The sequence below is a fragment of the Pseudarthrobacter cellobiosi genome, from assembly GCF_023913815.1.
GTDB lineage: Bacteria > Actinomycetota > Actinomycetes > Actinomycetales > Micrococcaceae > Arthrobacter > Arthrobacter cellobiosi.
Genome location: NZ_JAMXBK010000016.1, coordinates 1 through 57671, shown reverse-complemented (window position 1 = coordinate 57671; position 57671 = coordinate 1). Strand labels below are relative to the sequence as shown.

The window sequence follows — 57671 nt, the reverse complement described above, 5'->3', positions numbered from 1 at the left end:
CCGGACGAGACCGATCATTTCAGGGTGCAGGCGCATGTTGTCCGGCGCGAAGCCGCCCGGGACAACGACGGCGTCAAAGTCCGAGGCGCTGACGTCCGCGGCGGCCGCGTCGACCTCCATCGGGTAGCCCTCCTTGCTGTGGTAACTGTTCTTCGTTCCGCTGCCGATGACCCGGACATCCGCTCCGGCCTCCTGCAGGCGGAGCAGCGGGTACCAGCCTTCCAGGATCTACTCATCTTCGATCAACAGCGCAATCTTGGATCCATGCAAACTCATGGGTCGCTACCTTTGTCATTGTGTGAATTCAAAACGGGGCCCCGGTGCGCGCCTCGCGATCTTCGGGGGGTGCCGGCCGGGGCCTTTCCCTGCCCTCCGGTGCATCGAATCACCTATTTGCCGTCAGACTGGCGCCGTTGGATAATTACCCTGCGAGCCGCGTCCTGTCCGGTTACCTCTTCAAAGGTTGCAGCTCACCCTGCGCTTCCGGGCCCAGGGCGCGGGGGCTTCGAGAAGCGCCGGGCTTGTTTCTCCTATTTTTCCATGTATCGCGGATCCTCTGCCTCAGGCTGAGCCCGGCGCCGGACGTGAAGTAAACGGCGACGAGAATCAGGGCTCCCTTGATCAGGAGCTGTCCTTGGACAGGCATGCTGATCAGGTCCAGGATGTTGGAGATCGTTCCGATGAGCAGGCCCCCGAAGACAGCTGCAAGCGGTGTACTCGTCCCGCCGAAGAGGGAAGCGCCACCGACCACTGCCGCGGCGATGGAGTTCAGTGCAAGTTCGCTGCCTAACAGCGAGTTGCCCGAGCGCAGCTGGGCCGCCAACATCAAGCCGGCTAGGCCGGCCAGCATGCCTGACAGTAGGTAGGCGGTTATTATGTCTCTGTTGACCGGCAGTCCCGAGAGGCGTGCTGCCTGGGGATTGCCGCCCAGTGCGTACAGTCTCCGGCCGAAGATGCTCCACCTCATTAGTGCGGCGGCGGCTAGAGTCACCACCACGAAGATGATGACTTCGGAGCGAAACGGGCCAATCGTACCGGCGAAGATGGAGACGAAGCCGTCGTTGTTAATGGGTACCAAAGTGCCGTTTTGAACGAGGAACGCAACGCCCTGCACGACGCTGGTCATGCCCAAGGTTGCGATGAAGGGTGTGATCCTTCCATAGACAACCAGCAGCCCATTGAGGAGTCCTACGGCGGAACTGACGGCAATGGAGATGACGATAACCGCCGCTACGGGGAGGCCGTCACGCAGAAGTACCGCCGTCATCACTGTCGTCAACGCTGTTGTGGCGCCGACCGAAAGGTCGATTCCGGCTGTCACAATGACGAGAAACTGACCGACGGCGACCACCGATAAGACGGCGATTGTCAGAACGATACTGCTGATGTTGCGGCTGGTCAGGAAGTAGGGGGAAATCACGGATCCTGCAATAAGGATCGCGGCCACGGCCATCAGGAGAACGCCCTTGCTTTTCACGGCTCCGAGGAGGGGCGTAAGGATGGGTTCACCGGTATACGGTCGTTTCGCCGCTGTTTCTACTGTTTTGATCATCAAATTGACTCCATTGTCATCACTGTCAATGCTTTGGGATGGACGGCCGTAGGTGGGGATGGGCCGCTACCTGAGCAACGACATCACTTGGTTGAGATCCGTATCGTGCTGATCAAACTCAGCAACGACGGCGCCGTTTCCCATGACGTAGATTCTGTGGCACATGAGCGCCTCTTCAATTTCGGAGCTGAAAACGATGACTGACCCGCCGGCATCCAGGAACGCGTTGATTTCCTTATAGATGTCTTCGCGGGCTGCCACATCGATTCCACGGGTCGGCTCACTCAGCAACAAGACTTTTGCCTTGGCCGTGAGCCACTTTCCTACGACGACTTTTTGCTGGTTACCGCCGCTCAGACGTCCGACCTGCTGGCCGCTGCCTTGACACTTTACTTTCAGGGTTTTGATGGCCTTGTCGGCTATCCGTTTTTCCAGTTTCCGTTGCAGCCAACCGTGGGGGGCGATCATCCGGAGATTGGCCATGGAGAAGTTCTCGCTCAGGTCCATATTGAGGACCAGGCCTTGGGTTTTCCGGTCATCGGGCACCCATCCGACTCCGGCAGCGATGAGCGCGCGGGGATGGACTGACCGTAATTTCTTTCCGTCAACGTAAACGTGGCCTGACGAGAATTTGCGGTCGCCGAACAGGCAAGCGGCAAGTTCAGACTGACCGCTGCCTACCAGTCCTGTCACGGCTATGGATTCTCCCGGCCTGACCCTGAGCGTCACGTTGTCAAGAAGCTCCGGATCGCTCAGATTCAGGACCTCGAATGCAGGGTGAGCGCCGTCCGGATGGCGCTCACCCTTCGCCCGCGCAAAGTTCCATTTTTGCGAGGGCTCAAGCAGGGGTTCGAGTGACGGGTCCTGCGATGGTTCCAGGGAGCTGACCGGGTCCGAGCCGAGCATCTTCCGCACGGCATCCTGACGAGGAAAGGAAGCGGCTTTCTCTGTCATCACGTGCTTGCCGTCACGCAGAACCATGATGTGATCGCAGATTTCGTACATCTCGTCTATCCGATGCGAAATGTAGATGATCCCTGTTCCCTCCTGCTTTAGTTTCCTGAGGAGTTCAAACAGTTTGGCAACATCGGGTGCGGGAAGCGTTGCTGTCGGTTCGTCCAGCAGCAGTATTTTAGCTTTCTGCCTCAGCGCCTTAGCGATGAGTACAACCTGCTTTTGAGCCGCAGTTAGAGTGTCGGCCGGAGACCGGACATCGATATCGAAACCCAAGGCAGTAATGGCGTTTCGGGCTTCCTGGTAGAGGGCTCGACGGTCCAGGACCGCACCCTTGTGCGGCAGGTTTGATAGGCAGAGGTTCTCTGCCACGCTCATCTGAGGGACGAGAATGATTTCCTGGTGAATGGTGGCGATGCCGGCGTTTTGGGCCTCGTGGGTGGAGCGGAAATCTGCTGGCGCACCGTCCAGGAAAATCAGGCCTTGGGAAGGCTTTTCAACCCCTGAAATTATTTTGATCAGCGTCGACTTCCCTGCCCCATTCTGCCCCAGGAGTCCGACTGCTTCTCCGGCGCGGACGTCAAGATCAATGTCTGTCAGTACCTGAACGTCCGCATACTTTTTGGATATCCCCCGAAGGGTCAACGCAGGGGTGTGCGGACCAGTTAGTTCATGCATGTTCTCATCTCCTCACCGAGCTGTCAGATTTCGGTCTAGTGTCTGATTTCAGTAGTCCGAATCGCTTTTGTAGTACGAGGAGGCGTTTTCGTGCGTGATGAGGGTGGGTTTTACGAAGAACTTGTTACCGGGGCAGGCTGCGTTCTTGTCTTCACCTTTCAGGGCCTTCTCCAGCATCTGCGCCGCGATGATTCCCTGTTGCGCGGGAAGGTTCGCAACTGTAGCGATGACCGGGGAGTTCGGTTCCTCCTTCATCTGCTTGACCACCTTCATCTGCCCGTCATAGCTGGCAATCGCGACCTTGTCCTTGCCCCACATGTTCACTGATGTAAGGGCCTGCTGAACGCCAGGCAGCATGGAATCCGTGCCGACGAACATGCCGTCCAGATTCGGGTTGCCGGTTGCAACGGATCTGACCGGCGCAACGGCCGTATCGGCCGCCCACTTCCCGTAAACATTCTCGAGGTACTGTGCCGGGGGAGCGCCTGCAACGGAGGCATACCCGGCCTTGAAGCCTTCCTCACGGTTAGCAGAGTTGGTGTCTCCTGGAAATCCGAGGACCAGAAGAATTTTGGCGGGTTTTGTTGCTCCGTTCTTTGCCTTCATTACCCGTGCCATCTCGGCGCCGACCAGACCGGCGTTAACCTTTTCGTCTTCCGTCACATAGCAGTAGCTGTCAGCCAGCAGTTCGGGCTTGACCCCAGCGTTGACCAGGACAAAGGGGATTTTTTCATCCTTTAGCCGGGAAAGATTGCTTGAGAGCGCCTGCGGATCGGTCGGATTGATGATCAGGCCGTTGACGCCTTTGGTGATGAAGTTGGACAGTTGCGAATTCTGGGTTACCGGGTCGCCGCCGCCACTGACTACTTCAAGATCGTATCCAAGTTTTTTCGCCTCATCGGTCGCTCCCTTGGCGTTCACCTCGTACCAGCCATTGCCGAAGTTTCCCTGGGCGAAGCCGATCTTTGTCGGGCCTGCGTCTCCGGACGGACCGGTGGCGCCTCCGCCGCAGGCGGTTGTCAGCAAGATCGGAATCGTGAGTAGGGCGATTTTTGTGCTCAGCCGGTTGGCCGCTCTTGTTCGGACAGACATTGTGACTCCTTCGTCATGTGTGTGATCTTCTGTGCTGCAAGCAGGGAACTGCTTGCAGTCCTTGCAGCAGGGCCGCACGGGGACGGCGGACCTGCTGCAAGGACAGGTGGTTTCCGGATCAGAACCCAGGGGCGTCCGCGTTGCTGGGAGTCTTGTGCTGCCCGACGATTTCAGGGAAGCGGCGCTTGATGTACTCTGCGGCGCGTACGGCGACGGCCTGGAGCGTGCTGGTGGGGTTGACTGCGGCGCCGGTCGTCAGGGAGCTGGCGTCCGTGATGAACAGATTGGGTACGTCCCAGGTCTGGTTCCACTTGTTCGTGACGGAATCTTCCGGTGTGTTGCCCATGCGGCAGGTGCCCATGATGTGCCAGCCCGGGGGAGGGCCGTCCACTCCTCCGATTCCGGTACTGGCACTGTCGATGACGGTGCCGGCCGCCTGAGCCGCTTCATGGGCGCGGGCGCGTCCCCATTCGATCAATTTGCGGTCATTGTCGTGGAGGTCATAGTGAACTTGAGGAACCGGGAGCCCGGATGAGTCGACGACGTCGTTGTCGAGTGTCACGCGGTTGGTGGCGACAGGAAGGTCCTCTCCCTGGACGTAAACAAGTGCATGCCGGGCAAAGTGATTATTGAAGAATTCCCTATGGTTCTCGCCCCATGGGGCCATATTGCCTGTGTTGGTTCCCAATGCACTGTTGGCCGGTCCCAGAGCGGTGCCGACTTGCAGCGAAAATCCGTTGACGAAGCCGCGATCCGTCTTCGTGTTATAGAACTCCTGGGAATATGAAACGGCCGGTTCCGGTCCCTTGAATCCGTCGAGGGGCTCGTCGAACCAGAAATCTTCGAAGGACCAGCTGTGGAACATCAGGTGCCGTCCGACCATGCCGTTGCTGTTTGCGAGACCGTCGGGGTGGCCGGCTTGTGCCGACATGAGAAGCAGCCGGGGGGTGCCGATGGCGTTTGCTGCCATAACGACGATCTTTGCCTTCACCTCATGACGTTCTCCGGTGAGGCGGTCGATGTAGGTCGCGCCGGTTGCCTTACCGTCTTTTACGTTGACGCGCTCGACGCGGGCGTTGGGGCGCAGGTCCACCCCGTTGCGGATGGCTTGGGGCCAGTAGGTGACATCAGTGGATGCGATGGATCCGCGGGGGCAGCCCCCGAGGCAGAATCCGCAGTCGTTACACGCAAGCCTGGTGTCTTTTTCTCTCGTCAGGATGGCGTTGTCGGCAGGCCACCAGTGCCAACCCAGTTTGTCGAATCCGGCACCCATCTTGTTGCCGATTTTGCCGCCCTTGCTGGCTGGCCCCCAACCTTCAGGCCGCGGGGGGTTGCCGGGGTCGCCGGTTCGGCGGGCGACGCCGATCTCGGCGTCGTTGATGGCGTAGAAGGGCTCAAGGTCCTCGTAGCTGATGGGCCAGTCAATGGTGCCTTCAACGCCGTGCTCGGTGCCTTTGCGGAAGTCAACGGGCTTGAAGCGCGGCCAGGCCCCGGCATAATGCAGGGTCGACCCGCCGACACCGTTCATCATCATCGGTGCCGCGTTTCCGGTGGTCGGGTAGTCCTCCGGAAATTTCCGGACGTTTGAGTGCCAATCCCAGGACCGGACCCGTTCCAGCTCCCATGAGTCATACATGTGCGGATGGTCCAGGGGGTGCAACCAGTCGCCCTGCTCGAGACAGATCACCTTGATACCGTCGTCGCTCAGCCTCTTACTGACGGCGGCGCCGCCGGCGCCGGCCCCGATCACCAGCACGTCGGTTTCATTGCTTCTTTTCATGCTTTGACCTGGCTTTCCTCGAGGGGCGTTGCGTTGGACTTGCGTAGGTTCTCCGGGATCTCCACCGGGCGTACGTCTTCAGTTCGTGTGTAGGTGCCCGTAACCCGGCTGAGCAGCTTCTCGTCCCACCCCTCCATCGTGTCCGAATAGCCAAAGGGCTGCGGGGAGTTTCTCAGGTCTTTGCCGGCTTCAAGATTCTTGTTGATGGCAGTGATGACGGCGGGACGGGAATAGTAGGCGTAATACGTCATGTCCCGGATCCTTGCGAAAAGGAACTCCTCCGTCCTTTCCATCGTCTTGAGGGTCTCCACCTGGTCTGCCCGCGAAGATCGGACAAACTCCTCACCCAGAGCATCAAGGCGTGCTCTGAACTCCGACTCGCCGATGAAGGGAAACCACTTCGGCTCCTGGCTTTCCGGCGCGATATACCGGCGGAAGAACGAAACCACGTCGACCTCGCTTGGGGCCGGAAACCCTTCTCCGCCAGGTATTAGTTGGTCGGCTATCGCGTTCAGCACTGAAGTCTGCGTCGGAGTGATCCCAATCCCCGGCAGCCAGCCTCCGATAGGTGGTTTCTCGGCGCGGAACCGTGAACGCGGATCGCGTTCGGCACTGGGCGGCCGGTTGGTGTTCAGCGTGATATCCATGTGTTGCTTCCCTTCTCGGGTCGGGGACTGGTGCACCATTCCCACGACGAAATCGTTTGAGTGCGGTTTTGGACTGGCCGTCGCCAACGAATGTTGACGGTCAGCACTGGAAGGTGAGGAGCCATGCCGGCCATGGACTCCGAAAGCACCTGCTCCCAGCAGAGCTAACTTGCGCCTCGGTTCGGCCCATGAGGCCGCGAAAAGAATGCGCATGCGGAACGACAAAGGTGGCAATCGTTTCGTAGAGGGCGCGGGGAAGCCATTTTTTGCAGAAAAACCTTGGGGAAGTCTTCGTCTCTACTTTTAGGCGAATTGCTCGCCTTGGTCATCATGTGGTCTGACAATCCTGTGACCATTGTCACCGGGTCATCGGGTGGTCTGACTATCTCACAAGGTTTTTCGTTAGGTCAAGCATGTTTCCGACGCAGAATAACTAACCGGATCGAACCCATGGACCTGTTCTCGACTCCATGGATGGAGACGCCGGTTTGCCGGACGGCTGCCCCACAAACCGCTACGCGCACTCTCGATTGATTGGTCGAATACGGCTGCGCGGGGCTTCTGTGATGAGTCACTGCGGATGCTTGACGGACACCACAGCCCTGTGGGAGAGTCGCCAGAGGTCAGGACACCTGATAAGTGAGATAACCCCCGCTGGCCCTGTGGTTGCCTTTCAGCCCGAAGAGCACCGCATGCGCCGTAGAGAACACCGAGAGAGGTTGGATCCCTTGAGTGAGGCGATCAGTGCCCCCGATATTAAGCCCCGGAGCCGGGTCGTTACTGACGGAATCCACGCCGCGCCGGCGCGCGGCATGTTCCGGGCGGTCGGCATGGGGGATGACGACTTCGCCAAACCCCAGATTGGCGTGGCGAGCTCCTGGAATGAAATCACTCCCTGCAACCTTTCCCTGAACCGTCTGGCCCAGGGCGCCAAGGAAGGCGTCCACGCCGGCGGCGGCTTCCCGATGCAGTTCGGCACCATCTCCGTCTCCGACGGCATTTCCATGGGCCACGAAGGCATGCACTTCTCGCTGGTTTCCCGCGAAGTCATCGCCGACTCCGTGGAAACCGTCATGCAGGCCGAGCGCATCGACGGCTCGGTCCTCCTCGCCGGCTGCGACAAGTCCCTGCCCGGCATGCTCATGGCAGCCGCCCGCCTGGACCTCGCCAGCGTCTTCCTCTACGCCGGCTCCATCATGCCGGGCTGGGTCAAGCTCGAGGACGGCTCCGAAAAAGAAGTCACCCTCATCGACGCCTTCGAAGCCGTCGGTGCCTGTGCTGCCGGCAAGATGAGCCTCGAAGACCTGACCCGCATCGAAAAGGCCATCTGCCCCGGCGAAGGCGCCTGCGGCGGCATGTACACCGCCAACACCATGGCCTGCATCGGCGAGGCCATGGGCATGTCCCTCCCCGGCTCCGCCGCCCCGCCCTCGGCAGACCGCCGCCGTGATGAATTTGCCCGCAAGTCCGGCGAAGCAGTGGTGAACCTGCTCCGCCTCGGCATCACCGCCCGGGACATCATGACCAAGAAGGCGTTCGAAAACGCCATCGCAGTCACCATGGCCTTCGGCGGCTCCACCAACGCGGTCCTGCACCTGCTCGCCATCGCCCGCGAAGCCGAAGTCGAGCTGACCCTTGACGATTTCAACCGCATCGGCGACAGGATCCCGCACCTGGGAGACCTCAAGCCCTTCGGCCGCTACGTCATGACCGACGTCGACAAGATCGGCGGCGTGCCCGTCATCATGCGCGCACTGCTCGACGCCGGCCTGCTGCACGGCGACTGCCTCACCGTCACCGGCAAGACCGTGGCCGAGAACCTCGCGGCCATCAACCCGCCGGACCTCGACGGCAAGATCCTCCGCGCGCTGGACAACCCGATCCACAAAACCGGCGGCATCACCATCCTGCACGGTTCCATGGCGCCCGAAGGCGCCGTGGTCAAGAGCGCAGGGTTCGACGCCGATGTCTTCGAAGGCACCGCCCGCGTCTTCGAGCGCGAGCAGGGCGCCCTGGACGCGCTGGACAACGGCCAGATCCAGAAGGGCGACGTCGTCGTCATCCGCTACGAAGGTCCCAAGGGCGGCCCCGGCATGCGGGAAATGCTCGCCATCACGGGCGCCATCAAGGGTGCGGGCCTGGGCAAGGACGTGCTGCTGCTGACCGACGGACGCTTCTCCGGCGGAACCACCGGCCTCTGCATCGGCCACGTGGCACCGGAAGCTGTCGACGGCGGCCCCATCGCCTTCGTCAAGGACGGGGACCGGATCCGCGTGGACATCGCGGCCCGCAGCTTCGACCTGCTGGTTGATGAGGCCGAGCTCGAATCCCGCAAGATCGGCTGGGAGCCCCTCCCGGCCAAGTTCACCAAGGGTGTGCTCGCCAAGTACGCCAAGCTGGTCCACAGCGCCTCCACCGGCGCATACTGCGGCTAGAAATGTAATCTTGAAACGGCCACTTCGGCTGCGCTGATGGTTTCGATCTCGGGAGAAGCACTCGGAGTTTAGGAGGGACCGAGGCCAGCCGCCCAAGGAATCCTCCTGCTCGTGCGGGTATGTCGGAGGAGCTGTCCCGCCGGCCCTCCCATCTGGACTGGTCTGGGGCCGCGACGAGTGCGCCGATCTCGGGCGGGGTCAGGAACGTTACGATGCGCTTGTCGAACCGCTTCGGGGGGATGGCGAGAACGCGCTGGATGAGCAGTCCATGCTCGGGGTGACGCAACGCGGCGTAGGAGATCAGTGAGCGGATTGCTGTCAGTCGGACGTTCCGGGTCCTGACGCTGTTGCCTCTCGTGATCTCCAGATGCATGAGGAATCCTGAGATCATCGTCGCGTCCAGGTCTTCCCAGTCCAGCTGGGAGGGTAGCTTGCCGGTCCGTGCGTGGATGAACTCCAGGAGCAGCTTCAGGGCGTCGCGGTAGCCCGCGATGGTCCGCGGGCTGGCTTGGCGCTGTTGGGCGAGGCGATCGGTGATGAACATCTGCAGGGTCGGTGCGATGAGGGTCATGAGCGCACCGCCGTCCAGTCAGTATCCTGGCGAGCTGCTGCCAAGGACAGCAGCTCCGGTGCTGCCGAGAGGTACCAGTAGGTGGATGCCGGTTCACGGTGGCCCAGGTAAGTCGATAGCCATGGAAGCTTCGCCTGGACGTCCTCGCCGGTGCGATACCAGCGCAGCAGGGTGCGGACGGCGAAAGTATGGCGCAGATCGTGAAGCCTCGGTGCCGAAGGCGCCCCGGCACCGATGCCTGCCGCATTGATCAGCTGCCGGAACGTCTGGCTGACGACCGCGTAGCTAAGGCGTTTGTGGGTCTGAGACACGAAGAAGCTTGGACCCTCCGGTCGTGGTTCGAACTCGTCGCGGAGTTCACCGTATGCGGTCAACGCCTGCATGGTGGTGCTGTGAAGTGGAACCAGCTGGGATTTCCCGAACTTAGACTCGCGGATCAGCAACAGGCTCTCGGACCAGTCGATGTCGTTGCGGTCAAGCGTGATGGCCTCACCGATCCGCAGACCACCTGCCGCCAGTAGCCCAAGCAGAGTCTCGTAGGTCGCGGCCCGTAGCGGTGAGCGGACCGAGATCCGTGTCTGGTCCATCAGCGCCTCGATGTCAGCAGTGGAGTAGATGAACGGTGGGCGCCATCGCTGCCGGTACGGCATCAGACCCAACGGCGGAATCTCCGTGCCGGGGTAAATGCCTGCCAGGTAACGGGCGAACCCTCGGGCTACCGTCATCCGCCGCGGCCCCGCGGTGGACGCCTGGCTTGTCGGCTTTTGCTCCGCCCATTCCAGCGCCGACTTTATCGTCACCGTGGATGCTCCGTGAGCGTACAGATACGCCACGAAGCCCGGCAACAGCCATCGGGCCTCAGCCATTTCATGCCCGAGCGAACGACGCAGTTCCAGGTAGTCCGCGAGGTCCTGCTCCAGCGCCCTCACCGCGCGGCCCCCGGCCACGGCTGGGCAACCTGGCGCAGCGCGACCAGGTCCACCGTGGCATAGAGAGCGGTCGTGGCCAGATCCTCAGCAGCGCCCTGATCGTCGGTTCCACGGCCTTGATTCCGGAGTCCTGCGGCGCACGCACATAGGTCGGCGGACCATCGGCACTGACGGCTTTCGCGACGGTGTTCCGGGAAATACCCAGCCGTGCCTATCGACCTCATCGATTCACCCTCGGCAAGATGCAACCGCCGAATAAGCGCCCAATCCTCCACTGTGATCACCCACCCAATCGTTTGGAACGAGTGGCTCAGTTTTCAACCGTCACAATGGCTCAGTTTTCGACCGTCACCGACAAAAAGCAGGCAAGCGACCCGAAAGATCTGAAAAACGACATTTTGATGTTGGCCACCAAAGACATCGATGAGGAACTGGAGCCGTGGGAAAACTCGTCCGGCCTTGATTGCGGTGTTAGTGACGCTAAATGGACCGTGACGTTCGCCGAACCGGAGATCGACTACGGTCCGTTGGAAGGACAGGAGAAAAAGGGCACACCGCCTTCAAGGCGAAGGCCTACTATTTCGTGCCCTGCACCAACGGAGAAGTTTTGCGGCAGGACATGGACTGGCAGTTGGTCTTGGGGCGAAATCCCGAGGGCACGGAATGGCGGATCTATCAGTGGGGTCGAACCCCCGTAGGCAAAGCTGCCTTCGTCCAGCAGTAAGGACAACGGCCGCCGCTGCAATCAAACCCACTATGCAGCACCTGTCGAAGGGAATACGGGCCCCACTATGTCTCGCAAGTGACTGCCACTTCCATTAATTACAAGCGAAATTGTGAGACAGTGGCGATGTTTTGGGTGGGCTACATTCCATCAATTGTTTGCCTGCTGAGGATCTCGTATATGAGGCACATGGCTGCCGCGTCGCGGACCTCAAAAGGAGCCGCATACGAAATGGTGATTTTTTGCCCCGCGGCTGCGCTGACCCGCCCATACACCCATTCGCGCAGGCCTGCCATAAGGTGTTCTGAACCGTTCCAGGGCGAGTCGATGACGAGCCGGTCGGGGACGAGCAAGCTGATTATTGCGGTCACTGCCGATCCGAGGTTCTTGCCGATTCGGCGAAGAGTGACGGCGTGCTTGTCCTTCTCCGATTCGGGAAAAGTGCTGGCATCTCCGACAGATTGGAGGCAAGAGTTGCTGCCGCAAGAGCATACCGTCCAAGCCGCATCGGGGACCGGTGAGTGCCCGATGTCTGTCGTCGTCCAGCGGACAAGATCGTTTGTGACAAAGGCACAGGAGACCCTTTCACCGACGTGTAGGTAAAGCAGGCCTGCCGCATCGGCGTTGTTGTTCCTTGCCACTTCGGATACAGCCTTCGCCTCAAGAGTCGAATAACTTCGGATCGTCATGTTGGTGCCCGGATCAAGGCGTCCCACCAGCGCTAAGACGTCGTCGTTTCCTGTCAGCCCTATGCCGACGATCCTCATTGACGTTCGCTTTGATGCCTCCGCCAACTGCTCTCCAGCTGCTGACAAGTCCTTGATGCTGGGGGTGCCGCTTTCTGGCGCGAGTGACGTCTGCGAAATGCTCTGACCCGCCAGATCGTAAAGGCCTACCTGAGTTCCTTCAGGGGATACGTGTGCCCCGAGAACTCCAAGGGAACCAGGGGAGAAAGCAAATCGGCCAGCGGGCCGGCCCCCAGTGGAGGGGGCATGCAAAGTTGGGGCGATGAGGCCGAGGCCCTGCAGATTGTCCAGCCTCTGTATTGCAGTGCTGCGAGACAACCCTGCGCTGGAACAGACTTGGGCAAGGGTCAGTTGTTCCCCGCTCCGGAAGAGCTGGAAAACTTCGCCGGCTGTGGCTTCCCTGCGGCGTCCCACAATTTTTAGTCCTTGGTGCTGAAGGCGGCGTCGAAGGAGGTGTTCGACGGCGGGAAGTCGAACTTCTTCAGGGCTGCGAGGGCTTCGGGGGCGCCGTGGAGCCGGTCCATACCTGCGTCTTCCCATTCGACGGAGATGGGTCCGGTGTAGCCGATCGCGGCGAGGGCCCGGAAAGACGATTCCCAGGGGACGTCGCCTCGGCCGGCGGAGACGAAGTCCCAGCCGCGGCGGGGGTCGCCCCAGGGCAGGTGGGAGCCCATGACGGTGTTCCGGCCCGTGGGGCGGAGCTTCGTGTCCTTGCAGTCGACGTGGTAGATCCGGTCCTTGAAGTCCCAGATGAACGAGACGGGGTCGATGCCCTGCCACATGAAGTGCGACGGATCCCAGTTCAGGCCGAACGCTTCACGGTGGCCGATCGCTTCGAGGGTGCGGACGGTGGTCCAGTAGTCGTAGGCGATTTCGGAGGGGTGGACTTCGTGGGCGAACCGGACGCCGCATTCGTCGAAGACGTCCAGGATGGGGTTCCAGCGGTCGGCGAAGTTCTGGTAGCCGGCCTCGATCACGGCGGCGGGGACGGGCGGGAACATGGCCACGTACTGCCAGATGGAGGAACCGGTAAATCCGACGACGGTGTCCACGCCGAGTGCCTTCGCCAGCCGGGCGGTGTGTTTCAATTCCTCGGCGGCGCGTTGGCGGACGCCTTCGGGGTCGCCGTCGCCCCAGACCTTCGCGCCCACAATCGCTTCGTGCCGGAAGTCGATGGGGTCATCGCACACGGCCTGGCCCTTGAGGTGGTTGGAGATGGCCCAGACCTTGAGGTTGTACTTTTCCAGGACGGCGAGCTTGGACTCGACATAACCGGGTTCGTCCCAGCGCCAGGCGTCCAGGTGGTCCCCGGACACGGCGATTTCGAGGCCGTCATAGCCCCAGCCGGAGGCCAGGCGCGCGACTTCCTCGAACGGGAGGTCGGCCCACTGGCCGGTGAACAGGGTATAGGGGCGGGGCATGTCAGGCTCCTTCAGTCTGCGGGACGGTGGCGGGGCCGAGGCTCAAGCCCGACGGCCCGGTAGCACTCGTCAATCAGTTCCATTGTTTGGACGGCATCGTCACTGTCGGTGGGCATCGGGACTCCATGACGCACCAACGCCGTGAACGCCTCGAGCTGGTAAGTGTAGGAAGAACGCGTTCCGAGGTGCTCCACGCGCTCGCCCGCGGCTGTCTTCACTAAGAGTCGGTCATCGATGTGCGGAAGAACGAAATTCGCCACCGTGGCCTGACCCTTGCTTCCGATGAGGCGGTAGGTCATCTCACGGCCCTCTCCAGCCATGTGGCACCGCGCCGATGCTGTTACTCCTGACGGGTACACCAGATTGGCATTTACCCATTCGTCCACGCCCGGCAGCCCGGCACGTTCGCCGCCGCGTGCATCGACCAGCCGGGGTTCGCCACCTGCCCAGGGCGCCATCGCGCGGACAGCGTGCAGGCTGTAACAGCCCAAATCCATCAACGCACCGCCAGCCAAGGCAAGTGACCAGCGCGGGTCCTCTGGTGCCGGAGGCGGGATCATCATCATCGTTTCGACCCGCTGCAGCTCCCCGAGCTCGCCGGAACTCAGCAATTCGTGAAGCCGTCTTGTCACGGGGTGGTAGAGGTAGTGGAAACCGTCCACGACGGCGACCCCGGCGCGCTTACCGGCGTCGCGGACTTCCCGGGCCTCCGGAGCGTCAGCTGCGAACGGTTTCTCCGACAGGACATGTTTTCCTGCAGCAATCGCAAGCAGGTTCCACTCGGCATGCAGGCCGTTGGCGAGGGGGTTGTAGATGACCTCAACCTCCGGATCCGAAATCACGTCGGCATAGGTGTCGTAAACCCGTTCCACTCCGTATTGCTTCGCGAAATTCTCCGCACGGGCGCGGTCACGGGCGGCCACAGCTACCAGACGAGCGCCCGTCAGCATGGCCGGCTCAACGATGGATGTCGGACTGATCCGGGATGCCCCCAGCACCCCGATCCGAAGCGGGCCGGACATGTCAGGCTCCTTCTCTGACGCGAGACGCCAGCTGGATCAGCGCGCTCTTCGCAGCCGAGCTTTCCTCCACGGCGGCCAGGATCCGTTGGACAGCCAGGCCGTCGTCGAACGACGGCGACGGCTCGGTCCCGCTGCCGATGGCCGCCAGGAAGTCCCGGATTTCGTGCGTAAAGGTGTGCTCCCAGCCGATGATGTGACCCTGCGGCCACCACGCACCGACGTACGGGTGCTCGGGCTCGTTGACGAGGATCCGGCGGAGGTGGTCGCCGGAGACTGCGATTTCCAGGCCGTCGTAGCCCCAGCCGGACGCGGGGCGTGCGACTTCCTCGAACGGCAGGTCGGCCCATTGGCCGGTGAACAGGGTGTACGGGCGGGGCATGTCAGGCTCCTTGAATGACTGGGGGTGTGAATGTTCTGCTTCGAATTAGGCGATGGGACGAAGCCTGTGAACGTTCAAAGGTTCAGCCATATGCTCCGCCGCGGATGCCAGGAAGTCGACGACGTGTTGTTTCTCGTTGTGGAGGACCAGCGCGTCGGCCTCCGTCCACTTCTCGTACAGCAGGAAGGTGTTGCGGTCCTGTTCGTCACTAATGACTGTGTACTCGATGCAGCCGTCATCGCGGCGGCTGGCGGTCTGCAGGACGGCCAGCAGTTGCTCCAGTTCGTCGGCGTGACCGGGTTTTGCCTTGAAGACAGGGATGACATAGGTGGCCGTATCGTTGGCCGGTGCTGGTGTATTGGTCATTCAGAAGCTCTTTCGTTCTCCTTGGTGCGTAGGATGCAGGTGCGGCGCCGCCTGCTCTGGGACGCCGCACCTGCTTCTCGTGGGGGTTACGCCTCGATGCTGGGCACTTTCACCCATTTGCCGGACTCCGCGGATTCGATGATGGCATCGTCGATCAAGGCAGTCTGGTAGCCGTCCGCAAAGTTCGGGCTGACGCTTCCGCCTTCAGCGATGGCCTTGAAGAAATCGTGGGCCTCGATGATTTTGGTCTCGCCGTAGCCGATGCCAAGCGCCGGGATGGGCCAAAGCCCTTCTCCATAGGGGTGTGCGGGGCCGGTGTAGACGGTGCGGAAACCCTTGCGGTCGCCGGGGTCGCTGGCGAAGCAGACCTGTAGTTCGTCACGGCGTTCGTAGTTGAAGACGATGCTGCCCTCGGTGCCGTGGATCTCGAACGTCAGGAAGTTATTGCGTCCATGCGCGTTGCGCGTCGCTTCGATGGAGCCGATGGCGCCGTTGGCGAACTTCACCATGGTGAGGACTTCGTCATCCACGTCGACGGGACCGCGGGGGCCGGCGCCGCCGGAGACGTTCCCCAGGCTGTCCGCGCCGCCTGACTGCAGCGGCCGCTCTGGGATCCAGGTGGACATTATTGAGTTGACGGAGGCGAGTTCTCCAACAAGGTAACGCGCCATATCAATTACGTGGGTTCCGATGTCACCGAGGGCGCCTGACCCTGCGACGGACTTCTGGAAGCGCCAGGAGAGGGGAGAGTTGGGGTCCGCGCTCCAGTCTTGCAGGTAGGTCCCACGGAAGCTGATCACGCGCCCAATTGCACCTTCATCAATGTATTTCTTGGCGAGTGCTACCGCGGGCGTGCGGCGGTAGTTGAACGCGACCATGTGGACGAGGTTGGTGTTCTTGACGGCGTCGTACATGGCCTTGGCCTCTTCACCGGTCCTGGCCAGCGGCTTCTCGCAGATGATGTGCTTCCCCGCCTGGGCGGCTGCGATGGCGATCTCGGCGTGAAGGTGGTTTGGCGTCGCGATGTCGACGACGTGGATCTCGGGGTCATCGATAATCCTGCGCCAGTCTGAGGTGGAGTTTTCAAAACCAAAGCGGCTGGCGGCCTGGGCTGCGAGATCATCAGTGGCTTCCGCAATAATTTTGCGGACCGGCATGGCCGGGGCGGGCCAGAAGAACATGGGCATGGCAGCGTAGGCGAGCGAGTGGGCTTTGCCCATGAAGCCGCCGCCGATGAGGCCGACGTTAAGTTTCTGCATGGCGTGTTCCTTTTCGTTTAGAGGCCGGTGTCGGCGAGGATTTTGTCGAGGTATTTCTTGCTGATTTCGGCGGCGGTCTTGGGATCGCCGTTGTACGAATCGAGTTCCACCATCAGCCAGCTGTCGTAGCCGCTTTCCTTCACCGCACGGATGATGTCAGGGAAATCCAGATCGCCTTCGCCGAGGGGGAGGAACTCAAACGGATCCTGACGGAAATCCTTGAGGTGCACGTGGCGGATACGGTCCGGGTATTTCCGGATTGCTGCCGCCGGATCGCAGCCGCCGGCAGCGAGGTGGGCGGTGTCGGGGCAGAATCCGATGCGCGTTCTGGTCATGAGGAGATCGAGTTCGTCCGGACTCTCCACGATGGTGCTGAGGTGAGGGTGGTAGCTCGCAGTAAGGCCGAAGCTCTCAGCGATGTCAGTGACCCGGTCCAGGCCCTTGGCGAGCAGGGTGTAGTCCTCGTCGCTGGTGCCCGCGGCGCGACGTGCGCCGCCGCCGACGACGAGTCGCTCGGCGCCGAAAGTGGCTGCCAGCTCCGCGGCGTGATTGATGCGGTGCAGTTCCTCGGGGAGGATGTCGGCGAAGATGAAGTTGGCGCCGGAGTATACGGAGACGAGTTTGAGACCTGAATCGCGGAGCAGTTCCTGCAGGTCCTGCGGACGGTCTTCGTAGTCCACGAGGTTGCCGTCGAACATCTCTGTTCCTTCATAGCCGACCGCGGCAATGTCCCGCACGGCATCCTCCATGGAGCCGTTGGACCGGTAGTAAAGGTCTTTGACACTGGTGACCCCTACCGGGTGGCCAGTGACGCCGCCCCAGGTGATTGAGTGGTATCCAAGCTGCATTATCTTTGCCTTTCGGGTGTTAGTTCGTCAGAGATGCTGGAGCCGGCCTGCAGGCCTGGCACATCGACCCAGGTGTTAGTTGCTGCGGAATCCACGACTGCCTGGGTGATCAGTGCCGCGCGAAGTCCGTCGCGGAAGGTTGGAAGCCCGTCGACTTTCTCTCCACGGGCAGCGGCGTAGACGTCGGCCACGAAAGCATTGAAGCTGTCCTGGTAGCCGTGCGGGTGGCCGGCCGGGAGCCGGGCATACCGCTGCGATTCCGGGTAGGAAAGCGTGTCAGGGCCGCTTGGTACGCGGGTGCTGCCGCGGACGCTTCCCACCCAGAGAGTTTCCGGCTCTTCCTGGTTGAAGCTCAAGGACGCCTCGGTACCGTCGAACGAGAACCAGAGCCGGTTCTTTCTCCCCGGCGTGACCTGGCTGACGACCAGGGACCCCGTGGCGCCCTTATCGGTTTCAAACAGCAGCGACGCACCGTCCTCTGTTCCGACGTTGAGCATTCCGTGTTCGCTGGCGCGTTGCGGAAACGCTTTGGACGTTTTGGCGACGAGACGAGTGATTTGGTGCCCGGTAACAAATTCCATCAGGTCGCACCAGTGCACCCCAATGTCGCCGAATGCCCTGGACGCTCCGCCGGAGCCAGGGTCCACTCGCCAGTTGGTGGCGGAGCTGCTCGCTAGCCAGTCCTGCAGGTAGGAACCGTGCAGGAGCCACAGTTCGCCGGCCTCCCCGCGGGTCAGCCGCGCCTTGGCTTCGCGGATTGTCGGGTAGAAACGGTAGATAAAAGGTACTGCCGCTACGGATTCGGTGCCCTCCGCCAGGGTGCTGAGCTGTTCCGCGTCCTCAACCGTTGTGGCCAAGGGTTTTTCACATACGACGTGCTTGCCTGCTTCAAGCGCCAGCCTGGCCAGGTAGGCATGGCTGGCGTTCGGGGTGCAGATGTGGACGACGTCGACATCGTTGCTGCGGATCAGCGCTTCCGGGGATTCGGCGGCTTTTGTGGCATGGAGCCGTCCGGCCGCCGCGCGTGAACTCTCCGGCGTGCGTCCGGCGATTTCGCTCAGGACGCCGCCGGCGGCGCGCACTGCATGAGCGTGGACTTCCCCCATGAACCCGGTGCCGATGATTCCAGCCCTCATTTGCCCGGTCATGCGGTGCTCATTTCTTTCGGGCCAAGGCGACGGCCAGGATGATAATCGCACCGCGGACAACCTGCTGCTGGCTGCTGTCCAGTCCCGCGAGGATCAGGCCATTGTTGATCAATCCGATCAGGAGGGCGCCGAAGAGCGTGCCGACCACCGAACCGGCACCGCCGAAGAGGCTGGTTCCGCCCAGGATCACGGCGGCGATGGCTGAGAGTTCGTCGCCGCTGCCCCACTGGAAGCGTCCGGACTGGAGCCGACCGGCGTAGAGCATGCCGGCAACACTGGCGACGAGGCCGGAGATGAGAAGGACCTGGAACTTAATGCGCTTGGTGTTGATGCCCGTGAAGTCAGCCGCGGTACGGTTGCCGCCGGTGGCAAGGACCTGGCGGCCGAACTTGGTCCGGGAAAGTACCACTGCGCCGATCGCCACAAAGATTGCGCTCCACACAATAAGTCCGGGAACGGGACCGAAATTACCGGAACCGAACAGCATGTTGAACGTGTCGTTGAGAATGGGCTGCGGGGCCGAAGCCGTGATCCATTGGGCCACGCCGACTGCGATGCCGAGCATGCCCAGCGTTACCAGGAAGGAAGGGATACCGAGGAGGCTGACAAGGGCGCCGTTGATCGATCCGACGACCAGACCAACGGCGAGACCTGCCAGGATGCCCGGGACGATTCCCCATTGGGCCAACGCCATAGCCGTGCAGACGCTCGAGAGGCCGGCGACCGAGCCCACGCTCAGGTCAATTTCGGCGCACGCGATGACGTAGGTCATGCCGACGGCCATGACAGTAATGGTTGCTGTCTGGCGGAAGATGTTCAGCAAATTGTTGGGCGAGAGGAAGCCTTGGTCGCGCAACAGCACCGCGAAGAAGATGAACACGACGACGAAGCCGATGTAAATGACGTAGCGGCGCCAATCGAGCTCGCCAAGGGTGCGCTTAAGGTTGAAGGGCGTTTTCTCCTCAGAAGCCTTCGCTGAGATGGTTGGGTTGTTCATGATCAGACTCCCTGAACTGCGAGTTGTAGTGATTCTTCGTCTTCGATTTCGCTGCGCTTCAAATCCCGAGTGACGGAGCCATCCCTGAGGACCAGGACCCTGTCGCTTACGGCGAGCAGTTCCGGGTATTCGGAGGAAATGACGATGACGGCCTTGCCTGCGTTGGCCAGATCGCGAATCATGTCGAGGATTTCACTCTTCGTGCCGATGTCGACGCCCGCTGTCGGTTCGTCCAGGATCAGGACGTCGGGGTCCGTGCCGAGCCACTTGGCCAGCACGACCTTCTGCTGGTTTCCGCCGGACAGCAGCCGTACGGGCTTGTTGGGGTGAGCAACCTTCACTGCGAATTTCTTGATGAGCGAGTTTGAAAGGTTCCTTCCTTCTCCCGCGTCCAACAAAGGTCCGCGCCGGATCTGGTCGAGCAGCGGCAGCAGCAGGTTTTCCCGAACGGAGTGGTCTAGGACCAGCCCCTGCGCGCGCCGGTCCTCGGGAATGAGAGCCAAGCCGGCCTCGATGGCCTTGCGCGGGTTTGAGATCGAGATTTTCTGCCCGCGGAGCAGTATCTCCCCGCTTTCAAGGGGATCGATACCGAACAGCACCCTGGCGAGCTCGGTCCGGCCGCTTCCCATCAGTCCAGCTAGCCCAAGGATCTCGCCGGCGTGAAGTGTGAAGGAGACGTTGCGGACGCGCTTGCCCGACGTAAGGTCCCGGGCCTCGAGGATGGGGGATGCGGTCTCCGAGTCGTGATCACGTTCCTTGTAACTCATCTGACCCTCGATCTTCTTGCCCACGATGCCTTCCACGATCTGTTCCGGCGTGACCTTGGACAACGGTTCCGTGAGTAGGCGTTGTCCGTCACGCAGGATCGTTATGCGGTCGGCAATACGGTAGACCTCGTCCATGCGGTGGGAGATGTAGATGATGGATATGCCGCGCTTCTTGAGCCGATCCACGAGATCGAAGAGCGCCTCCGTCTCGTGCCGGGCAAGGCTGGCGGTCGGCTCGTCCATGATCAGCACCTTGGCATCTTGTGCGAGGGCCTTCGCGATTTCCGTTAGCTGCCAATAGGCCGTGCCAAGACGCGAAACATGGGCGCGCGGGTCGACCTCGACTTCCATTTCCTTGAAGACTTCGCGGGCCTTCCGGACAGCTGCCCGATCATCGATCAGACCGCTACGTCCTTGCGGTTCTGCCGCGAGGAAGATGTTCTGCGCTACGGTCAGGCTCGGGACCAGGCTGAATTCCTGGAACACCATGCCAATTCCGGCGGCCTTAGCATCCTGAATGGTTTTGATGTCCACTTGCTGTCCTCCGACGAGGATGGTTCCCTCATCAGCGAGGTAGACACCCTGCAGAATTTTCATCAGCGTGGACTTGCCGGCGCCGTTTCCGCCAGCTAGAGCGTGCACTTCCCCTGTGCGGACTTCGAAGTCCACGTCATTGAGGACATTGACTCCGTTGAATCCTTTTGAGATCGACCGCATTTCAACGGCGAGGGCTCCTGTGTTCATGGTGGGATCGCTTTCACTGGGCGGGGCAAGGCCGAAACCCTGCCCCACGCCTGCTATTTTTTGAAGGAGTCCTGAATGTCCTTGGGGGCGTCCTCGTGGTAAACCTGCTTCCAGGCTTCGAGGATGTTGTTGTGGTCCACGGGTACAGCGCTCAGCGCCACATAGGCCGGCGTGGTCTTGCCGAGCAGGGCCATCGCTGCGAGCCGGGCTTCTGTTACGCCTTGGTCGTAAGGCAGCTGTGCGCCGAGGCCGATAACGAGCTCGTTCTTGGCGAGTGCGATGGCAACGTTTTTGCCCAGGTCTTGCGTGGCGATTTTCAGGTCAGGACGGCCGGCCGCACGGGCTGCCGCCATGACGCCTTCGGCCGGGACATCCCAGACGGCCCAAATGCCGGAGAGGTCAGCGTACTTGCTGAGCATGGCGTTAGCGGCGCCCTGTGCGTCACCGGCGAAGTCGGGACCGGCGATGCCCTTCTCTTCGACGATCTGGATGTCCGGGTAGTCCTTGGTAATGGTCTCCTTGAACCCCTGGTAGCGCTGCTTGGTGACAAAGAAGTCGGCTTCATGGTAAATCAGGCCGATCTTGCCTTTGCCGCCAAGAGCCTTCGCCATCTGGTGGGCGGAGACCACGCCGTTGCCGAAGTTGTCGGCCGATACTACAGAGACGTAGTCCTTGCCGGCGGTGAGTCCCTTGGGAACGTTGTCCATGAAAACAAGCTTCGCTCCGGCCGCTGCGGCCTTCTTGTAGGCGGCAGCCGTAGCCACAGGATCGGTGGGGATGGAAATAATGACGTCGGGGTTCTGGGTCATGACCGTCTCAAGATCGGAAACCTGCTTGTCCGGCTTGAAGTTCGCATCCGTGGTGGCAATGAGGTTGATCCCAAGACGCGAGAATTCGCTCTTAAGGCCTGCGATCTGGGCATTAGCCCAGTCATTGCCGCCGTAGTGCATAACGATTGCAGCCTTGGCTCCAAGGGCCTTCACCTTCGTGATGTCTTCCTCGCTCAGATCTGCGGCCGAGGCCGGAGACGCCTCCTCGCCGTTCGGGCCTTTGCTGAGAACCTGGCCTTTGATTTTTGCCAGTGCGGCGTCGGCCCTTTCCGAGACGCCCGCATCCTGGGTTGTGGTGGTGGTTTCGGAAGAGCTGCAGCCGGTCGCAGTCAGAACGAGTGCGGTGGCGAGAGCAACAAGCGAGAGCTTGTATTTCATGACTATTCTCCAATGAATATGAGGCTGGGTACCGCCTTGGACCATCAGCCGGGGCCGTCAGTGTCACCTCGTCGTGTGACTGGCACAACATAAAGTTACGCACGCGTCGTGCATAAGTCAACCCTTTGGGGGATAATGTTTGTAGGTCATCAGTAAAAAGGAGCTACGGAGTGACGACGAAGAACTCAAATGTGGCGCTCGTTGGGGAACAAATCGGTTCCTTAGTCGCAGTGCTGAATGCAGTACGCTCTGGGCAGGCTCTGACGAGGCCGGAAGTCGTCAGAGTCACTGGACTGGGCCGGAATGTCGTCTCTCAAAGAGTGGAGTACCTCCTTGACTCAGGACTCTTGGAGGAAGGACCTACCGGACCTTCACAGGGTGGCCGGGCCCCCAGGCAGCTCGCTTTCAAAGCCACCGCCGGACAGGTGCTCGTTGCGGAACTTGGTGCAACCAGCCTGGGCGTGGCACTGACAGATCTTGACGGGCGAATCGTTTCGGCCGTTGAGGAGCCTAGCGACATCAATAACGGGCCCGAAGTGATACTCAAGCGCGTGGCACAGCTCTTTAACGAGCTGTTGAAAAGCCACGATGGGAGTCCCCGGCTGTGGGGTATCGGTATCGGACTGCCCGGCCCGGTGGAATTCGCGACAGGAAAGCCGGTGGTGCCGCCAATCATGCCCGGTTGGGACGGCTACGACGTCAGGGCGTTCTTCCAAGGCAACTTCTCGGCCCCCGTATGGGCGGATAACGAGGTAAATCTCATGGCCTTGGGGGAATTTCGGGACGGCCTAGGGCAGAACCACTCAGAGATTGTGTACGTCAAGGTGGGGACAGGCATTGGCGCAGGTCTCATATCCCAAGGCCGGTTGCACCGTGGCGCACTTGGAAGCGCCGGCGACATCGGCCACATCCGGTTAGGTCCGGACTCCGTGGCTTGCCGCTGCGGAAAGCGCGGCTGTTTGGAAGCCGTGGCCGGGGGCGCCGCAATTGCCCGCCAGGGAGAAGCGCTTGGGAAATCCGGAAAGAGCAGGCTGCTTGCAACAACGGTTGCGGACCACGGCTCCGTCAACGCTCGCGATGTCGCGGACGCTGCCCGCCGGGGCGACGCCGACGCCACCGATTTATTGCTCTATTCGGCCAGGGAAGTTGGCGAGGCCATCTCCCTGCTGGTCAACATCTTCAACCCCTCACTGGTCCTCATAGGCGGGGGCGTCGCCGACTCCGGAGACCTCTATCTTGCAGAAGTCAGGAAGACAGTCTTGGGCAGCTCGCTTCCGCTGGCTACGCGGAACCTGAGCATCATGGCGTCGCCGACCGGAGACCAGTCGGGCCTCCGCGGAGCTGCATTCATGGTCATCGACCAACTACTGTCAGGGCACCTGCTCGAGCGCTGGATCCAAAGCGGAACCCCTTCCGGCCGAACTGACCTCACGTGAAGGCCTTCGGATTAGTCGAATCTCGAGGGTTGCGGGCGAAGAAAATATCTGGACATCCGCACGCTCCTCCAGAAGAAGCACAAGAGCGGCATCATCAACCAGGCCTACGAGAACGGCGGCGTGGCGTTCCCACAGGATCACACCGGCCGCCATTGAGGGCAATCTTAAGGACGCCAGACTCGGCATCGACCTGGACGACATAGTCGAAGACGACACGGACAAGGTTCTGCATTCCACCATTGCCCAGGGACAAGGCACTAAGGAGTGGCTCGATACGCGGCCGCATCGGCCGAACTGACACTTTTGACCCCGAACAGGGCTCCGGATGGGCCTGCCCCGTTACATTTATTGGGTTCCCGATCGCCGGGGACATGGTCGCTGGACCCGGTATGATCATCCACACCGACGGCTGGATGGGATACGCGCCGCTAACCAAGGCCGGCTACGAGCACCGGCCGCGCTCCCAGCGGGCCGCCAAGAAGGCCGGCGACACGGACCCCGTCCTGCCTCGCGTGCACCGCGCCATCAGCAACGTCAAGACCTGGTTACGGGGCACCCACCGATCGGTGGGTAAACCTCACAACCTGAGCTAACCGGATACCCACTACCCAGATTATGAGCAGCTGCTCATAACGCCGGGAAGCTCAACTTCTACGACGCCCTCGTCGACGACGTACTCCGCCGCGACCACCACAACGAAACGATTGGCATCGGCAGTTGGAGCACCCGGTTGACGGTGTCCTCTGACGGGGCTCCCGAACTGCCAGGGCCGGGCTGATAAGTGCTGACGCGAGCGAACATGTCCATCCTCCTGATTCCGAGAGAGTGGAGTGCCTGCCGATCAGGCCCCTGAACTGGGAGCTGGATCATCCAGATATCCCGCCCTCGTAGCCGTCGGCCTGCGCTCCTCCCACCAGTAAGGACCGGTCAGCCTGGATGCACAAGGTTTGAGTTGCTTGCTCGCGCATATGCCGCCCACAGGGTCCTGATACGGCTCCGGACCCTGCACCGGACCCGTGGCTAGGGCTGCCGCTCATCGCTCATGGATCGCCGCTATCACGTTGCTGCTACTCAGCTGCCAACGCCCAAGGCTGCCCGCGCGTTCTTCCTGCGTTCAGCAAGTTCCCTGCGCGCCACAAGGGCCTCCTCCTGGCTGACGGCGACGAACCTGGTGGACGTGCCGGGGGCCGCACGGGCCACCAGGTCCATGTCGGCGCTGATCACCGTGCCCACCATGGCGTATCCGCCACCGGAGACGGCATCGCGGTGCAGGATGATGGGCTGCGTGCCGCCGGGAATCTGGATGGACCCCACCGCGTATCCGGCATCCACAATGTTGGAGGGGTCCGAACCGGCTCCGAAGGGCTGCTTCCGCTCCTTCCATTTCACGCCCGGGCCGGAGTACCGCAATCCCATCCGGTCCGCCACCGGGGTCAGATTCCACTCGCCGTTGAGAAGGTTGTCCAGGCCTTCGTCGGTGAGGCGATGGTCGTACAGACCTAAGACGATCCGGACCGCCTGTTCCTTCGCGTACACGGGCCGGAATTCTTCCGGAACGGTGTCGGCTTCGGGGAGTTTTCCGTTGTCAAGCGGGCTGCCGACGGGAACAAGGTCGCCCGCCTGAAGTTTCCGGCCCTTGAATCCGCCGATTGCCCCCAGACTGTAGGTGGACCGGCTGCCGAGCACCTCGGGAACATCGATGCCGCCCTGGACTGCGATGTAGTAGCGCGTGCCGCCCTGGATGACTCCGAAGCTGAGTTCATCGCCGGCATTCAGCTGCAACCGGGTCCACTCGGGCCGGGATTCCCCGTTGACCTTGACCTCCACCGGGGCCCCGGCGACCGCGATGACGGCATCCTGATCGGTCATCAGCACCGGGCCCAGGTACGTGCATTCAAGGACAGCTTCCTTGACAGTGTTGCCCACCAGGGCATTGCCGAGTTCGGCAGAGTACTGGTCCATGGAACCGCTCTGCGGGATGCCCACGTTGTAGTGGCCGCTGCGTCCCTGGTCCTGGACCGTTGTCGCCAGGCCGGGGTTCTTGATCTCAAACGCCACTGAGGGCCTCCATGAGTTCCTGGTTGTAGCCTTCGGGATTCGCCAGGGCCTTTGACAGCTCAAATGTCACGGGTACCTGCCGGTAGCGGAACGTTCCTGCGGAAATCTGCGCCTGGATGCCGTTGTACTCGGCCTCGGTGACCGGCTTGAACTTCACGATGTCCCCCGGACTGAAGAACACCATGAAGTCCTTGAAGTCCTCCAGGGTCTGGGCGGGATCAAAGATCGGCGCGGCAGCAACGCCGAACATTTGGTAACCGCCGGCACCGCGCACGGAATAGATGCAGCCGAAGCAGCCGCCGTGGCCCACCGTCAGCTTGGGGGTATCGGTGCGCGGGCTCAGATACTTGGGGACTTCCAGTTGTTTCTCCCGCTCCACGAGCTGGAAGAGGAACGGCAGGCCGGCCACGAAGCCAACCATGGAAACAAGCCACGGCTGCTCATGGTGCCGCTGGATGAATTCGGCGGCATCTTTGAGGTTGTTGACCTTCGCCGCGTAGTCAATGTCGGTGCCGTCAGGCTCCTGATGGAACCCTTCGCGGAAGCGCTCCGCCACCTCCGCTGTGAAGGGATCGTCATACCAGACCGGGACCTCGATGATCCGGGTTTCGAGCGCCTGCTCCTGATGGTGGGTCAGGTCCCCTTCAATCGTCCGGACGGTCGCTTCCAGGGTCGACGGCGGCAGGACGTCGGGATCGAACCTCACCAGCAGCGAGGCGTTGGCAGGACAGATGTCCACGATGCCCGGCAGCTCCATGGCTGAAAGCTTCGCGGCAATGGACATGACCCGAAAGTTGGCGGCCAGACTCATGGACTCCGAGACTTCAACGAACAGGAATTCGTCTCCGCCCCAGGTGTAGCGCGCCTCCTGCGAGGCGGGTGCCGGGCTGCTCATTGTGCCTCCAAAAGATCGGCAGTTTCAAGGAACTTCGAGTGGTGGGTCACGGCGGCGAATTCGGGCCGCGCCAGAAGCGTCTTGTGAACCGGGACGGTGGTCTTGACCCCTTCGATGTGTGTTCCGTCCAAGGCTGTCAGCATGGCCTCAATGGCCGTTTCGCGGTCGGGTGCGTGGACGATCAGCTTGGCGAGCAGGGAGTCGTAGTACGGGCTCACCACGGATCCTGCTTCCACGCCCGTATCCACCCTGATGCCTTCGCCGGAGGGCCATTCCATGGCCGTGATGAGGCCCGGACTCGGGAAGAAGTTGTGCTCCGGGTCTTCGGCGTTGATGCGGCATTCGATGGCGTGCCCGCTGAAGCGGACGTCATCCTGCCGGATGGACATTGCTCCCGTGGAAGCAATCAGCAGCTGTTCGCGGACCAGATCGATTCCGGTGATCTGCTCGGTGATCGGGTGCTCAACCTGGATCCGGGTGTTCATTTCGATGAATGCGGCTTCGTGGTTGATGGGGTCATAGAGGAATTCGACCGTGCCGGCGCCGCTGTAGCCGCATTCCCGGGCGAGTTCCACGGAGGACTCCCGGATCCTCTGGCGGACGGCGTCGGGAAGGTCCGGTGCCGGTGCTTCTTCGATGACTTTTTGCGAGCGTCTCTGCATGGAGCAGTCGCGGTCCCCGAGGTGGATGAAGCCGGTTCCGTCGCCGAGGATCTGCACCTCCACGTGGCGGGCATGCTGCACAAAACGTTCCAGGTAAACCGTTGGATCTCCGAAGACGGAAGCCGCCTCCCCGCGGGCCGTCTCGATCGTTTTCAGGAGCTCGTCTTCGCTGTGCACAAAGCGGATGCCCCGGCCGCCGCCGCCGGCGGAGGCCTTCACCACCAGCGGGTAGCCGATGCCGCGGGCCACCTCAAGGGCGTCGGCCCCGGGGTCCAAGGGTCCGTCCGAGCCGCGGAGCACGGGGACGCCGGCCTTGCGGGCGGATTCCCTGGCCATGGACTTGTTGCCCATCATTTCGATGGCGTCCGCGTCCGGACCCACCCAGGTCAGGCCTGCATCGGTGACCTTCCGGGCGAATGCGGGGTTCTCGGAGAGGAAGCCGTAGCCGGGGTGGACGGCATCGCAGCCGTTGACCAGGGCGGCGGCGATGATGGCGTCCTGGTTCAGGTAGCTGGCGGGCGCAGGAGCCGGGCCTACTACCACCACGTTGTCGGCGGTGCGGGCTGCCAGGGAATTGGCGTCGGGTTCGCTGGCGACCAGGACTGTTTCGATGCCCATTTCGCGGGCGGTCCGTGCAACTCGGACGGCGATTTCACCGCGGTTGGCGATGAGTAGTTTCTTCATAGCGTTCCTTCGCGGATGACGATGACGGCGTCGCCCGGGTTGACCATGTCGCCCTCGTTGACCTCGAAGGACTCGAGGACCCCGGCCACATCGGATTGGATTTCGGTGAACTGCTTCATGATTTCGACGATGCCCAGCGTCTGGCCGATCTCGATAATGTCGCCTTCGTTGGCGAACGGCGGTTTGCCCGGGCCGGGCTTGCGGTAAAAGATTCCGGGGAGCGGGGAGACGATGGTTGCCACGGGGTTGCTCGCTTTCAGATGATTGGATTAGTCAGAGTCAGCCCAGGACCGCGCGCACGGCGGTGGCCACTGCAACAGCGTTGGGTGCGTCGGAGTGGACGCAGATACTCTGGAACGAGATGTCCAGTTCGGTGCCGTCCACGGCCAGGATGGGCTGTCCCGCCAGCGCCCGTCTGACGCGCTCGGCAGCGGCGACCGGGTCCGTGGGGGCCGGGCGGCGCTGGATAAGGAGCTCACCGGCGGGACCGTAATTGAGGTCAACATAGAGTTCCGGCACGAAGTCCACCCCCATGGCCCGGCACACGGATTCGTGAGCGGTGCCAGCGAGCCCGTAGAAGGGGACGCCAAACTGTTTGGCGGTTCCGGCGGCGGCCTGCATCAGTTCCTCGTCGCCGGCCAGCATTCCGTAGAGGGCGCCGTGGGGTTTGATGTGGTTGAGTTCAAGCCCGTGCTTTGCCAGAAAAGCAGTCAGGGCCCCGGTCTGGTACAGGATGATGGACTCGACCTCAGCCGGGCTAAGCACCATGCGGCGGCGTCCGAATCCCACCACGTCCGGAAGGCCCGGGTGCGCCCCGACGGCCACGCCGTGCTCCGCTGCGAGGGCCACGGTCCGATTCATGACGTCCGGATCGCCGGCGTGATAGCCGCAGGCAACGTTGGCGACGTCGATGATGCGCATGAGTTCTTCGTCGTTGCCGAACTCGTGAAGGCCGATGCCTTCGCCCATGTCGGAGTTCAAGAGCACGCGTCCGGGAGTGTCGGGAGTCACAGTGGTTTGCATGGGTGCAACGCTACTCAGCATTTCGGGTTACCGATATTGTGCAGCTCGCTGAATATCCAGGGGTGAATTATGGTTAATGCACTGTCCAGCGGGCGACTCCCGCCGTTCTTGGAGGCTTCCTTGCGAATCTCAGACTTGGCGGACGACGCCGACCTCAACATCCGCCTTCGCGTTACGGGCGGCGAAGGCCGCCTGGCTCGACCCATCACCTGGTGCGCTCCGACCGAGCATATGGACCCCACGCCCTTCCTCAGTGTGAATGCCCTTGTGCTGACCAATGGGATGGGCCTGAACGTCAAGGACTTCAGGATCTGGGACGCCTACGTGGAACGGCTGATCTCCGTCCCTGTCTCCGGACTGGCATTCGGGCTGGGCGCCGCGCACCGCGAGCTGCCGGCAGGCCTGATCCAGGCCTGCGAGGCGCACGGCCTGCCACTGCTGGAGCTCCCGCCGGAAGTGCCCTTCGTGCTGATCATGCGCCATGTGGAGCAGGCCATCGCCGCCGAGCGTTATGAGGAGTTGCGAAAGGGCTGGGAGCTGGCCGATGGATGCACCCGGCTGGCGGCCGGCGGGCATTCCCTGGCCGAGGTTCTGGAGCGGGTGGCGGACGCCGTCAACGCGAGGGTGGCCGTGATCGATCACAATGCGTTCGAGCTTGTCTCCGCGGGCGCGGCTCACGGCGGGCCCACGCGAACCGCGCTGCGCCTGCCCAGCGGCGACTCCGAGCAATTCCGGCTTGCCATCGAGGGAATCGGGAGCGACATCGTGCTGCAGCCCATTCTTGGCCCCGTCGCTGCAGTCATCGCGATGCAGCTGAGCTACACCCTCGGGTCGCATTCGCCCCTGCATTCCCGGGAGGCCGCACGCTTTATGGAGGCCCTCTACGAGGACCGCGGTGAGCCGTTGGCGCCGTTGCGCCGCTACGCCCTCGAATCCGGGTTTGATCCCGACGGCGACTGGGGCGCGGTGCTTATCGGCAGCTCGGAAGAAGCAGCCCCCGCAAAGTTGCGTGCCATCGCCTGGCGCGCACGCGTGGGGCTGCAGGCCGGTTTCAGCACGGTGAGGTTCATGGAGGAAGCCGGGCTCACCACGCTGCTGGTGCAGCACAGGCACGGAGCGGCCGATCTGCTCGATGCCACGCGGGGGTTTTTTACGGACGCCCCGGAACTGTCCGTCGTCGTCTCCGAATCCCCGAGCCTCAGCGAATTGCCGCTGGCGCTGCAGCTTGCCCGCCGTAACGTTGGGCCGGCCGGCGTGCACCAGGCGCCGCTGGCCGATCTCGCCAGCATTGTGCACGGGCTGCCCAGCCCTGGCCTGGTGGCAATGTGCCAGCGGCTGTTGGCCCCGTTGGCCTCCGACGGCGGCAGCGCTTTGCGGGAGACGTTCGACGCTTACCTGCGCCAAAGCGGGAATTCCGCGAAAATCTGTGAGGAGCTCTTCATCCACCGGAACACGCTCAGCTACAGGCTGCGGAAAATCGAGGAGCTCCTCAAACTGGATTTGTCCGACGGCGAAGTCCGTGCCACGTGCATGCTCGCCTTGGGAATCGTCGCGGCATCGCACTGAAAATCCCGCCGGGAAACCGCGCTCGTGAACCCACGCCGAGAAAATCTCAGGCTGGACATGTGCGGCGTGCACGAAAAGTAGTCCCAATCTTGGGTGAACTTCCGATGTGCCGCTGTGAGTCGTGTCACTAATGCCAATTTATGGGCTTAAACGCCTTCCCGGCCGGGTCATAGACGGTCGGCGACGCCGATCCGGCCTTCCGATTCAACTAGAGGTTCCCTTGCCGTGTCATCCTGCGCTGCCTCAGGCGCTGCTTTCCCGCACGCAGAGGTTCGGTTCCAGCCTGACGGGTTCGACGTGTTCGCCGTCCAGAACGCGCTTCAGGAGTTGCACCGCCGTCCGCCCGATGTCCAGCATGGGGGAGCGGACCGAGGACAGCGGGATGGGAAGCTCCGCGGCCAGCGATGTGTCATTGAAACCAACCACCGCCACGTCGCCGCCAACCGTGAGGCCACGGGACCGCAACGCTCCCATGGCACCGATCGCCGCAAAGTCATTTACGGCGAACAGCGCAGTCGGATGGGGATTGCAGAGGGTCAGGATATTCTCGGCCGCTTCCCGTCCGCCGGCCGTATCGAACCTGGACCAGACCACGGCCTTCTGGGGGATTTTTCCGCCCCGCGAACGCCAGCGGTCCACGAAGCCGGCCGTCCGATCAACGGCCGTGCTGGCGTACGGCTCGCCGGCGATCACAGCGACGTTCCGATGCCCCTTGCCCCACAGGTGGTCGGCCACAAGCTCGCCGCCCAGGACGTCGTCGCAGGTGGCGGACGGGTAGCCGGGGACGCGCCGGTTCACGAGCACGAACGGCACCTTCTTGGCCGTCAACTCCCGCAACAGGCCACTGTCCAGATGTGCGTCTCCGATGATCAGTCCGTCCACGCGCCGGGCAAGCATGGTGTCCGCCTTCCGCCGTTGTTCCTCGGGGTCGTCGCGGGAGTTCATGACGAATGTCGAATAGCCCAGCGCCGCAGCGGCCTCGTCAATGCCCTCGTACATGATTGCCAGGACCAGGTCCGAAAGCCGGGGCACGATCACCCCCATGAGGCGCGTGCGCCGCGTCCGCAGGCCGGCGGCCTGGGGGTCAGGGGAGTAGCCCCGTTTCCGCGCCAGCTCCCGGACGCGTTCAGCCGTGGCCACGGAGGCCGCCCCGCGCGCCACTTCGGAGCCCGAGTGAAGGATCCTGGACACAGTCGACGGGTGGATGCCGAGCTCGTCCGCCAGATCCTTCAGCGTGACCGCGCGGCCCCCGGCCATGGTTCCTTCCATTCGCTTCCCTGCCTCAGTTCAAAAAGATGCCGCCACTAAGCCTGCCCGATATCAATCAGATCTCTGATTCGGGAGCCCTTGACGTGCCGCACCTCACATTCTATAGTCATTTCATCGCCTAACCCAATCGATTGGGTAGTTGGGGCTCCAGTTCCAATGGGCGAAGTGTCTACATCCTCGAAACACCCGTAGGCATACGCAGGAAACATCGCAAAATAGTTCTTATCCCGGAACCCAATCGATTGGGTACGCAACTGGCATCAGATGCAAGACAAACGGAGTGGAAATGACTGTCACAGAATTGGCTGGCCCCCATGTGGTGCTCTTGGCGACGGGAGGAACAATTTCCTCCCGTGTGTCGGAGGCCGGGGGTGCCGTGGCGTCGGACACGGGAGAGCAGGTGTTCTCCAGCGTCGGGGTGCAAGCTTCGTATCCGGTCCGAGTGGTTGACGTTTTCCGGAAAGGTTCGTACCTGCTGACGGTCGACGACATGATCGCCGTCTGCGCCAGCATCAGGCAAGCCCTGGCCGACCCGCAGGCTCTGGGGATCGTGGTCACCCACGGTACGGACACGATGGAGGAGACCGCCTATCTTGTTGATCTCACCCACGATGATCCCCGTCCTGTGGTGTTCACCGGAGCGCAGGAGGCGGCCGACTCCCAGACGCCGGACGGTCCCGGCAATCTGTCTCGCGCGATCGCCGTTGCCGGTTCCCCTCAGGCCCGGGGAAAGGGCGTGCTGCTGGCGTTTGCCGGGACCATCTTCCCGGTTGCTGGAGTTCGGAAGAGCCACACGACCCGGCTCGATGCGTTCGCCAACCCGGATTTCGGAACGGCCGGGTCAGTGTCCGGCTCCGGCGCGGTCAGCATGCATGCAGCACAGCACGGCATTGCCCCGTTGCCGTTACCGGGCGTCGGCGCCGGTTCACCGCGTGTGGACCTTATTGCTGTTTATCCCGGAGCGGATTCCAAGCTCCTGCGGGCTTCCCTGCAGGCCGGGGCGGCAGGGGTTGTGCTCCAGGGAACTGGAACGGGCAACGCCAATCGCGCGCTGTGCCGGGACGTCGCCGACGCAACTGAGGCCGGAGTCGTGGTGGTGACGAGCACCCGCGTGGAAGCCGGTGCCGTAGTGCCCCGGTACGGCGACGGCGGCGGAGAGGACCTGCGCGCGGCCGGCGCCATACCCTCCGGGCTGCTTAGGCCGTCCCAGTCGTTGATCCTGCTCAGTCTTCTGCTCAGGCTCGACACGCCCAAGGCCCGCATCGAGGAGATCTTTGCCCGCCGCGGCAAGCTCCCTGATCGTTCCCCCGAAAACAGAACGTAAACAAACAAACGCAGTGAAAGGTTGATTCATGACTAAGGACATCCAAGTCGCGTTCGGCGTCGACGTGGACGCCGTTGCCGGAATGCTCGGCTCCTACGGGGGCGAAGACTCCCCGTGCGATATCTCCCGCGGCCTGTTCAGCGGAGAAGTCGGCGGCCCGCGCCTCATCCGGCTCTTCAAGAAGTACGGCCTGCCCGCCACCTGGTTCGTGCCCGGCCACTCGATCGAGACCTTCCCGGACCTGACGCGGATGATCGTCGACGCTGGGCACGAAATCGGAGTACACGGGTACTCGCACGAAAACCCCATCGCCATGACCCGCGAGCAGGAGACAGCCATCCTGGACCGGTCGATCGAACTCATCGAAAAGGTCTCCGGCCGACGGCCCACCGGCTATGTCGCTCCCTGGTGGGAATTTTCCCCGGTCACCAACGAGATCCTCCTCGAACGCGGGATCAAATACGACCACTCCCTGATGCACCGCGATTTCGAGCCCTACTACGTGCGTGTCGGCGACAGCTGGAAGAAGATCGACTACACCAAGGCCGCCGAGACCTGGATGGAGCCGCTGGTCAGGGGCAAGGAAACCGACCTCGTAGAGATCCCGGCCAACTGGTACCTCGACGACCTTCCTCCCATGATGTTCATCAAGGCGGCCCCGAACTCCCACGGCTTCGTGAGCCCCCGGGACATCGAACAAATGTGGCGCGACCAGTTCGACTGGGTGTACCGGGAAATGGATCAGGCCGTCTTTACCATGACCATCCACCCGGACGTCTCGGGCCGCCCCCAGGTCCTGCTCATGCTTGAACGCCTCATCGAACACATCAACTCCCACGACGGCGTCAGCTGGCTGACGTTCGACCAGATCGCGGACTCCTTCCTCGCCCGCAGCCCCCGAAAGGAAAACCAGTAATGACCATCCAGCAGCCCGCCGTCGACCTGACGCAACCCGCACCGGACGAAAAACGCCGCTTCCCGATATTCTCCAAGCACCACACAACCACCGCCACCGTTCTGGCCCTGCTGGCCTGGACCGTCGCCGTGTTCGACTACGGACTCTTCGGCACGCTCCTGCCGGCCATGCAGGAGGAATTCGGCTGGAGCGAGACCGAAGCCTACGCAATCAACACCTGGATCGCCGTCGGCACCGCGATCGTCTGCTTCGGAATCGGCCCCATCATTGACCGGCTCGGCCGCCGCAAGGGCATGATAACCACCGTCGGTGGAACCGCTATCGTCTCCGGCCTGACGGCCCTGATCCCGACCGGAATCCCGTTCCTCAGCAACGGCCTGCTCGTGCTCGTCCGTTCCTTCGGCGGGCTCGGATTCTCGGAGCAGGCAGTCAACGCGACCTACATGAACGAGGTCTACCAGGTCACCGAAGTCGCCGACAAGCGCAAGCGCCCCGGCTTCCACTACTCCTTCATCCAGGGCGGCTGGCCGCTCGGCTTCCTCCTCGCCAGCGCACTCGCCCTCGCCTTCCTCCCATCCCTCGGCTGGCGCGCACTGTACGTGATGGCGACCGTTCCGGCCGCAATCATCGTGTGGCTCATCGCCAAGAAACTGAAGGAGACCCCCCAGTTCGAGCTGCACCACAAACTGACCCAACTCGAGAAGAGCGGCAAGACCGAGGAAGCCCATTCCCTAGCGCGCGCCTATGGAGTGGAGCACTCTTCCGCGGCCCCGCTCAAGCGCATCTGGGAACCGCATCTGCGCCGGAACACCATCGTCTTCTCGCTGGCCTGGATCTTCAACTTCTTCGGCATCATGATCTTCAGCATTCTCGGCAGCTCCGTCCTGAAAAACGCCAAGGGCGTGGAACTCTCAGACGCATTCTGGATGCTGATCATCATCAACATGCTCGCCTACTTCGGCTACGTCTTCCACGGATGGCTTGGCGACAAGATCGGCCGCAAACGGACCATCATCGGCGGCTGGATCCTCTCCGGCATCTCGTTCACCATCATGCTCAGCCCCCTTGCCGAGAGCCCGTTCATGATCATCCTCACCTACGGCGCCGGCCTGTTCTTCCTCGTGGGACCCTACGCGGCGATCCAGTACTTCATGGCCGAGTGCTACCCCGTGAGCTGCCGGGCCACCGGGACCGCCTTCATCGGCGCCATGAGCCAGCCGGGCATTATCCTGGGCGGTGCCCTCTTCACGGCAGCGGCCGCCGCCGCGGGAACCGGCACTGCCGCCCTGTGGGTCGGAGCCGCGGGAACGCTGTTCTCCGGGCTGCTCATGATCGCTACCAAGCCGCCGGTTGAAGCGCTGCTGGAGGACCACCCGCATGACGTCGTCTGAAAAAAGGGTAGCAGTCATTACCGGGGCGGCAAGCGGCATTGGACGCGCCCTCGCAGTCCACTACGCCCGCCAGGGGGTGCGCTCCGTGATCGGTACGTTCCCGGGCGATCCGCACGACCCGGAGGAGACCCTGCGCCTGGTGAAGGACGCCAACGGCCAGGCGGTCATCCAGGAGGTGGATGTTCGGACCACGGCCTCGGTGGACCACTTTGCCCAGCGCGCCGTCGACGAGTACGGACGGCTGGACTACGCGGTGGCCAACGCCGGAATCCTGCGCAACTCGCCCCTGGGCGAGATGACCGACGAGCGCTGGCACGACATGCTCAACGTGGACCTCACCGGCGTGCTGCGCACCTTGCGCGCCGGCGCGGCCAGGATGACGGAGGGCGGTGCCCTGGTTGCCGTCTCCTCTATCGCCGGCGGCGTCTACGGGTGGGAGGAGCACGCCCACTACGCAGCAGCCAAGGCCGGCGTGCTCGGGCTGATCCGCAGCGTCGCCGTCGAGCTCGGGCCGCGCGGCATCCGCGCCAACGCCGTCATTCCCGGTCTCATTGAAACCCCGCAGTCCTTGGACCCCGTCAACTCGCTTGGTCCGGAAGGGCTCCAGCGGGCCGGAAAGGACATTCCCTGGGGCCGTGCCGGCCGTCCCGAAGAGGTCGCCAGCGTCATCGCCTTCCTGACGTCGGATGAAGCTATGTACATCACGGGCCAATCCCTGATCGTCGACGGCGGTCTCACCATCAAGATGCGCGCCTGAAAAAGCCCCGGAAGGACAGGAATGAACAACCTTCACGCACCCCGTTTCACGGACGGCCGCGCGGTAGTCATCACAGGCGGAGCCAGTGGGATCGGCCAGGCCATCGCCGACGCGTTCAGGGACAACGGAGATAGGGTAGTGGTCCTTGACCGGGCCGACGGCAAAGGCATCGTACAGGTGGACGTATCCGACGAAGCAAGCGTGAGGGCCGCCTTCGCCGCCGCCCGCGCCGAGCTCGGGAGCGTCGATATTCTCGTGAACAGCGCCGGACTGCTGACGGAATCACCGCTGGAGGACATGACCCTGGCCATGTGGAACGAGACGATTGCCGTTGACCTGACGGGGGTCTTCCTGTGTTGCCGGGAGGTGGTGGGGGAGATGCGGCGGCAGAAGTGGGGCCGCATCATCAACATCGCCTCCCAGCTGGCCATCAAAGGCGGATCCGGGCTCAGCCACTACAGCGCCGCCAAAGCCGGAGTCGTGGGCCTGACCAAAGCCCTGGCCCTGGAAGCCGCCGTCGACAACGTGCTCGTCAACAGCATCGCCCCGGGCCCCATCGAGACGCCCCTCGTTGACGGCATCTCCGCGGACTGGAAGGCGGCCAAGCGGGCGGGACTCCCGCTGCAACGCTTCGGGCTGCCCGCCGAAGTCGCCCCGACCGCTCTGCTGCTGGCCAGCGATCCCGGCGGGAACCTCTATGTCGGTCAGACACTGGGGCCAAATTCCGGCGACGTCATGCCCTAGCAAAGGAAGATCACATGTGTGGTGCATGCGGACGAGCCGTCGTGAGCGATCCCGTTCTTGGACCGGTCAGAACAATGCGGCAACACCTGATTGTGGCCCAAACGATCAACAGCATCTGCAAATCGTGGCCCGGGGCTCCGAAAGTGGTCGCCACCGGCGACGGCTGGCTGGTTTTGGGACCGACGGGCGGCGCGGAATCCGTCGCGACGGTGGAACAGCTATGGGCGGCCATCCTGGAGTCCCGCCCGGGCAAGCTGCAGCCAGAGCCGATCCATGACTTCACCAGCCTCCGGGACGGGCAGAGCGGGGACATTGCTCTGCGAGTCCGCGCAGCTGGCCAATGCGTATGGAACGAAATCTTCGGGCCTTCCGCTCACGGACCCGGCCCCAGCAGAGAGGAAACAAAAATGACCTCCCGGACCACCGGCCTGATCGCGGATATCACCGCCACCGAAGTCTCCACACTCGAGGACGAACTCAACAAAGCAGTAGACCAAGGCCCGCGCAAAAGCCGAACAGGACGGCACGGCCACAGCCGCTTCACCATCGAAATCAGCCCGGAAGTCCCCTCCGGACTGACACAGGAACGACAAGCTCCGTAGCCGGGCACCGACCTGCGGCAATGGAAGCTGGCTGTGGAGATCGGCTCATCCGCCCTATGGTTCCTCGCATCCACCCTTATGGCCGCCCCAAGGTCCGCGGCCACGCCATCGCCCAGCCGACGACCATGCGCGTGCACAGATCGATGACGGTGGCCAAGTAGAGCCAGCCCTCACCGGTGCGCAGGTATGTGATGTCCCCGACCAGACGGGTCCCCGGGGCGGCGGAGGTGAAATCCCGCCCGATGAGGTCCGCGAAGACCTTGTCGGGATCAGAGGGAATCGTCGTGCGCTTGAACGCCCGCATCCGCTTCGCGGCCCAGCCGTTCTCCGCCATGATGACCGCCACAGTTCCCACCGATACCTCGATGCCGGCGGCGGCAAGTTTCGTATGGACCATACGGTGCCCGAAATCCCGTCGGAGGAATCGAACATGACCTTTACGTGTTCTGTCAGCTCCCGATGCCGGGTCGCCGTCGGGGACTCTTCCGCGGCCAGCCACCGGTAATACGAGGCCCTGGAAATACCCAGTCGCCCGCACATCCACTGGACGGGGAACTGCGCGTTCTTCTCCTGAACAAGGCGGTAGAGATCCTCTACCGTTGTTCTCTGGCGAAGAACGCTGAAACTTTTTTTAGGAAGTCATTTTCCCTCTCGACTTCACGCAGCAGGGCTTCCAATGCCCTGTATTTCGCCGGATCCACCGGATCATCCGGTTTGCTCGCGCCCTCCGATTGGCCCTCATTATGTAGCCGCACCCACCGCTTCAGGGCGGTTACGGAAATCCCCAGTTCCGGCGCAACCGAAGCCGGCGAACGACCAGGGCCGAGCCTGTGCTCTGGGTTGGCAGGACTGTGTGCCGGGCGTTCGCGGCGTCGACGGCTTTTACTGCCATGGCGGCGCTGTTCCGGCAGCCACGTTTCCTCAGCCATCCCGTGAGCCGGGTCAGTCCGATCCGGCGGATGCCCTCCGGGGTTTGGTAGCCGCCCAGGAGGATCAGGGGCGCCTTCTTGGAGTAGTCGAAACGCCCGCTCGAGTGCCGGGAAATATTCCAGCAGTGTGGCCCGGAGGCGGTTTATGGACCGGACCCGGTCACAGATCAGGTCGGTGCGGCGGGCGGTGAGCAGGCGCAGGTTACTTTGATTTCTTGCATCTCTTGTATCGCTTTCTGTATCAGCGTTCGCCGACGGCTGCTTGAGCCTTCTCGTTTGCCTCACGGATCTGGTCTGTCATGTCTGTGTAGAACTCGTCGTTGGGGTCCTTGACTCCCCAGCCGCGGCCGAGATTTTCGATGTAGCCGCACCAGTGCCATCCGATGATCCACGGTTCGGCGGCGACTCGAGCCAAGCCGTTGGCGTAGTCTGCACCGCGTTCGGCCTGGGTCTCCATATCGCTCGTGCGGTGCGGGTTCATCTCCGTGGGGACCCAGTTGCCGATGTCTGCGATCACGACCGGCTTGCCCGTGAGCTCGTGCCAACCACGGAGGTCTTCAATCATCGTGGAGTACTCTTCGTCGGACTTTCCGGTGAAGTACTGGACGGAAAGAACATCGATGAAAGGGACCATTGCGCGCAGGGCTGCTTCTGGGATGCCTTTATTGCCGTTGTACCGGTCCCCGAGGATCAGGTGGTTGGGGTCGTAGCGCCGGATGGCCTCGGTGATTGTTTTGTAGTACTGCGTGGCCACGTCGAACAGTTTATGATCGTGTTCTTCTTGCGTCAGGCCCTCGAATCCGGGCCAGAATCTGCCGGCAGCGTGGGGCAGCCAAGCGGGAATGTCAACGAGAAAGTAACCGATGAGGTTCGTGCTGTTCTTGTGATCGGACACCATACGGCGGGCTATCCAGTCGGCATACTTCTGGAAGTCTTCGCCAAAGACGTCCCTGAACGCCGGGTGGCCGTTCCAGTCTTCAATCTCTTGCGCACGGATCTGCACAACGTACGGGAACCCGGAGTCAAGTAGATGCTGGTCCGGCCACGGGGAGGAGTGGCCCAGATCGACCGGGTCGCCGAACCAGTCCAGCGCTTCCCCCCATCCGCCGCTGATGTACTGGGAGGTCCAACCGATGGTATTGAAGTTCAGTTCTTGCAGATCCCGGACAACTCCCTTGGTCCAGGCTTCGCGTGTGCCGTACTTGCGCTCGAAGATTTCTACGTTGTGCGGGTAGCGAAGGTCAGAGTCGTCCAGGTGGTTGAGCGCGAGAGAGATGAACGGCTTGCCCTGGGGGTCGATGAAGCTCCAGGCTCCGGTCTCGTTCTGACCTACCTGAAAGAACGAACGGGGTGCCGATGTATTTGATGACATTGCTGGTGATTTCCCTTCGATTTCTTGGCGCTGTTACTTCTTGCTGAGCGAAACGGCAGCGATGATGATGAGTCCCTTGATGATCTGCTGGACCGAGGAATCCACGCCCATGAGTACAAGGCCGTTGTTCATCATGCCGATGATCAGGGAGCCTGCGAGGGCGCCGATAATGGTGCCGCGCCCACCGAAGAGGCTCACGCCGCCAAGGATCACTGCCGCGATGACGTCAAGTTCGAGCCCGACGCCGACGTCGGGACGTGCCGCGTGGGCTATTCCGGTGAAAAGGAGGGAGGACAGTCCGACGAGCCCGCCGGTGATGACAAAGGAAAGGATGATTGTGCGCTGGGTGTTTACGCCCGTGAAGCGGGCTGCCTGGGGGTTGCCTCCGGTGGCGAAGACCCGCAGGCCGAAGACGCTCTTATGGAGGATTATGACCCCGAGGGCAACGATTACCACCGTCCAGACGACGGCTATTGGAATTCCAAGGATGTTGCTGTCACCGAAGATGCTGAAGAACGGACGATTAGCGATGAGCACAGGTCGCGTATCTGTGATGATCAAGGCGATTCCGCGTGCAACACCAAGCATGCCCAACGTTACGAGGAAGCTGGGCACCCCTAATTTGACGGTAAGTAAGCCGTTGATGAATCCAAATATCACTCCCACCGCAATGGCGGCCAGCGCTCCCAGGAGCCAGAAGTTGGAGATGTACTGCAGGGCTAGGCCGGAAACCATTCCACACAGGGCGAAAACGCTGCCTACTGAGAGGTCGATCTGTGCGTTGACGATGACAAAGGTCACACCGACGGCGATGATCGACACGATGGCTGTCTGTCGGCCGACGTTGGCGAAGTTCTGGGCGCTGAAGAACACCGGAGAGGCGATCGAGAAGAACGCCACCAACGCCACCAGTGCGATGTAGACAAAATATTCGCGGATGAAATTTCCCGCTGATCTGCCGCTCCACAGCGGCCGCACAAATCTAATATTGGTCGCGCTCATGGCTCTCTAGAACCCTCTCGTTGAGTCTTGAATAGATATATTGATCAGTCGTATCGCTTGTTACTTTTTCCGGCTCGCTCATCGAGGTGGACGTCATGAAGTAGATTTCGTCGCAAAGTTCCTGAAGCTCGACGAAGTCCGACGAGGCAACAACAATTGCGGCCCCCTCTTCTGCGAAGCGATGAATCACCCGGTAGATTTCCTGCCTCGCTGCCACGTCGACGCCCTGTGTCGGCTCGTCCAGGAGAAGCACCTGCATCCCTGGTTGCATCCATTTGGCGAAGACGACCTTCTGCTGGTTTCCGCCGGACAGGGACTGTACAGGGCTGTCGATGGAGCTCGTCTTCACCTGGAGCGTGTCCACCAGTCCGTGAATCAGTGTGCGCGCGGCCTTGTTGTCGACCAGCCCGCCTTTACGCAAGGCCTTGTAGTGGGCGAGCGTTAGGTTACGTTGGATCGAGTGCTGCAGGATTATGCCGGACCGGTGCCGGTCCTCGGGCACCAGTGCGACCCCTGCATGCAATGCTTCCCACGGGTGCTTAAAACGCACGAAACGACCATCGAGCGTGATCTCTCCTGCTGTGCCCCGGCGCACACCTCCGATCGTTTCCAGCAGCTCTGTCCGACCCGTTCCGATCAGACCGGCGATGCCGACAATCTGACCGGCAGAAGCCGTGAAGCTGATGTTGGAGAACCGGTCGCCCGCCAGACTTGAAACCTGCAGTTTCGGCCCGGACGACGAAGTGGTCGTCAGCTCCGGGTGCGTGTAGCGGTCGAAATCCTCCTTCGCCGGGCCGGGCTCATCCGGCTCGGTCCCAGTGATTTCGCGGACCAGAGATTGCATCTCCATGTCGGCTACGTCCGCCGTAAGTACTTTCCGCCCGTCTCGGATGATCGTCACGCGATCGGCGAGTTCGAACACTTCGGTCAGGCGGTGAGTAACGTAGATAATGCCCACGCCGGATTTTTGGATGTCCCGGATGCTCTTGAAAAGCAGCAGTTGGTCCGCTTTAGTCAGGGTGGATGTGGGCTCGTCGAGCACGAGCACGCGGGCGTCACGGTGTATGGCTTTGGCGATCTCAACGAGTTGCCGCGATGCCACCGAGAGGTTTTCGACCAGTTCTTCCGGGGGCAGATGAAGGCCGAGGCTGTCGGTGAGTTCCTTCGCGATGCTGTTCATTTTCTTCTTCTGAACGAGTCCGAGCGCGTTACGGATTTCGTTGCCGAGGAAAATGTTCTGAGCCACCGAGAGGGACGGAACGAGGCTCAATTCCTGAAAGACGGTCGCGATGTCAGAGTGGGAGCGTTCCCGCCCGTCGACCTCAACCGTTCCTTCGTCTTGGGGCTGCACCCCGTCAAGGATCTTGATGAGTGTCGACTTACCGGCTCCATTGGGGCCGAGAAGGGCATGGACTTCACCCGCCCGCAACTCAAAGTCGACGTCCTTGAGAGCGTATATTCCGTTGAATGCTTTACTTACTCCCTGGGCTACGAGAACGGTTTCACCTGCGGGGTGTTCGACTGGAATCGCTTCGGCGTGAGCATTCATGCCCTTATCCTTCCTGTAGTCCGCGTACGGTTTCTGGTCATTTGAATTGCTAGCCGCAGATGCCTGAAGACTTGCAGGCGTCGAGGACTTCCTGTGGCGGCTTCGTGTGGAAGATCGACTCATAGCTCTTAAGCAGGTTGCCGGGAGTCACAGCCACCGGGGGAAGGGCAACCCAGGCAGGGACCTTGTTCCCGATGAGTGCGTTGGCCGCGGCCAGCGCTTCCGCTACTCCCTGGTCATACGGCTGTTGGGCACCGATCGCTTTGATGTATCCGCCGTTGGCCATTTCCACCGCAACCTCTGTTCCCAGGTCGATGGTGGTGATAGGGATGTTCACGCCCGCGTTCCGGAGGGAAGCAACGGATTGCATTGCCGGGGAGTCCCAGATGACGAACAGGCCCTTGACGTCCGGGTTGGCGGTCATGAAGTTGGCAGCAACGGGCCCGACCGCGTTGGTGTCTGTGAAACTGACGGTCTTTACCTTGACGTCGGGGCGGTTTTGTTTGAACCACTCCTTGACACGCAGGGTGCGTTGGTTCGTAGTGTAAAAGTCCACACCGTAATCCACGATCCCGGCGGCGCCGTTTTGCGGAATGTACTTGGAGAGCCCCGCAGCCGCAATTTCGCCGTTGCCCTGATTATCCGGAGCAACCACAGCCTGGTAGTCGGCAGGATATGTCAGGCCGGACGCCGGCATGTGGATGAAGATCAGTTTGATGCCGGCAGCCGCAACCTTTTTATACGTCGCGGCTGTGGCCACATCGTCCGTAGGGATGCTGATGATGGCATCAGGCTTCTTCGTGATGAGGTTTTCAAGGTCAGAGATCTGCTGCTGGACTTTGAACTTCGCATCGGTCACGCCGACGACCTGCACGCCGAGGCCGGTGAGTGTTTTCTGAATGCCTTCGATGGTCAAACGGGACCAGTCGATGTCCATGGTGTTCATCGAGATGCCCACAGAGAACTTTCCGTCAGCGACCTTCTTTTTGTCCGCGTCGCTGAGTTGGAGTTTGTCGACGAGGGCTGGTTCCTCACCGTTCTTTCCCTTGCCGACGATGCCGGCCGGGGCGATCGATGCGGCATCTACCACGACAGCTTTCCCGTCGGAAGCGCTTGATGTGCCGCCGGAGGTGTCGGACGAGCATCCTGAAAGGAGGAGCGCGAAGGCGGTGAGCAGACCTGCGCCTGCGGCAATGCTCTTCTTACTGCGTGTCATGATCCGTGTTTTCCTTCTCTTGTGGGCAAACCTGGTGCGGGATGCGCATTACCCGGTGAAATCCGGTGTGGGTTGGGTAAAAGATTCTTGAGGTCATTCCTACTGATTTCGGCTGCCTCTCGAGGATGGCCGTCATAGTAATCAAGTTCCACCATGAGTCAGCTGTCGTAGTCTGCTTTCCGAATGGCCCCGACAATGCCCGGGAAACGGCCATGTCGCCGTTGGTGCGATAATCACATCCCTGACGCTGGTGACGCCGCCTGGGGCGCCTACGACGACGCCCAGGCAATAGCCGGATAGCCGACTTTCGTCGCAACCTCCACGGAGAGAGGACACAGACTGTGCCGCGTCACTGCCAATGGCCCGGAATGGGGTCAGGCCGTGGTTCGAGGTGTTGCGGGCGCAGAGCCGCCGATTGCTGCTCCGTTCTGTGCCCGAGCGGAAGTTATTCGCGACCGAAGAAGTCCAGGTAGGCTGCCGCCAGGGCCTCAGGGTCTTCTTCTGCAAGCTGGTGCCCCCACGGCAGGATGACTCCGCGAACGTCTTCAGCGACTTCTCGCATCTGCCGCTCGTTGTCTGCGCCGATAAAGTACTCGCTTCCGACGGCCAGCACGGGCATTTTAAGTTTTGTCTTTGCTGACTCGCGGTTCTGATCAGCATCATCAAGTGTTGCGCGGTAAATCGCGAGCATGCTCCTCAATCCACCAGGCGACGAGTAGCAGCGCACGTACTCGTCCAGAGCGTCAGGGGTGATGGCCTGCGGGTTGTGTGTTTCATGTTTGATGAAGTAATTGAAGTACTCCCGTTCCTTACCTGTGATCAACAGTTCCGGGAAGTCAGGGACGCTGTAGAAGTTGATGTGCCAGAGCCAGACATAGGTGCTGACGTTTTCACGGGTGAGGAAGGAGTAATCTTCGAGCCCGAATCCGGGGAGGATCATCTCCTGGTATACGAGCTTCTTGACCCGCTCAGGGTACTGGGCTGCGACCTGGTAGGCGGTCGAAGCCCCCCAGTCTTCTCCGACGAGGTTGAAGGTCTCGTATCCGAGGTGTGTGGCCAGCTGTGCGATGTCCTCTGCCATATTCTTCATGTCGAACCCGTCCTGCGGGTGCTCCGAATCGCCGAGGCCCCGAAGGTCTGGGGCGATGACCGTGTAGTACGGGGTCAGCAGCGGGATGACGCGGCGCCAGTGGTAGGAGGTCTTCGGCACCCCGTGCAGCAGAAACAGCGGTTCACCTTCACCGGCGATTGTGTAATGCAGCCGCACACCGTTGACGAATGCTCTACCGTGCTTAGCGGGTACTCCGTTGTGGTCCTGAATGATTTCCACGATTACTACTCCTTTGTTGTGCTTGTGGTCAGTACAGTGGGGCAGCGATTATTTGCTGCCGTTAGTGGCTTGGCTGGCTTTGACGAGCTCAGCAGGAGGGTCCTGGTGGTAGACCTGTTTCCAGGCATCCAGGACGTTGTTCTGGAGCACCGGAACCGAAGGAAAGGCAACCCAGTTAGGGACGCTGCCGCCCAGAAGAACCTTGATGGCCATATCTGCTTCAGCAAGCCCCTGGTCGTAGGGCACCTGAGCGCCTAGGGCTTTGATATTTCCGCCTGTTGCCAGATCCATGGCAACGTCGGATGCAATATTGACTGCGGTGATCGGGACGTTTTTGCCCTGGGCGCGCAACGCCTGGTCAATGCCCACGGCGGGGACTTCCCATTCCGTGAACATTCCCTGCACATCAGGGTTGGCGGTGAGGAAGTTTCCGGCGTCCTTCCCGGAGTTCGCGGGATCGAGGAATTCGGTGGTCTTGATCTTTATATCGGATCGGTTCGCCTTCATCCAATCAACGAATCCCTTCATGCGTTCCTTAGTCACGAAGAAATCGACACCGAAGTCCAGCACGCCGACTGTGCCGCCTTTCGGGATGAACTTGGCGAGGGCCTGAGCGCAGACTGCGCCGTTTCCCTGGTTATCGGAGGACACCATGCCCTGGTAGTCGTCGGGATACTTAAGTCCCTTGGGGACGTTGTCCATCATGATCAGCTTGATACCCGCGGCGCCAATCTTGCGGTAGGCCTCGGCTGTTGCCGTGTCATCAACGGGGATGCTGATAATGGCGTCAGGCTTCAGCTGGATCATGTTCTCGATGCCGGAAACCTGCTTGGTGACATCAAAGTTGGGGTCAACAACACCGATCACTTCTGCGTTGTATTCCTTGAGCCGGTTCTTGATCGCCCGTACCTGCTCGGTCGACCATTCGATGTTCATGGTCTGCATCACAATGCCCACGCGGAACTTGCGTTCCCTTGCCTTAGCTACTTCGTCGTCAGTCAGTTTGATCTGATCGAGAGTGCCTGACTTGACGCCGTTCGGACCCAGGCCGACTATTCCGCTGGGTATGAGCTCTTTGGCGGTGACGTTGGCCAGCGGGTCTCCCGATCCGGTGGACCCGGCACCACCGGATCCAGTGTCCGAGCTACATCCGGTGAGTAGTGAAGTGATTGACGCCAATGCGACCATAGCGACTGCGGCTGATCTTCTCATGTTCTAGTTCCCTTTCAGGCGGTCTACGTTGACCAGGACCGTTGCCTCTCCCTGTCCCGGGCCGGGGACCCTTGGAACTCCTTAGGCAACTTATGACGAATATCGTCATTAGCTGTGAGCGTATCGGCTTCTTATGTGAGATGCAACACTTTATGTTGTGTGGAGGCGCCTTTTCTCCATTGCTGTCGATGAAAGTTGCTGTAGTGTCGATCTATCCCAAGGAGTTTGGTGAGTACGCATCGCGGACCGACTGCCGCCTCAAGAAAGGATCATGATGACCGGGCGCAACATCCCCCCTGGCCTGGGCGCCAGCGAATTGTTCCAGCTACTGCGCGACGGTGTACCGCGCACCCGGAGCCAATTGGCGGCTTCCACAGGAGTGGCACGATCGACGATAGCTCTGAGGCTCGACGAGCTTCTCAGTCTCGGCATGGTCTCGCCGGTCGGAGAGACTTCTTCCACAGGCGGCCGTCCGTCCGCCCTGGTTGCGATGAACCCAGGAGCACGCGTCGTCATAGCTGCCCAGTTCGGGGCAACCCAGGGTACTGTCGCCCTGATCGACGTTGGATCGACCGTCATCTCCGAGCACAAGGAGACGTTGGATATAGGCGTAGGACCAGTACCAGTACTTATTTGGTTCCTCGATGTGGCCGAGCGGCTACTGTATGAAGCGGGAAGACCAGAAAGCGACCTCGTGGCGATCGGGATCGGCCTCCCCGGGCCGGTTGAACATGAAAGCGGACGTCCGAAAAATCCGCCAATCATGCCCGGCTGGCACAACTTCGATGTACCGGCGTTCGTGCGTTCCCGCTTCGAGGTTCCAGTCCTCGTCGACAACGATGTCAATGTCATGGCGCTGGGAGAAAGAGCCGTCGCCGGCCCGGAAGCCGACTTTATGATCCTCGTAAAGGTCTCGACCGGTATCGGCTCCGGGATCATTAGCGAAGGGCAGTTGCAAAGAGGAGCACGGGGTACGGCCGGCGACCTCGGCCATATCCAACTCGCTGCCCACGACGACGCCCTATGTGCCTGTGGAAACTTCGGCTGCTTAGAGGCAATCGCCGGAGGCAGTGCCATTGCCACAAAACTGCGTGACCAGGGTCTCGATACACACTCCGTTCAAGACATCGTGACCGCAGCCATATCTGGAAATATGCTCGCCATACAAGCCCTTCGTCAAGCGGGGCGGGATATCGGAGAGGTTCTCACCACCTGCGTAACACTTTTCAACCCCTCGCTGATAAGCATTGGCGGCTCACTTGCCAATGCAGGGGAACACCTCATTGCTGGCATCCGGGAGGTCGTGTATGCACGGTCTAAACCCATCGCGACCGAGCACCTCTCGATCAACCGTTCAAAAGCCGGCGAAAAAGCGGGAGTTCTCGGCGCAGGGATCATGGCCATCGACTGCGCGCTGTCGCCTGAGGGGATCAACAGGATGTCAGAACGAAGCGGCGCCAACGCCGCCGTGTAGTGCAAGCCTGGACACCAGTTGATTGAGTCCGTTGGGGTTTTCGAGGCGGGCGTCCGCAGTGGATCCTGAGGCGGGGGACTTCAGGGTTCTTGCCTTCGATCCAGACGACCGGCACCTCCGTCCGCGTGACTTCGATTGGACGCTTCCCGGCCACGCCGCATGACCACTGTGGGGCGCCCCGGCGCGGTCAGGGATACCGAGCGGCTCTACCTTGAAGCGAAAGGCACTCAGAGCAGGGGTTACTTGGTCATCGTTACGCGCAATGAGGTCTATCACGCCCGTCAGTATCCGGGGCTGTGCAGGATGGGCGTGTGGTCCGGGATGCGGATGACCACGGACGGGTTAGTGGATCCTAACGCGGGAACTTTCAGGATCCTTCCGTTCAATCCAGACGATGGGCAACTCCTCCCGCGTGACTTCGAGTGGACGCTTCCCGGCCACGCCAAGTGATTGACGACAGAGAGCGCCCGCCGTTGTCCGCGGGACGGCCGCCGCACCAAAGCCCCCATCAGAGGGGGAGCAGCACTTGGATGGCACGGCGCCATCCACGAAGTGGATAAGAGCCCCTGGGAGGGGGAGTTTTTTAATGGCTCTAGTAGTTGCTGCCCTCGATCTGTTTCGTGCTGAACCGAACGGGCGAGGAGGCAGGGGCACTGTGGAGGGTCAGGAGAGCAGTTCGAGCTCCCAGTCCTTGACGTCGGCCACCGGGGCAAACAGGCTCGCGTCCAGCTCATCGAGTGGCCGGCCGTTTTTGACCCGGTCAGGCCAGTCCCTGTTGCCCAGGGCCGCCTTGCCCAGGGCCACCACGTCGGCGGCGTGGTCAACCAGCATTGACACTGCAGTCTCGGGGTCATCCAGGTGGCCGTTGGCGATCACCGGCAGCCCGGAGTGCTGCTTGGCCAGGGCGGCCAGTGAAGGGCCCTGGTCGCCGAAGGCCGGGGCGTAGGCTTTGTACTCGGTGGTGTGGAGGAAATCGACGCCCGTGGCGGCCAGGGTGGAGAAGATCACTTCAGCTTCCTCGGCCCCGCCGGCCCACCGGTGGTCGTGGTCACTGACCTTGGACTGGGAAATCCGGATGCCGACGGTCATGTCCGGCCCGACGGCATCGCGAACGGCGCGGGCGATTTCCGCGGGGAAACGCACTCGGTTCTGCGCGGAGCCGCCGTACTCGTCGGTGCGAAGATTGAGGTAGTCCGTGAGGAACTGGTCCAGCAGGTAGCCGTTGGCGCCGTGGATTTCCACACCGTCGAACCCGGCCTCCTTGGCGCGCAGCGCAGCGGCTACGAAGCCCTGGCGAACTTCCTCCATCTGCTCACGGGTGATTTCCACGGGCACCCGGTAGGGGCCCTCGCCACGGTAGAAGTCCAATTGCTCCCCCTTGGGGGCGACCGCGGAAGGGCCGATCGTGCTGTCTCTGAAGCGGTTACCCTGCGCCTGCGACCCGGCGTGCATGAGCTGGGCGAATATCGTGGACCCGGCTGCATGGACGGCGTCGACGACCGTGGCCCAGGACCGGGCCTGATCATCCGTGGCAAGGCCAGGCTGGTACAAGTAGCCCTGGCTGTAAGCGCTGTCAGGGTAGATCCCTTCAGAGATTAGCAACGCGAAGCCGCCCCGGGCAAAAGCCTCGTAGTAGGAGACCATCTTCTCGGTCACCAGCCCATCCTCAGTTGCGCTGATACGGGTCATTGGGGCCAGGGCCACACGGCTGGCCAACTGCGTAGAACCGATCTGCAGGGGCGACCAGAGCGGGTTTAGGTTCGTCATGGTAATTTCCTTAGATTCGTGGACGGTGCCGGTCTTAAGCACTTACCCAATCGATTGGTATAGCCGGATGGCCGGTAACGAGTGAATTATGTGGGCACTGACTATGGTTGGGGGACTGAAGCGCTCACAGCTGGAGGCCAAGGTTTCCCAGCCTGAATGACATGCGCTCTATCCTCAGCCAAAGGGCAAGTACGACACCCTTCGTAGTACGAGATTTATCGTACAATGAGTTCCGAGTCAACGGGCACACCAGGGAGATCGATATAAAAGTGCGCACCCTTGCCCACCCCAGCCGGGGCGAGTTGCAGCTGGATGCGGTCCTTTCCGCTTTGTCGGATCCAGTACGACGCCAGATTGTGAGTCAGCTGGCGGACGTCCCAGGCGAGCAAGCCTGCAGCGCCTTTCAGCTACCGGTCAGCAAATCAACCTCCACGCATCACTTCCGAGTTCTGCGCGAAGCCGGCGTGATCGAACAGCACTATAGGGGCACCGCCATACTCAACTCGCTGCGAGCAGCGGACCTCGAAGCGCAATTTCCAGGGCTGCTTCGGGCGGTCCTACAAGTCGGCATCAAGGAAGCACCATCTTCCGCCACTGCCACTGCCACTGCCACCGCCGGCGAGTCGCAGGCCCGCCAGCCCAACGCGAAGGCATAAAGCCTGCAGCGTCTCCCACGAGCTAGTTTCCGAACGCCGATAACCAGCCTTGTGTAAAGCTGGGGCGTGCAGGGCGGCGCGGCCGGCTTCGCGGTCGACTTGTTAAGTGGCGTGCCTGTATTTGTTGACGGGTCTGGAGGTCATGCGAAGCGGCCCCGCAGGCTAAGGTGAGGTTCGCACAAGGGCCGTTGCCGGTACGTCAGCCTGGCGGAGCCGCCTGCTACTGTCCGTACGTGCAGGAAGGGTGCCGCCCGTGTCGGGCCCCACCCTTCCCGGTTCGAGGCGGATTACTTCTTGAAGGCGTCCTTGACCTTCTCGCCGGCCTGTTTCAGGTCTGCTTTGGCTTGGTCGCCCTTGCCTTCGGCTTTCAGGCCCGGATCGCCTTTGGCTTCACCGGCAGCTTCCTTGCCCTTGCCGCCAAGCTTCTCGGCGGCGTTCCCGATCTTGTCGTCCAAACCCACAGTGTCACTTCCTCAGGTTGGTTGCCGCCTGCGGACTGCCTGCGGCTCACCCTCTCATCGTAAATCGGATCCTTGCCAGATGCTAAGCATGCTGATTAAATCGTATCCATAGCGCCACTACGACGCTGACGGTCCTTTGGAAGGAAGTGCGTCATGGGAATTCTCGGATTTCTTCTGCTCGGCCTGATTGCGGGAGCCATCGCCAAAGCCATACTCCCCGGCCAGCAAGGCGGGGGCTGGCTGATCACCCTGGTTCTGGGCGTCGTCGGAGCGATCCTCGGCGGATGGATCGGCTCACTGATCTTCGGCGGAGGTCTCGCGGAATTCTTCGACCTCAGGACCTGGCTGCTGGCCATTCTTGGCGCTTTGATCGTCCTGGGAATCTACGGGGCAGTGACCCGCAGGAGCCACGTCTGACCCGGACGGCCATGCCTCGGGCTACCGATAACCTCCTAGAGCTTGTGTGTTGTGCAGTAGCCGGTCCGGTTCAACCGGGGTGCAAGCGGTCGGCCCTCGGGCCCGGTCGCCGGAACTACGAACGGGGCTTGAACATGAACGCGGGACGGCAGGGGAGCAACAGAAACGTCGAACGCTCGTTGGCTGCGTACCTGCACAGTCACCTGATAGCCGCGTCGGCAGTTGAGCGCCTCTTCGGGCAGGCCGTCAGCACCTGGCCGGGTCTCTTTGGGACGGCCCTCCTTTCGTCATTGCCAGGAACTAGCCTGATGCTATGCGCATCGGCATAGTGGCGCCGCCCTGGATTCCCGTTCCGCCACCGGGATATGGGGGAATTGAATCGGTGATAGACACCTTGGCCCGCGGCTTGGTGCGGGCGGGCCACGAGGTGTTGCTCGCCGCGCCGCAGGAGAGCACCTGTCCGGTACCGAAAGTTCCCGGGACCGGGTCAGCGAAGGGCGCCACCATGGGCAACACTCTGGACGAGATGGATCACGTCATTCGTGCGTACGCCGCCATGGCGGGCACCGACATCATCCATGACCACACGCTCGCCGGTCCCGTTTACCGGCACAAGCCTGCCGGCGTTCCTGTCGTGACGACGGTGCACAGCCCTTTCGGGGCAAAGGTCCGGTCGCTTTGCCGGGCATTGGCTGCCGATGTGGCCATAGTGGCGATATCGGATCACCAAGCCGGAACGGCGGGTGACATTCCGATCGGCGCCGTCATCCACCATGGCCTGGCGATGGAGGGGATCCCCGTTGGCAGGGGAGACGGGGGCTATGCGTGCTTTCTGGGACGAATGCATCCGTACAAGGGAGTCGCGCAGGCCATCGAGATCGCACGGGCGGGCGAGGTTCCGCTCCGCATTGCCGCAAAGATGCAGAATCAGCAGGAGCATGAATACTTCAACACGCAGGTCCGGCCAAGACTGAGCTCCAATGAGGAGTTTCTTGGCGAGGTGGGCGGCATGGAGAAATACCAGCTGCTCGGCGGAGCACTTGCCCTAATCAATCCGATCCAATGGGCGGAACCTTTCGGGATGGTCATGATCGAGTCGCTGGCGGCGGGAACCCCGGTGCTGGCCACCACCAACGGTTCGGCCCCGAAATTGTCGAAGACGCGGTTACCGGCTTTCTCAGGTCCACGCCTGAGGGGCTGGCCCGCACCCTGCCGGACTGCGAACGGTTGGACCGCACGGCGTGCCGCCGGGCCGCGGAGAAGAATTTCAGTGCCGATCGAATGGTCGCCGCCCATCTTGCCCTCTACACCAGAATCTGCGCTGGCACTGCGGCGCAGACAGTCCCTGCAGCAGCTCCGGAACCCATCGATGCGTGGCCGTTCCCCGACCGACAAATGGGAATGGCCGGTTCCCCCGCTTTTCTTGACGACCACGGCGCCGAACCCGCCCGATGACGAGCCACGCTTCGGACCCCACCCTTGCGGGCTGGTCCACCTGTCCCCCGGCCCGGGGTGCGCGGTCAAAAAACGACGCCGGCGGGGTGTCGCCGATCGGCGTTTCTCCCCCGCGATTCCGGGGATTTTCAAACGCCGATAATTGATATTATGTCGTGTTGTCAGTTTGACAGGACAAATGAGCCTTCATCTAGCAGTATCAAATCCAGCCCCAGCAAGCAGTATCAGCAACCCCCTTTGTCATAGGCCGCTGCAATACTTGCGGCATGAACCCCGCACCCCAACGCCTAGATTTTGTGGGCAGCAACGTGGCTAACAACCTCAACAAAGCTGTTGCTACTACCAGCACATGGCAGAGAACATGACGGCCGATGAGGACCCCCGTGTATTTATGCGAGAGGCGATATCAGCTGCCCACACCTCACTAGAGAAGTGTTTGCGGGGCTATGACTCATTCGACGCGCTTGCGTTCATCCGTCTCGCCGCCGGCCCGTGGGATTTTACTGACCTCCGGGAGAGCGAAAGTCAGATAGAGAGCTCTCAAGCTGCCCAGGATGTCGTGGCACTAACGCTACTGGGCATGGGGCTTCCGCGGCAGCCGTTAACGGGGAAAAACTCCGGTCAACCAAATCCTGCAGAGGCGCTAGGCCTGGCAGCCAACATCGTGACCGCCGCGCGGACTCTGGCCCTCTTTCGCGGTCAGCGAGCGAACCAGCCGCTCGGTGCTCTCGCTGGTGAATTCATGGGGTACGAGCTGTCCGTCCGCGGACGTCAGTATGAATCCATCGCCAAGGAAGTAAATACAGAGCTTCTGGGCCACCCAGCAGTTTCGTCCGTCATCAATAGCGTGCTCGGATTCACCCTCGACGACATCCGTGCTGTCCGCGAGGCGTCAACAGCTCTGATGAACGCACGCTTGTTCGGGGCTCGGGACCGACTTGGGGAAGCCAGCAAAGCCGGTCCACCCGCCGATGCGGAGTCCTTCAGGCACGACATTAATCTCATGATGAACGAGTGCCGATTGTTCGGCGCTGTTTCACCCGCTGATGTCGCCGAGCGTTCCGGAGTCGCGGAATCGACAGCGCGTGCAGTCTTGGACTTTTTCAGCACCTCGCGGGCGGCGGAGAATGACGTCAACCCGGTCATGCGGTTCGTTGATGGTGAGCTTCCCACGCCAGGGGGATGTATCGCTGACGAGGACGAATACCTCCTTCTCAACGGTTTCTTGAGCGAAGACGAGTTGCGCCGGAATCTCGAAAGGGGGTTGATCGCAGCCGCGGCCGAGAAGAAGAATAATGCTGCGAAGATGTGGCCGAAGTATGACAAACGGCGTGCCGTTTACTCCGAGTCGAAATCCGCTAACTTGATTGGCAAGCTCCTACAAGGCGCTAAGCCGCATTGGGAAGGACAGAAGTACATTGGCCCGGTTGATACCAACGACACAAACAGCCTGGGCAGGGACTCCGACCGTACTGCTGTAGTGACCGACAAGTTCGAATCTGACATATTGTTCCTGGTCGACGGGGTCGCTCTATGCGTTGAGGTGAAAGCCGCGTCTATTACCGAGAAATCCCGGGGTGGCAACGCACAGCGGTTAGCCAAGGATCTGCAGAAGACTCTCAAAGAGGGCAACGAGCAGGCCAACCGATTGACCCGTCTCATAAGCACCAACGGAGGCGTTTGGAGCGTCGAAGGTGAATGGATCGACTTGTCGTCTGCGTCTGAGATCCACTCAATCGTCGTAATGCTCGACGATATGGGGCCCCTATCCTTGTCCATGAACGTGCTGGCGGACAAAGGCATCATCGAGTCCGACGAAGTCCCGTGGATCGTAAGCATGCATGACTTGATCGTGATAAGCCAAACCGTCGATCACTCTGCCCAGTTCCTCGAGTACCTGCGGCGTCGCAGAGGTCGCCGGCTGGCAACTATGGTCAATGGCGTCGACGAGTTGGACATGTTCATGTGGTTCCTCACAGGAGGCATGTACTTCGATCCCGAACCTCATGAGATCGCTAAACACATACCAGTGGAGTCGCCTATCAAGGCTTCCGAGCTGCGCCGCTACGAAGAGCAGCCTCGTGTTCGGCTAGGTACACTCACTGATCCACTCGATGCATGGTTCTATTGGCAAGAAGGCCTCTCAAAGTCTCAGGTGGTAAAGCCAGCCAGGCAGGAGCAGCCATGGGTTGAGCAGTACCTATCCGCTAGCGAGGCAACCCACCCTCCTGGTTGGCTACGGTTTGGCGCCGATCTGGTGGGGTTGAGCGAAAGCGCGCAAGGAAGTATCGGGAAGAATCTGAAGGCAGCAAGGCGCACAGCCCGGGGTGGCAGCATTGAGCGTAGCCTGACAACGCATGGTGCCAGTTCCTGTGGTTCCTGGTTACTCACGATGTCGGTCGCGCCGAAAGATGCGAGCACGGACCACCTGGCCGAATATATGGATGCCAAGCAGTACCAGACGCACTCTGACAGAGCGATGTTGCTCCTCTATCAGCCTGATGGGTCGCTAATTGGGACGCGCTACCGGGGCAGGCCTCAAGAACGAACCACCGACCGCGACCATGCTGTAGAAATCGCGCCGCTGCGCGGTCTCAAAATGACGTTCACCAAACTACCTCCCAGCGCCCGGCGCAGCACAGTCCGGCTACGGGGCGCTCGAGGGAAGAAGAAGCGATAGTAGCTGGCGCCAGGAAGGGCCATGGGGACAGTGCGATCTTCGGCCCGCGGACTTTGGTTTCGTTGGCGCCGGTAGTGGCCAAGGAGGCCGCGAATGCTATATGACACTCCGTTCCTGCATCGGCCCCCAGCGGGTCTACCGATTACCGCGCGTGTGAACGTGTCCAGGTTTCAGTCCGTCAAGAAGCAAGTCCCCCAAGGTGACCCAGTCCTCCGCCGAAGCCCGATCGTCGGCCAGGAACTCGAGGCATTCCCCTGTGCTCCATTGCTCGAATCCGTTCAAGAGATATGGCTCCGCGTGGTTCGCCCATCCTGCCCGGACACCGGTCCGCCGTTCGGATTTTCCCATGCCCAACCAGATCTGATTCCCGGCACTTATTCCACCAATGGCCGGGAAGCTACCGGAACGTGCCCATGAACGCCACGCGCGGTTAAACGCCAGTTCCATGTCAATCTTCCCGCCAGCAACACGAACCACGCCGCGTGACAACACACCTAGAGCCAGCCCCTCGACTACGTGCTTCACTTGCTGGTCTTTTGTCTGCATTGTCATGCTTAGATGCTATTAGCTGCAGTTGCGCCGGGGAGGAAGCCACCCCCAGTCTGCTGTTTGTTCGCTGACGTACACCCCAACCTGACGAACAGGACGCGTATGTCTTGACGTTCTTCTGGGGCGGGCCTAGAACTCAACCTGACAGAACAGACTGGGGAGGTCTTGACTTTCAGCTGGAGCGGGCCTAGAAGTCATCCTGACAGAACGAAGGTTGGAGGAAATCGTGGCTGGCCAGCGGATCGGATACGTGCGAGTGAGCACTCTGGATCAGAACGAGAAGCGCCAGCTCGAAGGCCAGGTTCTGGACCGGGTCTTCATGGACAAGGCCTCCGGCAGGGACACCGCCAGACCACAGCTCACAGAGCTGCTGCGGTTCGCCCGTGACGGGGACACCCTGGTTGTGCACAGCATGGACCGGCTCGCACGCAACCTCGATGACCTTCGCGCCCTGGTTCACGTCCTAACCCGCATGGGCGTGCGGGTGGAGTTCGCCAAAGAAGGCCTCGTCTTCACCGGCGAGGACTCGCCCATGGCCAACCTCATGCTCTCCGTCATGGGCGCCTTCGCCGAATTCGAACGCTCCCTCATCAGGGAACGCCAAAGGGAAGGCATCGCTCTGGCCAAGCAGCGCGGTGCCTATAAAGGACGAAAAAAGACACTCACACCGGAACGGGCCGCCGAACTGGTCCAGCGCGCCAGCAGCGGTGTACCTAAAGCCCTCCTTGCCCGTGACTACGGGATCAGCCGGGAGACCGTCTACCAGTACCTGCGCCACGCCAAGCTGGACTGAATCTCTTGCCGCCGGCGCGGCTGTTACTGCTAGGGAACGCAATTTGCTTGATGGAAGGTCCCTTATCGGCCAGTTTCGAAGAGGGTCGGAAGGCGCAGCTCTCGTGTCCGGTTTCAGTTTTGTTGGCAAGAATCTCAATAGCCCTGGCAATCTACGGACTGTCGGGATCTGCCTCGCCGTACTTGGCAAACGCAGCTGGCGGACTCGATTGGCGTTACCTTGCCAGGGGCACCTCGCGGCCGCTCACGGGACTTCGGCTCCGCCTACGACGGCACCGAAAGACATCTTCGAATCCGGATCCATGGCCGAGTCCACGCCACATTTCACCGCGGCCTGCGCAGCGATGCGGTTGCGGAGGCCAGTTGCCTGGCGGATGTGCCTTCAGTCTGGGCCCTGGAGACCGCTAATCTCGGGCTGGCAGCTCTGATGGACACGTAGGACGGCTCTTCTCCGCTGAAGGTTCGCACGCCTCCTGCGGGCCGGGTAGCTTGGGACCATGAGACTGAAAATGTGCAGCATCCATGTCCAGGATCCGGTCACCGCCCATACGTTCTACACCGGGACCCTCGGGTTCGAGACACTCATGGCGATGCCTGAGTACAACCTCTTCATCATCAAGGATCCGGGCTCCGACGCCGGGTCGGTGGGGCTGCTGCTGGAGCCTAGCGACAACCCGATCGGCGCCAATTACATGAACGCACTGCACGACGCCGGTATCGCGGCCATCACCTTCGGGGTTCCGGATGTACAGGCTGAGTACGAGCGGCTGGTGGCTGCCGGTGTGAAATTCCAGGGCGAACCGTCAGAGGATCCGTCTGGGATCAGTGCGGTCTTCGACGACGGCTGCGGCAACTTCGTGCAGCTGCACCAGGACTGATTAGCCGGCCTTCGGCACGGCGAGGAATGTGCTTTCCTGAAGTTCACACGTGGTTTCGATGCTGCCTGGCAGGTGGTACCAGCGGGGTGCGGGGCCGAAGTTGAGGACTCTGATGAGGTGGAAGACCTCAGCTTGCGCTTTCCGGCACTGTGCAGCCGCCGTCGTTCAAGGTCGACGACGGCTTCCTCGCCGCCGACCCCGAGCTTTCGGTTGCTCGCCTCAACTGTTGCTTAGCCTTGATCCACCGATCCGCCTGGGCGGATGAGCTGAATTCGGTTTCGGCTCGTTGTGCGGGCGAAGGGCGTGCTGGGGTGCCGGGCCTCGCTGCCCCTTGAGTG

At 61.5% G+C, this 57671-nt stretch carries 51 protein-coding genes and 3 pseudogenes (1 of these 54 running past the window's edge); 18 read left to right on the top strand and 36 right to left on the bottom strand.

The features are described 5' to 3' along the window. The 6 genes from NG701_RS02415 to NG701_RS02390 form a co-directional block, all read right to left on the bottom strand. Positions 1–225, bottom strand: the 5' portion of a protein-coding gene (locus tag NG701_RS02415) for a type 1 glutamine amidotransferase domain-containing protein (protein WP_256475439.1). It extends 309 nt beyond the left edge of the window; 225 of the gene's 534 nt are visible here — the first part of the coding sequence; its start codon is at positions 223–225; its stop codon lies off the left edge, out of view. Positions 226–448: 223 nt separating this feature from the next. Then, complete coding sequence (locus tag NG701_RS02410; protein ID WP_252564208.1) at positions 449–1552, bottom strand: ABC transporter permease; 1104 nt, start codon at positions 1550–1552, stop codon at positions 449–451. Between the two features lie 66 nt (positions 1553–1618). Next, the gene (locus tag NG701_RS02405) at positions 1619–3184 is read right to left on the bottom strand and encodes a sugar ABC transporter ATP-binding protein (protein ID WP_252564206.1); all 1566 of its coding nucleotides are present in this window, start codon (positions 3182–3184) and stop codon (positions 1619–1621) included. Between the two features lie 48 nt (positions 3185–3232). Next, positions 3233–4276, bottom strand: a complete 1044-nt coding sequence (locus NG701_RS02400; RefSeq protein WP_252564204.1) for a sugar ABC transporter substrate-binding protein — start codon at positions 4274–4276, stop codon at positions 3233–3235. Between the two features lie 118 nt (positions 4277–4394). Beyond that, entirely contained in the window at positions 4395–6056 is a 1662-nt protein-coding gene (locus NG701_RS02395) for a GMC family oxidoreductase (RefSeq protein ID WP_252564197.1), read from the bottom strand. Further along, complete coding sequence (locus NG701_RS02390; RefSeq protein ID WP_252564195.1) at positions 6053–6703, bottom strand: gluconate 2-dehydrogenase subunit 3 family protein; 651 nt, start codon at positions 6701–6703, stop codon at positions 6053–6055. The genes NG701_RS02395 and NG701_RS02390 overlap by 4 nt, the downstream gene beginning before the upstream one ends. A 728-nt stretch (positions 6704–7431) precedes the next feature. Here NG701_RS02390 and ilvD point away from each other — a divergent pair. Beyond that, positions 7432–9138, top strand: coding sequence for a dihydroxy-acid dehydratase (gene ilvD / locus NG701_RS02385; RefSeq protein WP_252564193.1), 1707 nt, complete (start codon positions 7432–7434; stop codon positions 9136–9138). On the opposite strand, the gene NG701_RS21300 is transcribed toward ilvD, so the two are convergent. Then, positions 9068–9682 (bottom strand): tyrosine-type recombinase/integrase, encoded by a 615-nt coding sequence (locus NG701_RS21300; protein ID WP_374208645.1) that lies wholly within the window; start codon positions 9680–9682, stop codon positions 9068–9070. The two genes, ilvD and NG701_RS21300, sit on opposite strands and share 71 nt — an antisense overlap. 23 nt (positions 9683–9705) lie before the next feature. Continuing rightward, positions 9706–10656 carry a tyrosine-type recombinase/integrase gene (locus NG701_RS02380; protein ID WP_252564191.1) on the bottom strand — a complete coding sequence of 317 codons (951 nt, stop codon included), beginning with the start codon at positions 10654–10656 and terminating at the stop codon, positions 9706–9708. Positions 10657–10943: 287 nt separating this feature from the next. On the opposite strand from NG701_RS02380, the gene NG701_RS02375 reads away from it, so the two are divergent. Continuing rightward, positions 10944–11336: a DUF1120 domain-containing protein gene (locus NG701_RS02375; RefSeq protein WP_252564189.1), complete on the top strand. Its 393-nt coding sequence runs from the start codon at positions 10944–10946 to the stop codon at positions 11334–11336. A 166-nt stretch (positions 11337–11502) separates the two neighbouring features. Here NG701_RS02375 and NG701_RS02370 read toward each other — a convergent pair whose 3' ends face one another. The 11 genes and pseudogenes from NG701_RS02370 to NG701_RS02320 form a co-directional block, all read right to left on the bottom strand. Then, positions 11503–12177, bottom strand: a complete 675-nt coding sequence (locus NG701_RS02370) for a hypothetical protein (RefSeq protein ID WP_252564187.1) — start codon at positions 12175–12177, stop codon at positions 11503–11505. A gap of 350 nt (positions 12178–12527) precedes the next feature. Next, on the bottom strand, positions 12528–13529 hold the full coding sequence (locus NG701_RS02365) for a sugar phosphate isomerase/epimerase family protein (RefSeq protein ID WP_252564185.1): 1002 nt from the start codon (positions 13527–13529) through the stop codon (positions 12528–12530). An 11-nt stretch (positions 13530–13540) separates the two neighbouring features. Beyond that, the gene (locus tag NG701_RS02360) at positions 13541–14551 is read right to left on the bottom strand and encodes a Gfo/Idh/MocA family protein (protein WP_252564183.1); all 1011 of its coding nucleotides are present in this window, start codon (positions 14549–14551) and stop codon (positions 13541–13543) included. A gap of 1 nt (position 14552) precedes the next feature. Further along, positions 14553–14810 (bottom strand): annotated as a pseudogene (locus NG701_RS02355) (gfo/Idh/MocA family oxidoreductase); the annotation flags it as partial. Between the two features lie 165 nt (positions 14811–14975). After that, complete coding sequence (locus NG701_RS02350) at positions 14976–15296, bottom strand: putative quinol monooxygenase (protein ID WP_252564181.1); 321 nt, start codon at positions 15294–15296, stop codon at positions 14976–14978. Between the two features lie 86 nt (positions 15297–15382). Continuing rightward, entirely contained in the window at positions 15383–16555 is a 1173-nt protein-coding gene (locus NG701_RS02345; RefSeq protein ID WP_252564179.1) for a levoglucosan dehydrogenase, read from the bottom strand. A gap of 17 nt (positions 16556–16572) precedes the next feature. Next, positions 16573–17403 (bottom strand): sugar phosphate isomerase/epimerase family protein, encoded by an 831-nt coding sequence (locus NG701_RS02340; RefSeq protein WP_252564177.1) that lies wholly within the window; start codon positions 17401–17403, stop codon positions 16573–16575. Then, positions 17403–18551 (bottom strand): Gfo/Idh/MocA family protein, encoded by a 1149-nt coding sequence (locus NG701_RS02335; RefSeq protein WP_252564176.1) that lies wholly within the window; start codon positions 18549–18551, stop codon positions 17403–17405. The genes NG701_RS02340 and NG701_RS02335 overlap by 1 nt, the downstream gene beginning before the upstream one ends. 7 nt (positions 18552–18558) lie before the next feature. After that, positions 18559–19548, bottom strand: coding sequence for an ABC transporter permease (locus tag NG701_RS02330; RefSeq protein ID WP_252564174.1), 990 nt, complete (start codon positions 19546–19548; stop codon positions 18559–18561). Positions 19549–19550: 2 nt separating this feature from the next. Continuing rightward, entirely contained in the window at positions 19551–21059 is a 1509-nt protein-coding gene (locus NG701_RS02325) for a sugar ABC transporter ATP-binding protein (protein ID WP_252564172.1), read from the bottom strand. A 53-nt stretch (positions 21060–21112) separates the two neighbouring features. Next, the gene (locus tag NG701_RS02320; RefSeq protein ID WP_252564170.1) at positions 21113–22267 is read right to left on the bottom strand and encodes a substrate-binding domain-containing protein; all 1155 of its coding nucleotides are present in this window, start codon (positions 22265–22267) and stop codon (positions 21113–21115) included. Between the two features lie 170 nt (positions 22268–22437). Here NG701_RS02320 and NG701_RS02315 point away from each other — a divergent pair, with 170 nt between their 5' ends. Together NG701_RS02315 and NG701_RS02310 are read left to right on the top strand one after the other, a co-directional pair. Continuing rightward, positions 22438–23703 carry an ROK family protein gene (locus NG701_RS02315; protein WP_308292584.1) on the top strand — a complete coding sequence of 422 codons (1266 nt, stop codon included), beginning with the start codon at positions 22438–22440 and terminating at the stop codon, positions 23701–23703. Between the two features lie 386 nt (positions 23704–24089). Beyond that, positions 24090–24284 (top strand): annotated as a pseudogene (locus NG701_RS02310) (transposase); the annotation flags it as partial. Between the two features lie 490 nt (positions 24285–24774). Here NG701_RS02310 and NG701_RS02305 read toward each other — a convergent pair. From NG701_RS02305 to pxpA, 5 genes are read right to left on the bottom strand one after another with little or no spacing between them, the layout of a single operon-like run. After that, positions 24775–25761, bottom strand: a complete 987-nt coding sequence (locus NG701_RS02305) for a 5-oxoprolinase subunit C family protein (protein WP_252564167.1) — start codon at positions 25759–25761, stop codon at positions 24775–24777. Beyond that, positions 25751–26656 (bottom strand): 5-oxoprolinase subunit B family protein, encoded by a 906-nt coding sequence (locus tag NG701_RS02300; RefSeq protein WP_252564165.1) that lies wholly within the window; start codon positions 26654–26656, stop codon positions 25751–25753. Before NG701_RS02300 ends, NG701_RS02305 begins: the two co-directional genes overlap by 11 nt. Continuing rightward, positions 26653–28002: an acetyl-CoA carboxylase biotin carboxylase subunit gene (locus NG701_RS02295; RefSeq protein ID WP_252564163.1), complete on the bottom strand. Its 1350-nt coding sequence runs from the start codon at positions 28000–28002 to the stop codon at positions 26653–26655. Before NG701_RS02295 ends, NG701_RS02300 begins: the two co-directional genes overlap by 4 nt. Continuing rightward, positions 27999–28244 carry an acetyl-CoA carboxylase gene (locus NG701_RS02290; protein WP_252564161.1) on the bottom strand — a complete coding sequence of 82 codons (246 nt, stop codon included), beginning with the start codon at positions 28242–28244 and terminating at the stop codon, positions 27999–28001. Before NG701_RS02290 ends, NG701_RS02295 begins: the two co-directional genes overlap by 4 nt. 37 nt (positions 28245–28281) lie before the next feature. Next, complete coding sequence (gene pxpA / locus NG701_RS02285; protein WP_252564160.1) at positions 28282–29025, bottom strand: 5-oxoprolinase subunit PxpA; 744 nt, start codon at positions 29023–29025, stop codon at positions 28282–28284. A gap of 120 nt (positions 29026–29145) precedes the next feature. On the opposite strand from pxpA, the gene NG701_RS02280 reads away from it, so the two are divergent. After that, positions 29146–30591 carry a PucR family transcriptional regulator gene (locus NG701_RS02280; RefSeq protein WP_252564159.1) on the top strand — a complete coding sequence of 482 codons (1446 nt, stop codon included), beginning with the start codon at positions 29146–29148 and terminating at the stop codon, positions 30589–30591. A 243-nt stretch (positions 30592–30834) separates the two neighbouring features. Here NG701_RS02280 and NG701_RS02275 read toward each other — a convergent pair whose 3' ends face one another. Beyond that, on the bottom strand, positions 30835–31860 hold the full coding sequence (locus NG701_RS02275; RefSeq protein ID WP_252564157.1) for a LacI family DNA-binding transcriptional regulator: 1026 nt from the start codon (positions 31858–31860) through the stop codon (positions 30835–30837). A 286-nt stretch (positions 31861–32146) separates the two neighbouring features. Here NG701_RS02275 and NG701_RS02270 point away from each other — a divergent pair, with 286 nt between their 5' ends. The 6 genes from NG701_RS02270 (at position 32147) to NG701_RS02245 (ending at position 37594) form a co-directional block, all read left to right on the top strand. Next, complete coding sequence (locus tag NG701_RS02270) at positions 32147–33184, top strand: asparaginase (protein WP_252564155.1); 1038 nt, start codon at positions 32147–32149, stop codon at positions 33182–33184. A 28-nt stretch (positions 33185–33212) separates the two neighbouring features. Next, on the top strand, positions 33213–34100 hold the full coding sequence (locus tag NG701_RS02265) for a polysaccharide deacetylase family protein (RefSeq protein ID WP_252564154.1): 888 nt from the start codon (positions 33213–33215) through the stop codon (positions 34098–34100). Continuing rightward, entirely contained in the window at positions 34100–35491 is a 1392-nt protein-coding gene (locus NG701_RS02260) for an MFS transporter (protein ID WP_252564152.1), read from the top strand. The genes NG701_RS02265 and NG701_RS02260 overlap by 1 nt, the downstream gene beginning before the upstream one ends. After that, a complete protein-coding gene (locus NG701_RS02255) occupies positions 35478–36248 on the top strand; it encodes an SDR family NAD(P)-dependent oxidoreductase (protein WP_252564150.1) in 771 nt (256 codons plus the stop codon). Before NG701_RS02260 ends, NG701_RS02255 begins: the two co-directional genes overlap by 14 nt. 21 nt (positions 36249–36269) lie before the next feature. After that, complete coding sequence (locus NG701_RS02250; protein ID WP_252564148.1) at positions 36270–36992, top strand: SDR family NAD(P)-dependent oxidoreductase; 723 nt, start codon at positions 36270–36272, stop codon at positions 36990–36992. Positions 36993–37084: 92 nt separating this feature from the next. Then, entirely contained in the window at positions 37085–37594 is a 510-nt protein-coding gene (locus NG701_RS02245) for a hypothetical protein (protein WP_252564147.1), read from the top strand. Between the two features lie 106 nt (positions 37595–37700). On the opposite strand, the pseudogene NG701_RS21295 reads toward NG701_RS02245, so the two are convergent. The 8 genes and pseudogenes from NG701_RS21295 to NG701_RS02205 form a co-directional block, all read right to left on the bottom strand. Next, positions 37701–37955: pseudogene (locus NG701_RS21295) on the bottom strand (DDE-type integrase/transposase/recombinase); the annotation flags it as partial. Between the two features lie 232 nt (positions 37956–38187). After that, entirely contained in the window at positions 38188–38523 is a 336-nt protein-coding gene (locus tag NG701_RS02235) for a hypothetical protein (protein WP_252564145.1), read from the bottom strand. Positions 38524–38764: 241 nt separating this feature from the next. Beyond that, positions 38765–39895: a glycoside hydrolase 5 family protein gene (locus NG701_RS02230; RefSeq protein ID WP_252564143.1), complete on the bottom strand. Its 1131-nt coding sequence runs from the start codon at positions 39893–39895 to the stop codon at positions 38765–38767. Positions 39896–39928: 33 nt separating this feature from the next. Next, on the bottom strand, positions 39929–40897 hold the full coding sequence (locus tag NG701_RS02225) for an ABC transporter permease (protein ID WP_252564141.1): 969 nt from the start codon (positions 40895–40897) through the stop codon (positions 39929–39931). Then, positions 40878–42446 (bottom strand): sugar ABC transporter ATP-binding protein, encoded by a 1569-nt coding sequence (locus NG701_RS02220; protein WP_252564139.1) that lies wholly within the window; start codon positions 42444–42446, stop codon positions 40878–40880. The genes NG701_RS02225 and NG701_RS02220 overlap by 20 nt, the downstream gene beginning before the upstream one ends. 49 nt (positions 42447–42495) lie before the next feature. Beyond that, the gene (locus NG701_RS02215) at positions 42496–43662 is read right to left on the bottom strand and encodes a substrate-binding domain-containing protein (RefSeq protein WP_252564137.1); all 1167 of its coding nucleotides are present in this window, start codon (positions 43660–43662) and stop codon (positions 42496–42498) included. A gap of 445 nt (positions 43663–44107) precedes the next feature. Further along, positions 44108–44992, bottom strand: a complete 885-nt coding sequence (locus tag NG701_RS02210; protein WP_252564135.1) for an alpha/beta fold hydrolase — start codon at positions 44990–44992, stop codon at positions 44108–44110. A gap of 48 nt (positions 44993–45040) precedes the next feature. Further along, complete coding sequence (locus NG701_RS02205) at positions 45041–46204, bottom strand: substrate-binding domain-containing protein (RefSeq protein WP_252564133.1); 1164 nt, start codon at positions 46202–46204, stop codon at positions 45041–45043. A gap of 271 nt (positions 46205–46475) precedes the next feature. On the opposite strand from NG701_RS02205, the gene NG701_RS02200 reads away from it, so the two are divergent. Continuing rightward, on the top strand, positions 46476–47678 hold the full coding sequence (locus NG701_RS02200; RefSeq protein WP_252564131.1) for an ROK family protein: 1203 nt from the start codon (positions 46476–46478) through the stop codon (positions 47676–47678). 663 nt (positions 47679–48341) lie between these two features. On the opposite strand, the gene NG701_RS02195 is transcribed toward NG701_RS02200, so the two are convergent. Beyond that, positions 48342–49445: an oxidoreductase gene (locus tag NG701_RS02195; protein ID WP_252564130.1), complete on the bottom strand. Its 1104-nt coding sequence runs from the start codon at positions 49443–49445 to the stop codon at positions 48342–48344. Between the two features lie 161 nt (positions 49446–49606). Here NG701_RS02195 and NG701_RS02190 point away from each other — a divergent pair, with 161 nt between their 5' ends. Further along, positions 49607–50101 (top strand): ArsR/SmtB family transcription factor, encoded by a 495-nt coding sequence (locus tag NG701_RS02190; protein WP_308292581.1) that lies wholly within the window; start codon positions 49607–49609, stop codon positions 50099–50101. A 287-nt stretch (positions 50102–50388) separates the two neighbouring features. Here the strand turns inward: NG701_RS02190 and NG701_RS02185 are convergent, their stop codons facing one another. Continuing rightward, positions 50389–50562 (bottom strand): CsbD family protein, encoded by a 174-nt coding sequence (locus NG701_RS02185; RefSeq protein ID WP_252564128.1) that lies wholly within the window; start codon positions 50560–50562, stop codon positions 50389–50391. Positions 50563–50715: 153 nt separating this feature from the next. Here NG701_RS02185 and NG701_RS02180 point away from each other — a divergent pair, with 153 nt between their 5' ends. The 3 genes from NG701_RS02180 to NG701_RS02170 all read left to right on the top strand — a co-directional run bounded on the left by NG701_RS02180 (position 50716) and on the right by NG701_RS02170 (position 55114). Beyond that, complete coding sequence (locus NG701_RS02180; protein WP_252564126.1) at positions 50716–50979, top strand: GlsB/YeaQ/YmgE family stress response membrane protein; 264 nt, start codon at positions 50716–50718, stop codon at positions 50977–50979. Positions 50980–51292: 313 nt separating this feature from the next. Then, the gene (locus NG701_RS02175; protein WP_308292580.1) at positions 51293–52576 is read left to right on the top strand and encodes a glycosyltransferase; all 1284 of its coding nucleotides are present in this window, start codon (positions 51293–51295) and stop codon (positions 52574–52576) included. 207 nt (positions 52577–52783) lie between these two features. After that, positions 52784–55114 carry a hypothetical protein gene (locus NG701_RS02170; RefSeq protein WP_252564124.1) on the top strand — a complete coding sequence of 777 codons (2331 nt, stop codon included), beginning with the start codon at positions 52784–52786 and terminating at the stop codon, positions 55112–55114. Positions 55115–55249: 135 nt separating this feature from the next. Here the strand turns inward: NG701_RS02170 and NG701_RS02165 are convergent, their stop codons facing one another. Beyond that, entirely contained in the window at positions 55250–55666 is a 417-nt protein-coding gene (locus NG701_RS02165; protein WP_252564122.1) for a hypothetical protein, read from the bottom strand. 223 nt (positions 55667–55889) lie between these two features. Between NG701_RS02165 and NG701_RS02160 the strand changes: the two genes are divergently transcribed. Beyond that, positions 55890–56456 (top strand): recombinase family protein, encoded by a 567-nt coding sequence (locus NG701_RS02160; protein WP_252564120.1) that lies wholly within the window; start codon positions 55890–55892, stop codon positions 56454–56456. 496 nt (positions 56457–56952) lie between these two features. Beyond that, the gene (locus tag NG701_RS02155; protein WP_252564119.1) at positions 56953–57333 is read left to right on the top strand and encodes a VOC family protein; all 381 of its coding nucleotides are present in this window, start codon (positions 56953–56955) and stop codon (positions 57331–57333) included. The last annotated feature ends 338 nt before the right edge of the window (positions 57334–57671 follow it).

Bases quoted from the DNA above. Each gene is read 5' to 3' on its own strand.
- NG701_RS02410 (WP_252564208.1), bottom strand. From the start codon at position 1,552: ATGATCAAAACAGTAGAAACAGCGGCGAAACGACCGTATACCGGTGAA.
- NG701_RS02405 (WP_252564206.1), bottom strand. From the start codon at position 3,184: ATGCATGAACTAACTGGTCCGCACACCCCTGCGTTGACCCTTCGGGGG.
- NG701_RS02400 (WP_252564204.1), bottom strand. From the start codon at position 4,276: ATGTCTGTCCGAACAAGAGCGGCCAACCGGCTGAGCACAAAAATCGCC.
- NG701_RS02395 (WP_252564197.1), bottom strand. From the start codon at position 6,056: ATGAAAAGAAGCAATGAAACCGACGTGCTGGTGATCGGGGCCGGCGCC.
- NG701_RS02390 (WP_252564195.1), bottom strand. From the start codon at position 6,703: ATGGATATCACGCTGAACACCAACCGGCCGCCCAGTGCCGAACGCGAT.
- NG701_RS21300 (WP_374208645.1), bottom strand. From the start codon at position 9,682: ATGTTCATCACCGATCGCCTCGCCCAACAGCGCCAAGCCAGCCCGCGG.
- NG701_RS02365 (WP_252564185.1), bottom strand. From the start codon at position 13,529: ATGCCCCGCCCCTATACCCTGTTCACCGGCCAGTGGGCCGACCTCCCG.
- NG701_RS02360 (WP_252564183.1), bottom strand. From the start codon at position 14,551: ATGTCCGGCCCGCTTCGGATCGGGGTGCTGGGGGCATCCCGGATCAGT.
- NG701_RS02350 (WP_252564181.1), bottom strand. From the start codon at position 15,296: ATGACCAATACACCAGCACCGGCCAACGATACGGCCACCTATGTCATC.
- NG701_RS02345 (WP_252564179.1), bottom strand. From the start codon at position 16,555: ATGCAGAAACTTAACGTCGGCCTCATCGGCGGCGGCTTCATGGGCAAA.
- NG701_RS02340 (WP_252564177.1), bottom strand. From the start codon at position 17,403: ATGCAGCTTGGATACCACTCAATCACCTGGGGCGGCGTCACTGGCCAC.
- NG701_RS02335 (WP_252564176.1), bottom strand. From the start codon at position 18,551: ATGACCGGGCAAATGAGGGCTGGAATCATCGGCACCGGGTTCATGGGG.
- NG701_RS02330 (WP_252564174.1), bottom strand. From the start codon at position 19,548: ATGAACAACCCAACCATCTCAGCGAAGGCTTCTGAGGAGAAAACGCCC.
- NG701_RS02325 (WP_252564172.1), bottom strand. From the start codon at position 21,059: ATGAACACAGGAGCCCTCGCCGTTGAAATGCGGTCGATCTCAAAAGGA.
- NG701_RS02320 (WP_252564170.1), bottom strand. From the start codon at position 22,267: ATGAAATACAAGCTCTCGCTTGTTGCTCTCGCCACCGCACTCGTTCTG.
- NG701_RS02300 (WP_252564165.1), bottom strand. From the start codon at position 26,656: ATGAGCAGCCCGGCACCCGCCTCGCAGGAGGCGCGCTACACCTGGGGC.
- NG701_RS02295 (WP_252564163.1), bottom strand. From the start codon at position 28,002: ATGAAGAAACTACTCATCGCCAACCGCGGTGAAATCGCCGTCCGAGTT.
- pxpA (WP_252564160.1), bottom strand. From the start codon at position 29,025: ATGCAAACCACTGTGACTCCCGACACTCCCGGACGCGTGCTCTTGAAC.
- NG701_RS02275 (WP_252564157.1), bottom strand. From the start codon at position 31,860: ATGGAAGGAACCATGGCCGGGGGCCGCGCGGTCACGCTGAAGGATCTG.
- NG701_RS02270 (WP_252564155.1), top strand. From the start codon at position 32,147: ATGACTGTCACAGAATTGGCTGGCCCCCATGTGGTGCTCTTGGCGACG.
- NG701_RS02265 (WP_252564154.1), top strand. From the start codon at position 33,213: ATGACTAAGGACATCCAAGTCGCGTTCGGCGTCGACGTGGACGCCGTT.
- NG701_RS02260 (WP_252564152.1), top strand. From the start codon at position 34,100: ATGACCATCCAGCAGCCCGCCGTCGACCTGACGCAACCCGCACCGGAC.
- NG701_RS02255 (WP_252564150.1), top strand. From the start codon at position 35,478: ATGACGTCGTCTGAAAAAAGGGTAGCAGTCATTACCGGGGCGGCAAGC.
- NG701_RS02250 (WP_252564148.1), top strand. From the start codon at position 36,270: ATGAACAACCTTCACGCACCCCGTTTCACGGACGGCCGCGCGGTAGTC.
- NG701_RS02235 (WP_252564145.1), bottom strand. From the start codon at position 38,523: ATGGCTGAGGAAACGTGGCTGCCGGAACAGCGCCGCCATGGCAGTAAA.
- NG701_RS02230 (WP_252564143.1), bottom strand. From the start codon at position 39,895: ATGTCATCAAATACATCGGCACCCCGTTCGTTCTTTCAGGTAGGTCAG.
- NG701_RS02225 (WP_252564141.1), bottom strand. From the start codon at position 40,897: ATGAGCGCGACCAATATTAGATTTGTGCGGCCGCTGTGGAGCGGCAGA.
- NG701_RS02220 (WP_252564139.1), bottom strand. From the start codon at position 42,446: ATGAATGCTCACGCCGAAGCGATTCCAGTCGAACACCCCGCAGGTGAA.
- NG701_RS02215 (WP_252564137.1), bottom strand. From the start codon at position 43,662: ATGACACGCAGTAAGAAGAGCATTGCCGCAGGCGCAGGTCTGCTCACC.
- NG701_RS02205 (WP_252564133.1), bottom strand. From the start codon at position 46,204: ATGAGAAGATCAGCCGCAGTCGCTATGGTCGCATTGGCGTCAATCACT.
- NG701_RS02200 (WP_252564131.1), top strand. From the start codon at position 46,476: ATGATGACCGGGCGCAACATCCCCCCTGGCCTGGGCGCCAGCGAATTG.
- NG701_RS02195 (WP_252564130.1), bottom strand. From the start codon at position 49,445: ATGACGAACCTAAACCCGCTCTGGTCGCCCCTGCAGATCGGTTCTACG.
- NG701_RS02190 (WP_308292581.1), top strand. From the start codon at position 49,607: ATGCGCTCTATCCTCAGCCAAAGGGCAAGTACGACACCCTTCGTAGTA.
- NG701_RS02180 (WP_252564126.1), top strand. From the start codon at position 50,716: ATGGGAATTCTCGGATTTCTTCTGCTCGGCCTGATTGCGGGAGCCATC.
- NG701_RS02175 (WP_308292580.1), top strand. From the start codon at position 51,293: ATGCGCATCGGCATAGTGGCGCCGCCCTGGATTCCCGTTCCGCCACCG.
- NG701_RS02170 (WP_252564124.1), top strand. From the start codon at position 52,784: ATGGCAGAGAACATGACGGCCGATGAGGACCCCCGTGTATTTATGCGA.
- NG701_RS02165 (WP_252564122.1), bottom strand. From the start codon at position 55,666: ATGACAATGCAGACAAAAGACCAGCAAGTGAAGCACGTAGTCGAGGGG.
- NG701_RS02155 (WP_252564119.1), top strand. From the start codon at position 56,953: ATGAGACTGAAAATGTGCAGCATCCATGTCCAGGATCCGGTCACCGCC.